The sequence below is a fragment of the Kitasatospora sp. NPDC040550 genome (genome assembly GCF_055594965.1).
Genome location: NZ_JBVIWC010000001.1, coordinates 111,767 through 160,107, shown reverse-complemented (window position 1 = coordinate 160,107; position 48,341 = coordinate 111,767). Strand labels below are relative to the sequence as shown.

Sequence of the window (48,341 nt, the reverse complement as noted above, 5' to 3'; positions counted from 1 at the left end):
GTCCGGCGGGGCGAGCAGCTGCTGCTGCTGTTGCCCGTGCTGTTCCTGCACCTGATCCGGTGCTGATCTCCTGGCACATGTGCTCTAGCCGGTGCGTGTTCATCAAAGGGGACCGGGTGGCTCTCGGTCCTTCCTGCTGGCCAGTCATCAATGAGTGAGTGAAGAAGCGGTGGTCATGGGAGTCGATGTCGAGCGGGTACGGCCACGACTGCGCGGGGACGTCTACGTCATGCGCGTTCCGGAGGGTGCGTACATCCGCAGCAACCTGGGCGGGTCGATACTGAAGGGCGCCTCGACCTACGAGTTCGTCCAGCGGATCGCGCCGATGCTGGACGGCACCAGGACGCTCGGCGAACTGTGCGCCGCCGTACCGGAGTCCAGTCGTGCCGCGGCGGCGAAGATGATCATGCTGCTGCTCGCCAAGGGGTACGTCAAGAACGTGCTGGACGACCGTCCGCACACCTTGTCCGGCGAGCTGACCGCCACCTACGCGGCCAACATCTCCTTCATCGAGTACTTCACCGACTCGCCCGAACTGCGCTTCGAGACCTACCGCGACAGCTCCGTGGTGCTGACCGGCTCCGGCCCGCTGCTGCAGGCGCTGGCCAACTCCCAGCTGCGCGCCGGTGTGCGGACCGTCCCGCTCGCGCCGTTCGGTGAGTCGCCGTTCGACCGCGACCGCGTCCAGGAGCACCTGGAGGCGTCCCGGGCGCTGGACCCGGAACAGCGGATCGTCGACCTGGACGCGGACGTCGAGCGCGTCGACCTGCTGGCCGCAGACGCCACCATGGTGCTGCACGTCGCCGACCGGCCCATGATCGAGCGTGCTCGCCGGCTCCCCGGGGCCGCGGTCGCCGCAGGTGCCGCGTTCGCCCAGGCCGTGGTGGCGGGGGACGAGGCGTGGATCGGCCCGGTGATCGCGGAGAACGGCGATCCCACGGCCTGGGACTCCGCGTGGCGCCGACTGTTCGCGCTCACACCCGACCTGGTCGGCGCGGACCTGCGGGACCACCCGGAGGTGGCCCCGAGCGAGTTCCTGCGCGGCCCCACCGTCGCGCTGGTCGCCAACCAGCTGTGCTTCGCGGCGTTCCGCCACCTCACCGGCATCGACGCGGGCGCCGGCAGCGACGGCGGCGCCGGGTCCGCCGGCGGAGCCGGGGCCGACCACCTGGTCCGGTTCGACCTGGAGACCCTGGAGACCTCGAAGCACGCGTTCCTGCCGCACCCGCTCGCCCGGCCCGTGGTGCCGGACGACCCGGCCCGGCTGGCCGCCCTGACGACCGCGGCGCCCGTCGACGACGAGGAACTGGCCCGGCGCGCGGTCGACTTCGTCGACCCCCGGACCGGCGTCCTCGCCGAGGTCACCGAGCGCGACCACGAGCAACTGCCGCTGTTCGTCAGCGAGGTCGTGGTCTCCGACCCGGTCGGCCTGGCCGGCGGCCCCTTCCCCGTCCACGGCTGCGGCGAGACCGTGGTCGAGTCGCGCCAGCGCGCCGTCCGGCGGGCGTTCGAGCGCTACGCGGCCGTCATGGTCGACGCCCGCAAGGGCGACCGGCTGTACGGCCTGGACGTGCTGACCGGCGAGCCGGTCGCGGTGGACGCCGCGCAGGTCTTCCCCGCGCGGACCGCGGCCTCCGGCGACGACTGGGCCGCCGCCGTGCGCGCCGCCGTGGTGGCCGAGGCCAACGACGCGGTGGCCGCCGCCCTGTCGACCGCGACCGCACCGCTGCCGCTGCTGGACCTGGACACGGCCGGGCTCACCCCGCGCGCCGAGCGCTACCGGAAGCTGCTGGCGATCGTCGACGAGTCGTTCGACGTCCACGACCTGTCCGGTCTGCTCGGGCTGCCCACCTTCGCCTTCACCACCCCGGCGGGCACCGTCGCCCACGTGAGTGACCTGGACGCCGCCGCGGCCCTGGAACTGGGCCTGGAGCGGACCCTGCTGGCCTACCAGGCCCGGGCCACGGAGCAGCCCGCCTACGCGCCCGCGCCCGTGCCCGACCTGCCCGCGCACCTGCGCGCCACCGCCACCCCGGAGCGGGCCGCGGCGCCCCGCTCGGTGACCCTGGAGGAGGTCGTGGCCGGGCTGACCCGGGAGGGCGGCCGGGTGGTCGCCGTCCCGCTGGACCACGATGCCGCCCTGGCCGGCGCGTGTCCGTTCGTGGTGCGCGCCGTGGTCCTCCATGGCTGACCAGCCGCAGGCGCTCCGCGAACCGCCGCAGGTGCTCCGCGAACCGCGGCAGGTGGTCGTCGGGCCGTGGGCGCCGGACTGCCCGGAGTGCCTGCGCACCCGACGCACCGCGGCGGCGTCCGCCGAACAGGCCGCCGAGCTGGCCGCCGGGGCGCCGGACCGGGAGCTGCCGAGCTTCCTGGCCGACACCGTCGCCGGGCTGGCCTCGGCCCGCCCCGGGGCGCAGCGGTTCCGGACCGTCGACACCGCCACGCTCGCGCTTTCCCGGCACGCCTTCCTCAACGATCCGCACTGCCCGGCCTGTTCGGTGCCGGTGGCCGACACCGAGCAGGGCGCGAAGCCCGTCCGCGAGGTGCGGCCCAAGCCGTCGCCCGGGTCCAGCCGGGTCCGCCCGCTGGAACGGGAGGCGCTCCGGGCGGCCTACGTGGACGAGCGGAGCGGCCTGGTCCCCTCGGTCACCTCGTACAGCGAGCACGCGTTCCCGTTCACCGGGGCCGTCCTGGCCGTACCCGGCGCCACCGCCACGGAACCGGCCGGCTACGGCCGCACCCGGGACTTCGCCTCCGCGTGGTCCATCGCGGTGGCGGAGTCGCTGGAACGGCTGGCCGCGTACGCGCCGGCCAAACGGGCCGGGGTCCGGGCCGGTTACGCCGACGTGGCCGAGTCCGCGATCGACCCCCGCACGCTCGGCCTGTACCCCGAGGAGCGCTTCCTGGTCCCGGACTTCCCGTACCGGAGGTTCACCGAGGACGCGGAGACCGACTGGGTGTGGGGCTACTCCTTCGGGCGCGGCCGGCCCGTGCTGGTGCCGCAGAGCTTCGTCCACTACCGCCTGCCGATGCCGGCCGGTGAGCGCCGGTTCGCCGGTGAGACCTCCAGTGGCAACGCGCTCGGGGGCTGTTACGAGGAGGCCGTGCTGCACGGGATCCTCGAAGTCGCCGAACGCGACGCCTTCCTGATCGCCTGGTACGGGCGGACGCCGCTGCCCCGGATCGACCTCGCCACCGTGCCCGACCGCCGGATCCCGCTGGTGGCCGAGCGCATCGAGCGCCAGGGCTACCGGGTACACGTCTTCGACAGCACCCGGGAGCACGGGATCCCCTCGTTCTGGACGCTCGCCGAGGACGTCGGCGGCGCCGGACGGCCCAGGGCGGTGTCGACCGGCGGCAGTGGACTGAGCCCGGCGGAGGCGATCCTGGCCGCGCTGCACGAACTGAGCCAGACCGTCGAGTACGTGAGCGTCCTCGCGCTCGACCCGCAGTGGGGCGAGCGGGCCCGGTTCCTGGCCGAGCACCCGGACGAGGTCCGGTCGATGGCCGACCACCTGCTCTGCGCGGCCGATCCGGGATCGTTCGACCGGTACGCCTTCCTGCTCGACGACCCGGTCACGTCGACCTGGCAGCAGGGGCTCGAACGCTGGCGGTGGCCGAGCCACACCGACATCGGCGCGGACCTCGACGAGGCCGTCCGGCGCTTCGCGGCGGCCGGGATGGACGTCGTCGCCGTCGACACCACCTCCATGGAACACACAGCGGGAGGATTCAGATGCGTCAAGGTGCTGGCACCGGGCTCGGTGCCGATGACCTTCGGGCACGCGGCCCGGCGGGTGACCGGACTGCCCCGGCTGCCCGAGGTGCGCAACCCGCACCCGCATCCCTTCCCGTGACCGGTCCAGCTGTGACCGGTCCAGCCGTGACCGGTCCAGCCGTGACCGAACCAGCCGTGATCGAACCAGCCGTGAGTGACGAGGAGACCATGACCGAGGGGGCCGCGGCCGCGCAGCAGGCCGGCGTGGGGCGGGAGTTCCTGCGGGTCAGCCTGGAGGACCTCGCCGAGGCGATGGAGACCCGGCAGTCCGAGTACGCCAACCCGGACGAGCCGTTGAAGTTCAAGATCTACCGGGGCCTGCCCCGACGCCCCCTGACCACCAGGGTGCCCAGGACGCTCAGCGCCGTCGAGGCGCTCGACGCGTCGGCGCTGTCCACGCTGCTGCGCTACGGCTACGGCATCTCCCGGCAGGAGTTCGACACCAACGGGACCTGGCCGTACCACCGGATGGTCGCCTCCGCCCGCTGCCTGTTCGCGGTCCAGCTGTACGTGTGCCTGGCCGACGGCGTCTACCACTACGACGCCCCGCACCACTCGCTGGTGCTGCTGCGCGGCGGCGACCACCGGCCGCTGCTGGCCGGGGCGACCGGAACCGCCGGCGCGCAGCCGGAGGCCGTGGTCGTGCTCTCCGGGCTGTTCGCCAAGGCCGCCTACATCTACCGCGACTACGCCTACCGGCTGTGCACCCAGGAGGCCGGGCTGCTCACCGGCAACCTCGACCTGGTCGCGCAGGCCATGGGATTGCGGGCCCGGGTGCACCACCAGTTCCTCGACGAGCCGGTCAACAAGCTGCTCGGACTCGATGCCGATGAGGAACCGGCGCTCGTGGTGCTGCCCCTCCACCTCGCCGGTGCCGGCGCGGGCGCCGAGGACCCCCGCCGCACGGTCGCGGAGACGGCGGCGGCGCTGTCCGCGACCGTCGACCCGATCGAGCCGCAGGTGGTCCGCAGCGGGCTGGCGGTCGCGCGGGCCTGCCCGAGGCTCACGGCCGTCAACCGCGCGTCCTTCCGCACCGACACCGCGGGCTTCGCCACCGCCGAACCGGCCCCGCCCGTCCTGCCCGCCGGGGTCGCCGGGGTCGCCGGGGTCGCCGGGTCCGGCCGCGAGCCGCTGGCCCTGCCCGCCGCCGAGGTCCCGGACCTGGATCTGGCGCAGGTGCTGCGGTCCCGCGATTCCGGCCCCGGCATCTTCCGCCCGGTCGCCTCGCGGGTCGACGGCCTCGAACTGTGGGCGCGGCTGGCCCGGGCCCGTGCGGGGGTCAGCAGCGACGCCGTCCCGGCGGGCGCGCCGGTGCCGGTGGAGATCTACCTGACCGTCGGTGAGCTCACCGGCGTACCGGCCGGCCGCTACCGGCTCGACCAGGCCACCGGCGCACTGCACCCGGTCGGCCCGGACAGCCCGACGGACCCCGGTACGGACGCCCTCACCGCGATCGAACGCGTCACCATACCCGGGCCGGTCTTCCAGGACCTGAACGCCGTCGTCCACCTGGTCGTCGACCGGGACTGGGCGTTCGACACCTTCGGGGACCGCGGCTACCGGGTGCTCAACCAGGAGGCGGGCCTGCTCGCCCACCGCGTCTGCGTCGCGGCCGCCGCGCAGGGCCTCTCCGGCCGGATCGTCAACGCCTACCACGCCGAGGGGGTGCGCGCGGTGCTCGGACTGACCGAGGAGCGCTACGCCCCGGTCTTCCAGATCCTGCTGGCCAGGACCGGACCGGGCGGCCGCGTGATCGTGCCGGTGGAGCCGGAGGCGGCGGAATGACGGATGAATTGACGGACGATTTGACGGACGAACAGTGGCAGGCCGGCCTCGATCCGGTGCGGTACCGGCCCGGCCCGGCCACCGTGGTCCGCCTCGCGGGCAGCCCGGTCGCCGCACTGGACGGGCTGCGCTGTACGGAGAGCTGGCGCACCGCCACCGAGCTGCGCTCGCTGCGCGCCGAGATCGCCGCCGGGGCCGACGCGTTGTCGAAGGCGCTGCACACGGCGATCGGCGCCACCGGAGACGGCGAGCTCAAGGCCCGGCTGGTCGCGGTACGCCGGGCCGTGCACCGCGGCCGCCACGTCGACCCGGTCCGGCTGGCCGAGGTCCCCGCCGAGCTGGCGGACCCGGTCCGCTCCTGGACGGCACGGCTCGCCGAACGCGACCGCCTGCTGGCGGCACTGCCGGAGCGACTCGACCGGGACTGGGCCGCGAGCTACGAAGCCCTGCTCGCCGCCGCCCGGCTGCCCGCCTTCCAACTCGGCCTCGTGCACGCCAATCCGGACCTGTTCCTGGCCCTGCGGAAGTGGTTCGACACCGGCCGCCCACCGCAGCGCCAGACCGTGCTGCGGCTGGCGCAGTACCTGGCGCGTTCCGCGGCCAAGACCAGCCCGTACTCCACCTTCACCAGCAGCGGTCTGGCCGCCTGGGGCAGGGGCGAGGAGATCGTCGAGCCGGCCGGGCCGCGGAGTGCCTCGCCGACCTCGACCGAAGTCAGCGTCGGATCGCTGCACCGGATCGCCCGCGCCGTCTGCGAACGCCCCGAGCTGCTCGGCGGCTGCCGGATCCGGACCAACCCCAGCGCCACCGTCCAGGACGGTGCCCTGCTGTTCCTGGGCCGTCGGCCGGACGAGTACGTGCACAGCCTCGCGCTCACCCCGACCCTGCGCGGGGTGCTGGAGCTGACCACGGGCGAGGTCACCTTCGACGAGCTGCGGGGTACCCTCCTGGCCCGCGCGGCCGACGGGCGCCAGGTCGACGTGTTCCTGCGCCGCCTGGTGACGCTGGGCCTGCTGGAACTGGTCCCGCCGCTCGCCGACCAGTCCGCGGACCCGGTCGGTGACCTGCGCGAGTGGCTCCGGCGGTGTCGGCAGCCCGGCCTGGAGCGGCTGGACCGGACCTTGCAGGAGATGGCCGAGGCGCTGGCGAGCTACCCCGCGGTCGCCGAGCCCGGAGACCGGGTCGCCGTCCGCGACACGGTGGTCCGCGCGCTGGACACCGCGCTGCGCGAGGTCGGCGACCACACCCACGCCCAGAGCCCGAAGCTGGCCCAGGAGTTCGCCCGGTACAGCTTCTACGAGAACGCGGTGGACCCGGGCACCACGGCCGTGCTGGACCGTGCCCGCTGGCGTCCGCTGCTGGACGACCTCGACGCGGTGCGCACCCTGCTCGGACTGATCGGTCCCGACCTGCCGTTCAAGCTCACCCTCGACGCGATGTTCCGGCGCAGCTACCCGGCCGGGGCGCAGGTCCCGCTGGTGGTGTTCTACCGCGACGTCCTGGCCGAGCAGTCCGCCGGCGCCACGCCGGGCCCGGCCGGACGCCGGTCCCGCCCGGCGCACAGCCGGTTCGCCGACGCCGACAGCCCGGTGGCGGCCGTACGCGAGCTGTCCCGCCTGCGCACCGCCGCCAAGCGGCTGCTGGGCGAGCGGACGCCCGACCAGGACGGCGTGGTCAGGGTCGACCCCGAGGAGGTGCGCAAGCTGGCCGAGGAGTGGCCGGACTGGGTCCGCACCCCGACGTCGCTCGCGGTCTACTGCCAGCTGGCCCACGCCGAGCGTGGCCCGGCGCTGGTGGTCAACAGCATCGCCAGCGGCTTCGGCCGCGGCCGCAACCGGGTGCGGCAGATCCTGGACGTCCTCGACCTGCACACCGGCGTCCCGGACGAACCGGGACTGGCGGCGGAGCACGACAACGTGCTGTTCGCCGAGTTCGAGGCGGTGGCCCGGTCCGCCGTGAACGTCCGGAAGCCCGGCGTCGGCCTGGTCGTCGACTACCCCGGGGTGCGTAGCACGCGCGCGGCCGACGACCGGCTGCCGGTCAACGACCTCCACGTGGAGTGCGGCGACGACGGGCTGCTCGCGCTGGTCTCGCGGCGGCTCGGCAAGCGGATCCGCCCGGTGCACCCGGGCCTCGGCGCCGACCGGCTGCTGCCGCCCGCCGCCCGGTTCATGATCGAGGCGTTCGGCGAGTCCAACACCTGGTTCGGCGCGCACACCGAGCTGAGGATGACCTCCGACCCGCGCGCCGACGACGGCGTCCTGCGCCTGCCCCGGTTGACGGTCGGCGACGTGGTGCTGCGCCGCGCCATGTGGATGACCCGCGCCGACCGGCTGCCCCGGCGGGCCGATGCCGCGACCGGCGCGGCCTGGATGTTGACGGTCGCCGACTGGCTGGCCGAACACGGCATCCCGGAACGGTGCTTCGTCACCGTCCTCGACCCGGCCTCGCTGGTGGCGGGCGGGAGCGGCCGGCGGCCGGGGAACGACACCAAACCGAACTACGTGGATTTCGCGAGCACGCTGCTGCTGCTCGGCCTGGAACGCCGGCTCACCGAGCCGGACGCGATCGTGCAGATCAGCGAGATGCTGCCGGACCCCGGCCAGGTCCGCGGCGAGCACGTGGCGGAGTACATCGTGGAACTGAACGAGCCCGGAGTCACCTATGTCTGAGATGTCCGAGATGGCTGAGTCGGCTGAGATGGCTGAGGCCACTGAGCACACCTGGGTCAGCGCCCATCTCTTCTACCACGGCGACCAGGACGCCGTGATCATCGGTGTCGTCAAGCCCGCCGTCGAGCGGCTGAGCCGGGCCGGACTGGTCGACGGCTTCTTCTTCCTCCGCTACTGGGAGGGCGGCCCGCACGTGCGGCTGCGGCTGCGGACCCGGCCGGAGCACGTCCAGGAGGTGCGCTCGGTCGTCGAGGAGAGCGCAGCGGGGTTCTACCGGACGACGCCGTCGACCTCCGGGCTGACCGAGCGGGCCTACGCCGAGTCCGCGGCCGAACTCGCCGCGCTGGAGCGGATGGCCGACCACGACCCGGTGCTGCACCCGGACAACTCGATCGCGTTCATCGACTACGTGCCCGAGACCGAGGCGTTCGGCACCGGCCGCTCCCTGGAGGCCGTCGAGAAGCAGTTCATGGCGTCCAGCGTGCTGGCGCTCCAACTGATCGCCCGCGGCCGGACCTCCGGGCAGCGCGCCATGGACGCCTTCGCCATGATGGCCGCCAATCGTACGGTCTTCACCGGCATCCTGCCCGAACTCGCCTACCAGGCACGGTTCCTGGTGGAGAGCGGTGGAGCGGCGGCGGACGTGCTGGGAACGCCGGACTTCGAGCGGCACTTCGAGGCCAACAAGGCCCAGCTGCGTGCCTCCCTGGAGACGGTCTGGGCCGTGACCAGGGGAACGGCCCTGCCCGCCGCGTCCGTGACCGGCAGCTGGCTCAGGACCGTACGGGAGGCCAACGACACCCTGGTCGAACTGGAGCTGCTCGGCCGCCTCGACGCCTACCCCGACTTCGAGGCCCCGGCCGACGTGCTCCAGCACATCAACCACCTGGTCCCGCAGCTGATCGTGGAGCGCTGCACCCACCTGATGTGCAACCGGCTCGGCATCAGCCTGGCCCAGGAGTCCCACCTGCGGCTGCTCCTGACCCGGGCCGCCTTCGACCTGTGCGCGGTGTGAACCCCATGAGCGACGAGGCGACCCGCTACCAGGACAGCGTGCACACGCCGACGGAGGTGGCGAACCCGGAGGCGTTCCCGCCCCGGCTGGTCAAGAGCTACCCGGGCGCGCAGAGGCATCCGCTGCCCTGGCCGCCGGAGAAGTCCGCGCACCGGCTCGGCCGGCTGCTGGCCGAGCTCGGCGGCATCACCCGCGCCCAGTGGCTGACCCCGCTGGACATGCTGCCCTTCACCGACAGCTTCGAGGCCATTCCGGACGACGACCCGCTGCAGTGGCTGGTGACCCGCCGCCCGACGCCCTCGGGGGGCGCCCGGTACAGCGCCGAGTGGTACGTGATCGCCGGGCCCGACTCGGAGGTCCCGACCGGCGTCCACTACTACGACCCGGCCCGGCACGACCTGGTGCGCCTGCGCTCCGGCGACCACCGCGGCTGGGTGGCCGCCCGGCCGGCCGGCACGCTCCTGGTGCACACCAGTGTGTTCTGGCGGCTGGCCGCCAAGTACGGCGAGATGTACTACCGCCTCGCCTGCCTGGAAGCGGGCATCCAGGTGGCCCAGGCCCTGGTGGTCGGGGCCGAGGACGGCGCCTCGGCCCGGCTCTGCTTCCCCGACGCCGACGTCGCCGAGCTGCTGGGGCTGGACCCGAAGGCGGAGGGGGTGCACGCCGTGGTCGAGCTGGTCGCCCCGGTGCCCGCCGCGTTCGAGGGCCCCTCGCTGGCCGCCTTCCCGCGCGCCTTCGCCGCGCACGCGGCCGTGCTCCGGCAGAGCCGCCCCGCCCCCGAGCCGCTGCCGACCGTGCCCCCCGGGGAGGGGGAGGCCGGGCGGATCAGCCTCCCGCACGCGGAGGCGGACCTGCGGGCCGGCACCCGGAACCGCCGGGCGGCCATGCGCGGCTTCAAGGCCGACACCATGTCGATCGGCACCCTGGCCACCGTCCTGACCGCCTACGGGCGGCAGGAGAACTGGGACCTGCCGGCCGGTCTGGTCGAGTTCTACTGCGTCGTCGCCGACGTGGCCGGAGTCCCGGACGGTGCCTACCGCTACCTCCCCGACGAGCACCGGCTGGAGCTGGTCGGCGAGGGCAACCCCCGGCAGCGGCTCCGCGAGGCCGCGCTGGCCGCACTGACCCAGCAGGGCGCCCGCACGGCGAACCTCTGGCTGCTGCCGGTGGGCGACGCCGAGGCCGCCGAGGAGCGCTTCGGTGCCCGCTGGTACCGCGTCCAGCAGGCCGCCGCCGGAGCGGCCCTGCACCGGGCCTGCCTGGCCGCCGCGTCCGTGGGCGTGGCCGGCCGGATCCAGAACGACGTGCTCACCCACCTGCTGGACGCCTGGTTCGGGCTGGAGGGGCGCAGGCGCAGCCTGCTGGTGGCGCAGCTGGGCACCGAGCACCCGGCCGGGCCGCGCCCCGAGTTCCGGCTGACCTGGTGAGGAGGAACGGCTCGTGAGCGACACCGTCCTGGGCGAGGGCCTGTTGGCCGACGCGATCGCCCGGCGCCCGCCGTCGATGCTGGTGGTGGCGCGCGACGGCTGGGACACCGGCGGCTGGACCGAGGCGCACGACCGGGGCGAACCCTGGCTGCCGGTGTGGACCGAGCTGGACCGGGTCGTGATCGGCCCGCTGGTGCGGCCCGGCGAACCCGGCTGCGCCTGGTGCCTGCAGACCTGGCGCTCCAGCGCGCCCGAACGCGCGCCCTGGACGGCCGAACTGCGCGCGGACGAACGGATCGCGACCAGCGCGTCGAGCTGGCTGTCCGGCTTCGCCGCCGAGGCCGTGCGCGAGGTGCTGCACTCGGGCGCCGCTGCGGACCGCTGCTGGTACCTCGACCTGCGCGACCTGTCGCTGACCAGGCACGCGTTCCTCCCCGACCCGCTGTGCGCGGTCTGCGGCGCCCTACCCGAGGACACCGCGGAACGCGCCGTGATCGCGCCGGTCTCCCGGCCCAAGCCCCGGGCCCGCGCCAGCCGGATCGGCGAACTCTCCGAAGCCCGGCTCACCGAGCTCTACGTGGACGCCGAGACCGGGGTGGTCGCCCCGCCGCGCGGCATGCGCGACTCGATGGTCCCGCTGACCGAATCGGTCCTGTCCGAGTACGGCTACCGGGGCGAGGCGGGGTTCGGGCGCACCCGGGACTTCGCCTCCAGCCGGGCCACCGCCGTCGCCGAGGCACTGGAGCGGCTCGGCGGCCAGTGGCCCTGGGGCAAGCGGACCGCCGTGCGCGGCAGCTACGCGGAACTGGCCGGGGACGCCCTGGACCCGCGTTCGCTCGGCCTGCTCGCCCCCGAGCGCTACCGCGAGCCGGACTGCGCCTACCAGCCGTTCACCGAGGACGCCGTGGTCGACTGGGTGTGGGCGTACTCCTTCGTCCGGGCCCGGCCGGTGCTCGTGCCGGAGACCCACGCGTACTACCGGACGCAGTTCCGGCCGGGGGCCCGGACGGGCGAGCGGAGGGACAAGCCCTTCACCTTCGAGATCTCCAACGGCTGCGCGCTCGGCGGCTGCGTCGAGGAGGCGATCCTGCACGGGATCCTCGAAGTCGTCGAGCGCGACGCCTTCCTGATGACCTGGTACGCCCGGATGCCCGTGCCCGAGGTGGACCTCGCCCGGGCGCCCGATCCGCGCATCCGGCTCCTCGCGGAACGCATCGAGCGCACCGGCTGCCGGGTGCGGGCCTTCGACATCACCCTGACCGAGGGGATCCGCGCGTTCTGGGTGCTCGCCCAGGACACCACCGGCGACGACACCCGGCCGAAGGTCGTCTGCACCAGCGGCTCGGCCCTGGACCCGGTCGCCGCCGTGCTCACCGCCCTCGGCGAACTGGCACCCATCGTCGAACAGGAACAGGCCAGGTACCCGGCCGAGGCGGAACGGGCCCGCCGGATGGTCACCGACCCCGAACTGGTGCGGATCATGACCGACCACTCGTTGGGCAACGCGACGCCCGAGGCCCTCGACCGCTGGTCCTTCCTGCTCGACGGCGACCGCCTGACCGGCTGGGACGAGGTGATCGCCCGCAACCCCTGGCCGCTCCACGCCGACCTGCGGGACGACCTGACCGAGGCCGTCGACCGGATGCTGGCGGGCGGCATGGACGTCGTGGTCGTCGACCAGACCTCGCCCCTGCACCGGGCCGCCGGCCTGCACTGCGTGAAGGTGATCGTGCCCGGCTCCCTGTCCATGACCTTCGGGCACCGCAACCGCCGCACCGCCGGGCTGTCCCGGCCGCTGGAGGTGCCCCACCGGCTCGGCCACGCGCCGCACCCGCTGACCGAAGCCGACCTCAACCCCCACCCCCACCCGTTCCCATGACCACCCACGCCACCACCTTCGGAGTACGCGTCGCGGGCCTGCCCGCGGACGTGGTCGAGCACCTCGCCGACCAGCGGCTGCGGCACGAGCTGCTTGCGCTGTCCCGTACGGCCGCCGAACTGCGGAGCGGCGCCGGAGCGCTGTCCGAGCGCTGCCACACCGTGATCGGGGACCTGCGCGACCCCGCGTCCAAGCCCAGGCTGGTCGCGCTGCGCCGTACGGTGCACCAGCTGCGCGACCCGGCCCGGCTGCTCGCCGACCCCGGGACGGCCGCCGCCCTCGGTACCGAACTCGCTTCGGAAATAGCCGAGTTCGGCCACCGACTGGCCCGGTACCGGGCCAGTCGGGCGCAGCTGCCGACCGTCGTCGCCGAAGCGGCCGCGGCGGTCGACGCCCGGCTGCGCGAGATCGGCGCGGATCCCCGGTTCGACCAGGGCCTCGCCCACGCCAGCCCCACCCTGCACCAGGTGCTCGGACGCCGCCCCGGGCGGCAGGAGCTGATCCGACTGGCCGTCTACGCCGCCCGCGCCGCCGTCAGGACCAGCCCCTTCACCACCTTCACCGCCAGCGGCCTCGGCCGGTTCGTCCCGGACGGGCCGGCCCTGCGCTGGGCCGGCACGGAGCCGGCCCGGTCGGTCGTCGAACTCGACCTGTCGGTCCTCACCCCGCTGGCCACCGGCGCGACCGAGCCGACCGTCCGGATCAGCCCCAGCGCGCGCCTGGACGCCGACACCGTGCGCTTCCTCGGCCCCGCGCCGGCGGAGGACCTCCTCACCCTCCCGCTGACCCCGCCGCTGCGGCACTGCCTGCGCGCCGCCGCCACCCGGCCGACCCTCGCCGCGCTGGCGGCGGGCTTCCCCGCACCGCCGGAGCGGACGGCCGGATACCTGCGCTCGCTCGTGACCAGCGGACTGCTCCTGCTCCAGCCGGACTTCGACGACCAAGGCCTCGATCCGCTGCGGCAGTTGGCGGAGCGGCTCCCCGCGCTGGCCCCGCTCCGGGAGGGCCTGAGCGAGTACGGCAGCGCGGCGGGAGCCGACCGCGTCGTGCTCGGGGAGGCGCTGCACGGGCGACTGCGTGGCGTCGGCATCACCGGCAAACTGCGGGACGTGGTGACCGAGCAGTCGGTCATCCCCGGAGTCGTGGTCGAGGCGGGCCTGCCGTCCTGGCAGGAGGCCCTGGACGACCTGGCACTCGGCTGCCGGCTGCTCGCCCTCTTCGACTGCACGCTGCCGTTCAAACTGGCGATCGCCGCGTTCGTCCGGGAGCGCTTCGGCGCAGCGGCACCGGTGCCGTTCGACCGGTTCTACGCCGAACTCCTCCGCGACGGCCGCGAGGCCAGGCGACTGCACCCCGCCGCGGTCGCCTTCGCCATGGCCGGGCTGACCGCCGTCCTGGCCGCCAGCCCGGTCGCGGAGGTGCGCCGACTGGCGGAGCTGATCGCCGAGGTCCGGCGCGCGCTGCCGGACCGGCGGCGGATCGAGCAGGTGCTGGACGCGCTGCCCCCCTGGGTGCGTCCGCCCGGATCGGTCGCCGTCTACGCCCAGCGCGACGGCGACGAGCTGATCGTCAACGCCGTCAACTCCGGCTTCGGCCGGGGTCGATCGCAGGTGCGCCGACTGCTGCGCCGCCTCGGGGAGGACCCGCTCCCGGTCGACACGGTGTACCCGGGCGCGCCGACGTACGCGGAGTTCACCCAGACCCTCGCCACCTCGCTCAACCAGCGCGAGCCCGCCCTGCCGGACCGGCTCGACTACCCGCCGCCCGCCCGGCTGACCGTCGGCCTGGACGGCGACGGACTGCCGGCCCTGTTCGACGACGGCGCGGCCGTCCGACCGGTCCACAACGGACTGTCCTACGAGCGGCAGTTCCCGCCGGTCATGGCCCTGCTGGTCGAGGCGTTCGGCGAGAGCCCGCTGCTGCTGCGCCCCGACCAGCCGCTCCAGCACGACGCGGGCGCCGGGAGCGGGCAGGGCCGGGTGCTGCACGCGCCGCGGCTGAGCATCGGACGCGTGGTGCTCCGCCGGGCGACCTGGGTGGCCCAGCCGGGGACGCTGCCACGCCGCGCGGCCGGGCAGTCCGACGCGGACTTCCTGCTCCTGCTGACCACCTGGCTGACCGGACTCGGCCTGCCCCCACGGTTCTTCGTGTCCGTGCTGCCGACTGGCGTCGTCGCGGACGGGTCGGTCGCGAGCGACCGACGCCGCAAGCCGATGTACGTCGACATCGGGTCACCGCCACTCGTCCTGGCCTTCGAGCGACTGGCCGGGGACCCGGCGAACGCGGCGGTGTTCCAGGAGGTCGCGCCGAGGCCCGAGGCCGCGCTCCTCGACCACCAGGGGGTGCCCAGAGTCACCGAATACGTCATCGAGCTCAACTGCCGAGGAGACCGGGAATGACAGAGACCTTGTGGCGCACGGTGAACGTGTTCCACCACGACCGGGACCGCACCGATCTGCTGCTCGACGCGGTACGCCCGTTCATGGCGGCGGTGTCCCCGGCGGCGCGGCGGGTGTACTTCCAGCCGCACTGGCGGCGCGGGCCGCACGTGCGGATCGCGATCCAGGCGGGCGCGGAGGTCTTCGACGGCGTGGTCGCACCCGCCGCGGCCGACGTGCTGGAGCCGTACCTGCGGGCGCACCCGTCGACGGCGGTCCTGGACGAGCGGGCCTCGCACGCCGAGCACGTCCGGCTCGCCGCGGTGGAGCGCGAACACGGCCCGCTGACCCCCTGGGCGCCCAACAACAGCGTCGGGACCGAGCCCTACGACCGGCGCGAGCACGTGCTCGGCGGCCCGGCCGCGGCCGACCTGCTCGCCGACTACTACGTCGACACCAACGACCTCGTCTTCGACGTCCTCGACCGGATCCGCGCCGGCGGCTCGAAGACGGCCCTCGCGGTCGACCTCTTCATCGCGGCGGCGCACCGCTTCCTCCCGCCGGTGACCTACGGCTACCTGTCCTACCGCGGACACGCCGACGCCTTCCTGGCGAAGCAGCCCGACGGCCTGCGCGCCCGCTTCGACCAGGTCTACGAGGCCAACGCCGCGACCTTCCGGCAGCGGGTGGTCGAGATCACCGGGGCCACCGACCACCACGACGTGGTGCGGTCCGGCGAGCTCCTCGACACCCTGCTGCGCTACCGCGACCGGGCCGACCGGCTGATCGGCACCGGGGAGTTGGCGCTCGACACCGACCCGGACGGCGACCCGGAGGCCTGGGGCTCCAGCTGGAGCGCCTGGTCGGACCGCAGCCCCTTCCACCGGGTGCTCGGCGGCCACCGGCCGGCGGCCGACCAGCTCGGCGGCTGGACCACCTTCAAGCGGTACCGGGTCGTCCTCAACTGGATGTACCTCAACGCCTACCGGTTCGGCATCGGCGAGCTGGAACGCAACCTGATCTGCCACGTGGTCTCCCGGGCCGTCGAGGACGTGTACGGAGTGACGGCGATGGACCGCATCGAGGACCTGATCGGTTTCGTCGACAGCGGCGGTCGGCTGTGACCGGGACCAGGGGATTCATGTCCCGGGTGCTCGGCCGGGGCAACTCGGGGTAGGCAACCCGGGGTAGGTAACCCGGGGTAGGCAACCCGGGGTGGGGAACCGCGGGGCAACCAAGGAGGATGACGGATGAACAGGAACCTCAGGACCGCCGCACCGATGGTCTACGCGGCGCTCGTCGTCGGCGGCTTCATGATCAGCTCCCCGATCGGCGTCGCCGTCTGCGTGGTGGGCGGGATGCTGCTCGGTGCCCTGTACGCGACCACCAACGGCGGTGGCCGCGACCGGAGGCGCGACCGGAGCCGCGACCGGAGCCGCGACGACAGGTAGGCGCGACGACCGGAGGCGCGACGACCGGAGGCGCGTCGACAGGTAGGGGGACGGCCGGAACCGCGACCGCGACCGGTGACGGACGCCGGTCAGAGCCAGCCGCGGGTGCGCGCGATCTTGGCCGCTTCGGTCCGGTTGCGCGCGCCCAACTTGGCCATCGCACTGGACAGGTAGTTGCGGACGGTCCCCTCGGCCAGGCACAGGCGCGCCGCGATCGCGGCGTTGCCGGCCCCGTCCGCGACCGCGCGCAGCAGCTCCCGCTCCCGCTCCGTCAGCGGATCGGCCGCGTCCCACGCGGCCACCGCCAGCTCCGGCGCGACCACCCGCTCGCCCGCGTGCACCCGGCGCAGCGCCGCCGCCAGCTCACCGATCGGCGCGTCCTTGAGCACGTACCCGGCCACCCCCGCGTCCACCGCGCGCCGCAGGTAGCCGCTGCGCGCGAAGGTGGTCACGATCAGCACCCGGGTCGGGTCGCCGAGGCGGTTCAGCTCCACGGCCAGGTCGAGACCGGTCCGGCCGGGCATCTCGATGTCGGTCACCAGCACGTCCGGCCGGTGCTCGCGCACCGCCACCAGCGCGTCGTCGCCGTCGGTCGCCGTCGCCACCACCGTGATGTCCGCCTGGAGGTCCAGCAGGGACGCGAACGCGCCCAGCACCATGCCCTGGTCCTCGGCCAGGACCACCCGGATCATCCGGCCACCCCCACCGGCACCGTGATGACCAAGGTGGTGCCGTCCGAGCCCGAGCGCCGCACCGAGCCGCCGAGCCCGGTGATCCGCTCCCGGAGCCCGGTCAGCCCGGTGCCCTCCGGGGCGTCGCCGCCGATGCCGTCGTCCGCGATCACCAAGCGCACCCGTTCCTCGTCCGTGTCCAGTCCGATGCGGCAGTTGGCGGCCCGCGCGTGCCGGGCCACGTTCGTCACCGCCTCCCGCAGCGCCAGCCCCAGTTCGTGCTCGGTCGCGGCGAGCAGGGCCGGTTCCTCGTCACAGCTCACCCGCAACGTCACCCCGGTCCCGGCCAGCGTACGCCGTGCCACTTCGAGCTCCGCGCGGATGCTGGTCCGCCGCCAGCCGGTGACCGTGCTGCGCACGGCGGCCAGCGCCTCCCGGGCGTTGCGCTCGATCTCCTCGGCCTCGGCGCGCGCCCGTTGCGGGTCGGCGAGCACCAGCTCCTTGGTCAGCTGGGCGCGCATCACCACCGCGGTCAGCGAATGCCCGAGCAGGTCGTGGAGGTCGCGCGCGATCCGTTCGCGTTCCGCCAGCGTGGCGAGCAGCTCCACCTGCGAGGTGCGCAGCCGCTGGTTCTCCGCCTCCTGCCGCCGGTCGCGCTGCCCGAGTTCGAGCAGCCCGACGACCCAGATCATGACGAGCGCCGACGCGAAGCCCAGCAGCCGGTAGGGGAGCGGCACCTGCGACAGCAGCGCCGTGACGCAGTCCAGTACGGTCAGGCCGGCGAACCAGCGCCGGGCGACGGGCCAGGGCAGCGCGTTGCCCGCGGCGGCCGCGGCGTAGATGAACAGCACGCTCGCGGCGGCGTTGAACGGTGTGGCCAGCGCGCCGAGCAGGGCCATCGGCACCACGGAGGCCCAGACGCTCCACGCCGACCGCCCCCGCAGCAGGGCCAACGCGTACAGCAGCACCGTGGCCGCGCACACCGTGATCGCCAGCGGCCACTCCCACCAGTCCGGCTCCGGCGAGAAGTACGGCTGCGCCGGCATGAACAGCAGGTAGCCGAGGTAGACCCACTCCCAGGTCCGCAGCCGCTCGGCCACGGACCGGGAGGCGGTGCCGTCGAAGTCGCTCACCGCCGCCTCAGATCCGCGCGTGCCGGTAGGAGAGCGACGCCGCACCCGCCGCCACCGCCGTGGTGACCACCAGGGCGAGCACGTGCACCAGGGCGGCGCCGTCACCGAGTTGGGCGAGCCCGAGTTGGGCGAGGTGGTACGTGGGCAGGAACTCGGCGATCTGCCGCACGACCGAGGGCAGCAGCCGGATCGGGATCCACAACCCGGACAGCACCGCCAGCGGGAACAGCACCGCGTTGAGCAACGCGACCGCCGCCCCCGGGCGGAACCGGAAGCCGACCGCCACGCTGAACAGCGTGAACGGGACGGTGCCCAGCAGCAGCACCACCGCCACCCGCACCAGCGCCCAGGGCGAGGCGTGGAGCGTGCCGAAGGCCGCCGCCGCCACCCCCATCAGCGCCAGCACGCCCACCCCGTAGAGCAGCGCGGCGGTGGCCTTGGCGGCCAGGCTGATCCAGACCGGTACCGCGGAGACCCGTTTCATCCGCAGCCAGCCGAGGTCCCGGTCCTGGGCGACCCCGACCCCGGGTTGCAGGGAGGCGACGGTGATCACGCCGTAGGTGCCGAAGGTGGCCACCATCGCCGTACCGGCCGAGAGGCCCTGCACGGCGCCCTGCCCGTACAGCAGGTTGAACAGCACGAAGAACCCGACCGGCATCAGGACGCCGAAGAACAACGAGGCGGGCTCCCGCACGATCGACCGGAGTTCGTCCCTCAGCTCGGACCGGAAGACCCGCCCCAGTACCACGTTCACGCCGCCGCCCTGCCTTCCTGAGTCCCGGTGCGGCCCGGGAGTTCACCGTCGTCGGTCAGCGCGACCACGGCCTCCGCCAGGCCGGCGTCCTGCACCCGCAGCTCCGACAGCTCCGGGTCGAGGTCCAGCAGCACGCGCAACAGGTCCTCCGGCGAGCGGGTCTGGATCGTCACCGACCCGCGCTCCCGGCCGACCCGGAGCACGCCCGGCAGCCGCTCCAGCCGGCCCTGGTCCAGGGTCGTCCGGACGGTCACCGTGCGGTCCGGCAGCCGGGCCACCAGCTCCTCCGGCGGCGCGTCCGCCAGGATCCGGCCGCGGTCGAGCACCACCACCCGGTCCGCGACCGCCGCGGACTCCTCGATCAGGTGGGTGGTCACCAGCACCGCGGCGCCCTGCGCCCGGCGCTGCGCCAGGACCTCCCAGAAGTGCCGCCGGGCCCGGGTGTCCAGACCGACCGTCGGTTCGTCGAGCACCAGCAGCGCCGGCTCGGTGACCAGCGCCATCGCCAGCTGTACCCGTTGCCGCTGGCCGCCGGAGAGCCTGGACACCCGCCGGCGCGCCAGCTCGGTCAGCCCGAGCTCGGCCAGGACCGGAGCGGCCGCCGCCGCCCGCAGCCCGCCGCGGACGGCGGCGCCGCGCACCAGCTCGTCCACGGTCAGTGTGTTCGGAAAGCCCAAGGTCTGCTGCGCCACGCCCAGTTGACGGCGGGTCGCCGCGCGGCGCGGGTCGCCGCCCAGGATCCGCACCGTCCCCTGCTGCGGCGCGAGCAGACCGACCGTGAGCGCCACCAGGGTCGACTTCCCGGCCCCGTTGGGGCCGAGCAGTGCGACGCACTCTCCCGGGCCGACCCGCAGCTCCACACCGTCCAGCGCGACCGTCTCTCCGTACCGGTACCGCAGCCCTTCGGCCGTCAGCACCGCCTGTGTCGTTGCCATGGTCACCAGACTCCCGTCCGGTGACCGTGTTCGGCAGTGCCGCCCTGTCACCATCCCGAGATGACGAAAGTCATCCCAGCTCACCGGGGGATCCCGGAAGGGGGATCGGGGGTGCTCGCACTATAGCGGGGGCAGGTGAACCGGCAAGGGGCCGAGGACCACGGATGCCGACCGCCCCGGACGGGCGTACGGGGCGAGCGGAACGGGGGGCCTCGGAGCGGCCGCGAAGGCTCAGGCGCACCAGAAGAGGACGGGTTTGCAGGTCGGCGTCGGCGTTGCCGTCGCGGTCGGCCCGGGCGAGTGCCGGGTGGGCGGCGCCGTGCCGGGCGTCGTGGGCTGGGGTGCGGACGGCTCGACCGGGGCCGCCGGGCGGGACGGGGCGGCGGTCGTCCTCGACGGGCTGGGCCGGGTGGCGGCGACCGACGGCTGCGCCGGGGAGCTCGCCGTGCTCGGCGCGGCCGACGCCGTCGGGGGAGCGCTGACGGGCCCTCGGGCGGACGGCGCGACCAGCGACGTGGACGCCGTCGCACCGCCCGGGGGGAGCGGAACCGCGGAGCCGTCGCCCTCGCCGAAGGCGACCACCGCGGTGGCCAGTCCGCCCGCCGTCGCACCGAGCGCGACCAGGCCGAACAGGGCGCCGCGCCGTCGGCCCGTCCGCCGCCGGGCCCGCCGGGGTGCGGGGGCCGCGGTGGGCGCGGCCGCGACCGGGCGTTCGGGCTCCTGCGGCGGGAGCGCCTCCTGCGGCCGCCCGCAGCCGGGGCAGGAGAGCGCGCCGTTGAGATGTCGTTGGCAGAGCGTGCAGTAACTCATTCGATCTTCCGTAGGTGCCCGCGTGCCGTGCCGGGTGTCTGCGGAGCCTACGCAGATCCGCCCCGCTCGCGACACCGGTCCGGCGCGGTGCTTCTGCGGAGATCGCGTGGGGTTCGCGTGAGCACGAACCGGCCACCCCCGCGGCGGCGCGGCCCCGGGCGGCTGCCTCCGGCTCTCCCACCCGGGGCCGGCCGTCGGGCAGCTCACGTCGGGTGCCGAACCTCGGTCGGCCGAGAGGCGCCCCCACCGCGGCGGCGTCCTCCTCCGCCCTAACGCCGGTGGTGCGGCGGGGGAGGGGGCAGGGTGTCGGCGCCCGGTGCCGGCTCCGGCCAGACCAGCAGGACGGGGCAGGGGGCGTGGTCGACGACGAAGCGGGTGGCGGGGCCGAGGCTGTGCGGTCCCAGCCGGGAGCGGTCGCCGTCCCGGGCGAGGACCAGCAGCCCGGCGCCCTCGGCCGCCGTGACCACCTCGCGTTCGGTGCGGCCGGTGCGCTCCAGCCGGGTGCAGGGGCGGCCGAGGCGGTCCGCGGCGGCGTCCAGGAGCTGCCGGGCGGAGGCGGCGGCGAGGTGTTCCACCTGGTCGCCGGGGTCGCGTTCGCGGTGGCCGCGCCCCAGCAGACCGGCGAAGGCACCGTGGGCGACGCCGGGGACGTCCTGGCCGGTGACATGCAGCAGGACGATCCGGGCGTCCTGCGGCGCGTGGACGCGGGCGGCGTCCACGCAGGCGGGCCAGGTGCCTTCGGCGATCCAGACGACGACGGTCACGGCGTCGGCCTCCTCATGCTCGGCCTCCTCATGCTCATGGTCCGAGATGCTCGTGCACCGAGACGCTCATGCTCCGAGGATCTGCAGGGACCCCCACAGTGCCAGCACGGACAGCGTCAGGGCAGCGGGCACGACGAGCAGCCCGAGCCGGGTGAACTCGCCCAGGCCGATCTCGGTGTCGTGCTCGCGGACGATCCGCCGCCACAGCAGCGTGGCCAGCGAGCCGGCGTAGGTGAGGTTGGGGCCGATGTTCACCCCCAGCAGCACCGCCAGGACGGCGCCCGAACCGGACGGGACGGCCAGCGGGAGCAGCACCAGCGTCGCGGGCAGGTTGTTGATGACGTTCGCCAGGACGGCCGCCAGCGCGGCGACGCCCAGCAGCGCGGGCAGCGAGGTGCCGGACGGGACGAGGTGCCCGAGCGCGGAGGCCAGCCCGTTGTCCACCACGGCTCGGACCACGATGCCGAGCGCGAGGACGAAGGCGAGGAACGGCACGGCGGCGGAGCGGACGATCGCCACCGGGGTGGTGCGGCGCCGGACGAGCGCCCGTACGGCCAGCACCAGCGCGCCGGCCAGCGCCGCCCAGGCCGGATCGATGCCGACGACCGAGGTCAGGACGAAGCCGGCCAGCGTGCCCGCCACCGTCAGCAGGGCGAACAGCGGCATCTCCGGCGCCGCCACCTCGGCACCGGTCGCGGTGCCCGCGTCCAGGTCGCCGGCGAAGTAGCGGCGCAGCACCACGTACTCCACGGCGACGGCCGCCAGCCAGGGCAGCGTCATCAGGGCGGCGAAGCGGGTGAAGCTCAGCCCGCTCGCGGCGAAGGCCAGCAGGTTGGTCAGGTTGGAGACCGGCAGCAGCAGCGAGGCGGTGTTCGACAGGTGGGTGCAGGCGTACAGGTGCGGCTTGGGACGGGCACCGAGCCGGGCCGCCGTGGCGAACACCACCGGCGTCAGCAGCACCACGGTGGCATCCAGGCTGAGCACCGCCGTGATCACCGACGCGACGACGAACACCTGCGCCAGCAGCCGGCGCGGACTCCCGGCCGCGGTGCGGGCCATCCAGGCCCCGCAGGCCCGGAACAGCCCCTCGTCGTCGCACAGTTGCGCCAGCACCAGGACGGCCGCCAGGAACCCGATCACCGGCCCGAGCCGCTCCGCCTCGGCCACCGCGTGCGCCGACGGGATCGCGCCGGTGGCGACCACCAGTCCCGCCGCCGGCACCGCGACCACCGCCTCCGGCCACCCCCACGGCCGGGCCACCGCGCACACCAGCACCAGGACCAGCAGGCCGACGGACAGCGCTTCTGCGAACGACGTACTCAGGGCCCTGCTCCTCGAAGACGGTGGTGACGGCGGCCACCATCGAACCAGAGCGACCCGGACCACGGCACCTCGGGCCGGGCGGGGTGGACGGGGTGGACGGGGTGGACGGGGTGGACGGGGTGGTCCCGGCGCGATGGATCCGGCGGGAAGGAGCCGAGCCGAACGGATCGAGCCCCTGTCGTCGGCCTTGCCCACCCCCGACGGGCGGGACGCGCCGCAGCGGTCATCGGGCCGCCGTCCGGTGGACGGCGGGGGCTGCCTGCGGGGTGTCCTGTCGTTGCGGCCGCGACGCGGCCTCGGCGGCCCACTCGGCGGCCCAGCGGCGGGCGAGGACGGCGCACACCATCAGCTGCACCTGGTGGAAGAGCATCAGCGGCAGCACCATCGGCCCGGCCGCCGCGCCGGGGAACAGGACGGCGGCCATCGGGACGCCGCCGGCCAGGCTCTTCTTGGAGCCGCAGAAGACGATCGCGATCAGATCGCCCCGGTCGAAGCCGAGCCGGCGGCCGCCCAGCAGGGTGACGGTCAGGACCAGTGCCAGCAGCGCGGACTCGACCACCAGCAGGGCGCCCAGCCGGGGCAGCGAGAGCGTGCCCCACATCCCGCCGACGACGGCGGCGCCGAAGGCGCTGTAGACGACCAGCAGGATCGAGCCGCGGTCCACCAGGGCGAGGACGGCGCGGTGGCGGGCCATCCAGGGGGCGGTCCAGCGGCGCAGCACCTGCCCGGCGGCGAAGGGCAGGAGGAGTTGTTCGGCGATCTCCAGCACGGTGCCCGCCGAGACGCCGCCCTTGGTGTGCAGCAGTACGGCGGCGAGCAGCGGGGTCAGGAGGATGCCGAGGAGGCTGGAGAAGGTCGCGCTGCAGACCGCGGCGGCGGTGTTGCCGCGGGCGATGGAGGTGAAGGCGATCGAGGACTGCACGGTGGAGGGCAGCAGGGTCAGGAACAGCAGGCCCTGGTAGAGCTGCGGTGTCAGGACGGTCGGCACCAGCAGGTGGGCGGCCGTCCCGAGCAGGGGGAAGAGGACGAAGGTCACGGTGAGCACGGTGCCGTGCAGTCGCCACTGCTTGAGGCCGTCCCAGGCCTCGCGGGCGGAGAGCCGGGCGCCGTAGAGGAAGAACAGGACGGCGACCCCGCCGGCGGCGGCGTCCGAGACGAGCGGTGCGGCGGCGCCGCGTGCGGGGAGCAGGGCGGCGACCAGCACGGTGGCGAGCAGGGAGGCGATGAACGGGTCCATCCGGAGGCGGGCAGGGAGGCGGGTGGGGAGGCGGATCGGGGTCTTCGGGCGAGGCATGGTTCTCCGCGCTGGTGGTTCGGGTGGGACGGCCCCAGCCTGCCGTCCGTCCGGGTGAGTGGGAATCCCGCTGACCGCACTCACTGTCATCATGATTCGTGATATCAGCAGATAGGGTGGCCGGATGTTCGATCCGGTGCAGTTGAGGTCCTTCCTCGCGGTGGCCCAGACCGGCGGCTTCACCCGGGCCGCCCAACGGCTGGGCCTGCGGCAGTCGACGGTCAGTCAGCACGTACGGCGGCTGGAGGAGGCCGCCGGGCGGCGGTTCTTCCTCCGGGACACCCACACCGTGCAGCTCACCGGTGAAGGTGAGGCGATGCTCGGGTTCGCCCGGACCATCCTGGAGGCGCACGAGCAGGCGCTCGGCCACTTCGCGCACACCCAGGTGCGCGGGCGGGTGCGCTTCGGCGCCTCGGAGGACTTCGTCCACACCGAGCTGCCGCAGATCCTGCGCGGCTTCCGGCGGCGCAACCCCCAGGTCGACCTCGAACTCACCGTCGGGCTGAGCGCCGTGCTCTACGAGCAGCTGGCCGACGGGCGGCTCGACCTGGTCCTCGGCAAGCGCCCGCCGGGCGGCGACACCCAGGGCCAACTCGTCTGGCAGGACCGGCTGGTGTGGGTCGCGGCGGAGGACTACCGGCTCGACCACCCGGCGGAGCCGCTGCCGCTCATCGTCTACCCGCCGCCCAGCATCACCCGGGCCCGCGCCCTGGACGCCTGCGAACGCGACGGCCGCCCCTGGCGGATCGCCTGCACCAGCACCAGCCTGTCCGGGGTCCGGGCCGCCGCGCTGGCCGGCCTCGGCGTGGTGCCGCACGCCCGTAGCCTGATCCCGCCGGGCCTGCGCCCGGTGCCCGACCAGGCGGGCCTGCCGGACCTGGGCACCACCGACTTCGCCCTCACCACGGGACGCACCACGGCCCGCGGCCCGGCCCGGGCACTGGCCCGGGCGGTCCTCGCGGACGCGTTCCGGCTGCACCGCGCCCCCACGGCGGCGGAGGCGTCGGCTCCGGGGGAAACCCGCTGGTGAGGGGCGCGCGGGGCAACGTAGACTCCCGTGCTCGTGACCGAGACCACCGCCGCCGCTCCGATACCCGGCCCCGCTGACGTACCGCCCGGTCGCGCCGACGTACCGCCCGGCGCGCCGCCGGCCGAGGGGCCCCCGGCCGCCGACGCCGAGCTCGTCGCCGCGGCCGTGTCCGCCGCCGGGCGCGGCATGGTCGGCCGGGAGACGGTCGCCGAGGTGGTGGCGCTGTGCGCCGTCGCCGGGGAGCACCTGTTGGTGGTCGGCGCGCCCGGGACGGCCAAGTCGGAGGCGGTCCGGCGGGTCGCGGCGCAGCTCGGCGGGCGGTACTTCGAGTACCTGCTCGGCCGTTTCACCGAGCCCAACGAACTGTTCGGACCGGTCGACCTGCGCCGGCTCCGGGAGGGCCGGGTCGAGTTCGAGACCGCCGGGATGCTGCCCGAGGCCGAGATCGCCTTCCTGGACGAGGTGTTCCTCGGCTCGACCGCCGTCCTGAACACCCTGCTCGGCCTGCTCAACGAACGGGTCTTCCGGCGCGGCGGCACCGTGCTCGCCAGTCCGCTGCGGATCTGCGTCGGCGCCGCCAACCACCTGCCCGAGGACCCGGCGCTGGCCGCCTTCGCCGACCGGTTCCTCGCCCGGCTCTTCGTCGAACCCGTCGTCGACGCCCGGCTGGAGGAACTCCTGGAGTCCGGCCGCCGCCCGGCCGCGCCCGCCGTCACCGGCGACCTGCTCGGCGCCCTCGACCGGCTGACCGCCGCCGCCCGCCGCTGCGACCTCGACGCCGTCACCCCGCTGCTGGCCACCGCGCTGCGCCGACTGCGCTCGGCGGGCGTCCCGGTCAGCGACCGGCGGGCCGTGCGCTCGCAGAACCTGGTCGCCGCGGCCGCCGTCCTGGACGGTCGCACCGCCGCCTCCGCCCGCGACCTCTGGGTGCTCCCACTGATCGCCCCCACCGCCGACACCCAGGCGCTCGCCCGCGAGGCCCTCGCCGACCTGATCGACCGGGCCGCCAACCGCAGCCTGGCGCACACCGCGGAGGAACTCTCCCGCAGCACCGCGGCCCGCGCCGAGCGCCTGCTGCGGACGGGCACCGCGCTGCTCGCCGAACACGGCGGGCTGCCGGACGGTCGGGACTCCCGGCTGCGCTTGGAGGCCGTGCTGCGCGAGATCGACGCGGGCTTCGACCCGGCCGACCTGCCGGCGCCGCTGGCCGGGCTCCGGGCCGGACTGGTCGCGGCGGTCACGGCGGGTGCGGCGGGTTCTGCGGATACGGTCGTCAGCGCGGGCGCGGCGGCCACGGCGGGCGCGGCGGTCGCACCCTCGTGACCGGTGTCCCGCTCCGCTGGGAGCGCCGCGAACCACCGCTGGATCCGGTCGCGGTCCTCGCCCTCGGAACCGCCGTCCCCGCCCTCGCGACCGCGACGCGCTCCCAGCTGGCGGCCGGGCACCGGCTGGCCGTGGCGGCCGACGGGACGGCGCTGCTGGTCCTCGGCGAGGCGCCGGACCTGCCCTGGGCCGACGGCGCCCGCTACCTGGGCGAGGACGACGGCGTGCTGCTCCCGACCACGGCCCGCCCGCAGCCCGGCGCGGCCCTGTGGCGGGTCGCGCTCGGGGCTGCGGACGGACAGCTGTGCGTCCTCGTCCCCGGCCACGCGCTGGTCGGCGACCGGCCGGCGCCCGGCCGAGGCCCGGCGGACCTGGACCGCTTCGTGGTGCCCGGCAGCGGGGAGCCCGGCAGCGTGGCGCCCGGCAGCGGGGAGCCGGGAGGAGGCGTCGCGCGGAGCGGCGCGGAACGGGTGCGCGAGCAGTGAGGATCTGGACGGTGGAGCGGTACGACGTGGAGCGGAGCGCAAGCGTGGGCAGCGGGGCGACGGTCGAGACGGTGGAGCTGGTCCGCCCGCCCGGCCGACCGGCTCGGGTGCGTGGCCGGTGACCGCCGCGCTCGCGTCCTGGGCCGGGACGCTGTCCGCGCTCACCCCCGAACTCGCCACCGCGCTGGGCCCCTTGCTGCGCCGCCTGGACGCCCTGATCGGCGCGCACGAGCCCGTCGCCGGGTCCGAGGGCGAGCCGGACGGCTACGGCGGCCTGGCCCGCGGCCGACGGCCGGAGCGGCTGCTGCCCTCCGAGTGGCTGCTCGCCGAGGAGTACCCGGAGGAGTTCCTGCGCCGTTGGAGCGAGGGTGAACTCCTGGAGCTGGAAGCCGAGTTGCGCTCCCCCGAGAGCCGCGGCCAGGTGGTCGTGCTGGTGGACGCCGGACCGGCCCAGGCGGGCGCGGCGCGGCTGGTCCAACTGGCCGCGCTGCTCGTGCTGCACCGCCGGGCGGCTGCCCGGGGCAGCGAACTGCTGGTCGGCGTCCTGGGGGACCCGCCCGGGCGGCTGATCGGCGGGGACCTCGCCGAACTGCTGCCGCGCTGGCTCGAGGCCCGGCAGCACACCGACCCCGAACCCGAGGACGTCCGGTACGCGGAGCGGGCGCTGGACCCGGCCGCGCACTGCTGGCTGCTCACCTCGCCCCGGCTGGCGGCCCGGCTGCCCGCCCGGCGGCGCACGGTGGCGAGCGAGGAGGCGGGCTGGAGCGCGACGGGCGTCGCGCGGGTGACGGTCCGGGTGGACGGCGGGTCGGCCGTCGAGCTGCCGCTGCCCCCGGTGGGGGTCGCCGTGCGGGCGTTGCGCGGCCGCGGCTTCCGGGCCTCCGCGCAGCTCGACGCCCAGCTGCCCGCCGTCGGCGGGGCGCTGCCCGCGTTCACCACCGGCGCGGCCACCCTGCTGGCCCGGGGCCGGCGCGCCGAGGTGCTGATCGCCCTGGGGCTGTCGAGCGGAGGAGCCCCCGACGGTGCCGCCCGGCCGCGCCGCCACGAGCTGTTCGGCCCGGTGATCGCGGCCGGGCGCACCAGCGGGCGGCTGCTGGTGCTGTGCGCGCGCGAGGACCGGCTGGAACTCCACGTGAGCGGGCGGGCGTTGAGTGGCTCCGACGGCTACCGGATCGAGTCGGCGACCGTCGGCCTGCCGGAGACCGGTTCCCCGGAGTTCGCCGAGCTGATGGCCCGGCCGGTGCTGCCGCTGCTGCGCGAGGGCGACGCCCTGGTGCTGCCGGTGGCCGGCCGCTGGCGCCGGATCGAGCGCGGCGGGCGGGTGTCGGAGGACGGACCGGTCGTCTCCACCGAGGGCGGTCACCCGTTCCGGCGTGCGCGAGAACCCCGGCTGTCGCCCGTCCCGCCGCCCGCCGAAGCGGCCGGGGCACCGCACCTGGTGCACGGCGGCGGTGCCGTCGGCTGGTCGCAGGACGGGCGGACCTGGGAGGTCCGCCCGGGCCGGGGCGAGCACCGCCGGATCCGCCTCGGAGAGGGGGAGACCGAGGTGATCGGACTGGTCGAGGACGGCTTCGAACCCGTCCTGATCACCTGCACCCGGGCCGCGGGGCTGGTCCGCGCCGTCCGGGCCGACGGGGTCCGCACGCTCACCGCGCTCTCCGGCGGTCCGACCGCCCCGGCCGTCCATCCCTGGCTGCCGCTGCTCGCCGCCGAACCCCGCCCGGGCCGGGTGGTGGTCGCGAACGCGACCGACGGGCGCACCCACGCCGTGATCAGGAGCACCGACCGATGAGCAGTTCCCCGACCGGCAACCGTGCGGCGGGCGCCCCAGTGGTCGACGCGGCCGGGTTCCTCCTCGACGTGCCACTGATCGGCGCCGCCGAGGCGGCCGAGCGCGTCCTCGCGCACTGGCAGGACGGTGCCCGGCTGAGTGAACTGCCGGACGGTCGCTGGCTGTTGCGGCTGGCCGAGCCGGTGCGGACCCGCACCGACCGGGCCCCCGGCGCGCCGCTGCACCTGGTCGGCCAGGCCCTGGCGGCGAGCCCGGGACAGACCGGCCGGCCCGGTGAACTCGTCCTCACCAGGGGTGGACTGACGGATCGTCATGCCATCGCGGAACTGCGGCCGGTGGACCCCTCGGAGTGGCTGGACCTGAACGGGCTCACCCTCCACCGGCTGGGGCCGGTCGGCACCCCCGTCGTAGCCGAACCGGTCGGGACGGACCTGCCACGCCCGGCCGCCGTGGACCTACGGGCCGTGGCCGGCATCCCCGGGCGCAGCCGGCGGGCCGGACGGCTGCTGGGCGGGCCGGGTCCGGGCGCCGCGAGGGCGCGCCGGATCTCCGGAGCCGTGACCGGCCTGGTGTGCGCGCTGGGTCTGTCCTTCCTGGCCTCGGTCGTGACGACAGGAGTGCCCAAGGCGCCCGTGATGGTCCTTCCGGTGGCGGTCGGCGCGACCGCCGGACTGACGTACCGCTGGTACTCCCGGGCCCGTCCGGCCGTCCGGCCCCACCGGCGCGGCGGCAGCGGCCGGCCCGTCCGGCCCGGCACCCGTGGCGCGGCGACGCGCGGCACCGTCGACGCGCGGGCGTGGTGGGCGGCCGTCGTGCCGTTCGCCCTGTGCCTGCCGCTCGGCGTCCTCGCCCTGGTGGCCGGCGACCTCGGTGGCGGGATCCTGCTGACGCTCCTCGGGGCGGTCGGCGGCGCCCTGCTGGCGCTGCCGAGGATCCCGTCCTTCGCCGAACGCGTCCGCACCGCCCAGGAGGCGGCGGCGAAGCGCACCGGAGGCGTCCGCGCAACCGGCACGGCCTCGGCCGCCCCCGCCCGGCAGCGTCCGCCCCGGCGTCCGCGCGGCCAGTGGCTGGCCCGGCTCGCCCTGCGCAGCCCCGCCGGGGCGCTCCTCAGGGAGCGCCACGCCCGCTACCTGCACCAGCTCTCCCGCTCCTTCCGGCAGCGCCGCTGGGAGGACGCCCTGCGCGACGCGATCCGGCTCTCCGGCACCGACGCGGGTCCGGAGCAGGGCCTGCTGACCCTGCGCCTGCCCGACCGCTTCGCCGGCGCCCTGCGGCCCAGCTCCCAGGAGCGCGGTGGGGCGCCGACGGCGCTCCCGCTCAGCGGCCCGACCGTCCACGCATACCTGACCGGCCTCTACCGGGACGCCGCCGAGGCCCTGGAGCGCGACGGGCGGATCGACGAGGCCGCCTACGTCCTGGCCGACCTGCTGGCCGCGCCCGCCGAGGCCGTCGCCCTGCTGGACCGGCACGGCCGCACCGCCCAGGCCGCCGAACTCGCCGAAGGCCGCGGCCTGGCCGCGGAACTGGTGGTCCGGCTGCACTGGCGGGCCGGGAACCGGGAGCGGGCGGTGCGGATCGCCCACCGGAGCGGCGCCTTCGCCACCGCCGTCGAGCGGCTCACCGCCACCGACCCGGCGGCCGCCCGCGAGCTGCGCTCCGCCTGGGTGGACCACCGCCGCCGGGCCGGGGACCGGCTGGGCGCGGTCGAGGCCGCCTGGCCGGACGAGACGCTGCGCCCGGGCGTGCTGCCGGACCTGCGGGAGGCCGCCGAGCTCGGCGGCGCGGCCCGCGGGCGGGCGCTGGTCCACCTGCTCGCCCTGGGCGAGGACGTCGCGGAGCCCGTCCGGGGCCTGCTCGCCGGGGCCGAGCCGGGGGCCACCGAGCCGGGCGCCACCGGGCAGGGCGCCGCCCTCGCGGCCCTCGCCGAGCTGCGGTGCGCCGACCCGGCCGTCGACCGCGAACTCGCCACCCTCGCCGTCCGCTCCCTGGTGCGCGCCGGCGGACTGCCCGGCCGCGCCGCCGTGCGCTCCCGAAGCGCGGTCCACACCCGGCTGTCGAAGCGCGCCGACCCGCTGGCCGTCGCCGACCTGCCGAAGCCCCGGCGGAGCGAACCCGGCCGTGGCGGGGCGCTCACCGTCACCGCCGCCGACCGCCCCGGCACCCTGCCCGTCCTGGACGCGGCCCGGCTGGACTCCGGCCTGGTGCTGGTGGCCTGCGGCCAGGCCGGCGTGCGGCTGCTCGGCCCGGACGGCCGGACCCGCGCCCGCTGGGACGTGCCCGCCGAGCAGCTGGTGGTCGCCGACCACGGCGGCACCGCGCTGCTGGTCGCCCGCTACGGGGCGGTCCGCGAACTGTTCCGGCTCGACCTCGCCACCCGCCGGGTGGAGCGGTGGACGGCCCTGCGGGTGCACGCGATCGTCCCCTCCTACGACGGCCGCCACCTGCTCACCGTCGACCAGGACGGCATCGCCGTGCTCGACACCCGCGCCACCCGCCCGACCGTCGTCCACCGCGAACTCGGCGACGACCAGCAGGCCGTGGGCCGGATCGCCCGCACCCCCGCGAGCTGCGCCGTGGTCGTCCACACCCGGGCCGGCGGCCACACCGCCGAACTGACCGAACTGTGGCGCTGGGACCAGCCCGGCTGGGAGCTGCGCGCCCGGCAGCAGGTCGAGCTCGACGAGGCCGACGACCGGGTGGCGCTCGCCGACGGACGGCTGCTGACCGCCCGCCCCGGCGAAGCCCCCGGCACCGAAGTGCTCCGCTGGACCGGCCGGGGCAGCGCCGAGCAGACCGTCACCGGCCCCCCGGTGGTGCTCGGCGCCGACGGCGCCCACTGGGCGTTCACCGAGCGCTCCGAGGACGGCCTGCGGGCCACCGTCGGGGGCGCCTCCGGGGCCGCCTTCACCGCCCTGCTGCCCGGGGCGGTGACCGACCCCTCGCTCCGGCTGCGCGTGCACGCCGGGGCGGTGACCTGCTGGCACCGCAGCGGGCGGGTGTTCGCGGTGCGCGCGGACGGTACGGAGCTGCTGGCCAACCTGCGGGTCACGGCCTGCTGACGGAGGTTTTCCAGATGGCGTTCGAGGAGGTGGGCCGGTGTCCTGGCCAGTGGTGATCGTTGTCGTCCCGGCGGAGCGGCGTGCGGAACTGGAGCTGCGCTGCCGCGCGCTCGGCCCGTTCTGGCGGCCGGCGCCGCAGGACGATCGGGTGCAATGGGGCGGCAGCTGGTACGCCCTCGACCTGTCGGGGGAGGTCCTGCGCGAGTTCGAGCCCGAGCAACTGGAAGAGCTCACGGCCCGGATCGGGGAGCCGTACGCAGTCCGCGTGGCGAGCGCGTCGATGGACGCGGCCCGGGCCCTGCTGCGGCACATCCTGCCCGGCCTGGCCGCGATCGTCGACACCGACCACTGGGAGCTCATCCCCTCCGACGACTTCCTCGGCCTCCTCGCCCGTCACCCCGCGTGGGACTGGCGCCGCCTCCCGAGCACGGAGCTCCCCGGCGAGCCCGGCGCGTCCGGCGGTGGGGAGAGGTAGGCGTCCAGGCGGGCCGCGGCGGTGAGCATGGCCCGGCCCCGGCTGGTGAGGCGCTGTTGCCAGTCGTCCAGGGCTGCGGCGAGGGCGTCGGTGCCGCCCGCGGTGCGGACCTGCTGGACGACGGTGGCGATGTGGGGCAGGGGGTGGCCGCCGCGGCGCAGCAGGTGGGTCAGTTCGGCGTCGCGGACGTCCTCGGGGCGGTAGGACCGTTGCCCGCCGGGGCGGTCGCGGGCCGGGGTGAGGATGCCGGCCGTCTCCCAGGTGCGCAGGGTGGCGGGGGTGAGGCCGAGGCGGTGGGCGAGTTCGCCGATGCTGAGCGGGCCGGGGACGGTGGTCGCGGCCCGGGCGGCCGGGCGCGCCGAGGTGAGGCTCTCGATCGCCCCGCGGACGGCGGCGAGGGTCTCCCGGTCGCGCAGCAGTTGGGCGTGGCCCCGGTCGAGGGCGGTCAGTGCCTCGTCCGGGCGGTCGGCGTGCAGGGCGGACATGACCAGGGCCGCGGTCGCGTGCCCGTAGGCCGCGACGAGGGCGAGGAAGGCCCGCAGCGCGGCGGCGTGCCGCTCGGTGTAGATCCGGTAGCCGGTGGGGGTGCGGTCGGCGGGCGGCAGGAAGCCGTCCCGCTCGTAGTTGCGCACGGCCTGGGTCGAGAGGCCGTGCTCGCTGGCGAGGTCGGCAGGGCGCACGGCGGTGACCTCCAGGATTTGAGACTTTTCATCGACGATGCCGGGCCGAGACGAGAAAAGTCTCAACCGAGCTTTCAAGGATACGCTTGAGGTTCATGAGTCAGGACATCGGAGACTTCCGCACCCCTTCCTGCGAACTGCTGGCGCTCGGCGAGCCGACGCACCAGGAACCGGCTTTTGGGCTGGTCCGCAACCGGCTGTTCGCCCAACTCGTGGCCCAGGGCTTCCGCTCGATCGCTCTGGAGACCGACCGGGTGGCCGCGCTGGCGGTGGACGACCACGTCCGGCACGGCGTGGGCACCCTCGACGCCGTGCTCGCCGAGGGCTTCACCCACGGTTTCGGCGCCCAGCAGGCGAACCGCGAACTCCTCGCCTGGATGCGCGAGTTCAACCGTGACCGGGAGGCCGGGGAGCAACTGGCGTTCCACGGCTTCGACCTCCCCACCGAGAACACCACGGCACCCAGCCCGCGCCGCTACCTCGAACACGCCCGTGACCACCTCGGGCTCGACCTGGACGTCGCCGCCCTGACGGGGGCGGACGAGCGCTGGGAGCGCGAGGAGGCGATCCTCGACGCCGCCGCGTCACCCGGAGCCACCCCCGAGGCCGAACGACTGCGCCGTACCGCCGACGATCTGCTCAACCGACTCTACGAACGCGCACCGGACTTGATCGCCGCGACCTCGCACGCCGAGTGGCTCCGGGCCGGTGTCCACCTGCGGGCCGGAATCGGAGTGCTGCGCTACCACGCCCAGGCCGCCGTCCAGGGCCTGGGGACGAGCGCCCGGATCTCCGGTCTGATCAGGATGCGGGACGCCCTGATGGCGCAGAACCTGCTCGACATCCGCGCCGTCGAGGCCCGGCGCGGGCCGACCCTGGTGTTCGCCCACAACCGGCACCTCCAGCGCAACCCGAGTGCCTGGTCCCAGGGCGAACTGGACTGCGGCTGGAACGGCGCCGGCCACATCGTCGGCTCGCTGCTGGCGGAGCGCTACGTCTTCGTCGCCGGGAGCCTGGGGCGCAGCGCCGTGCTCGGGCTCGGCGAGCCGGCGCCGGGGACGTACGAGGCACGGCTGCAAACCGGCGCCGGGGCCTGGCGGTTGACCACTCCGCCGGTCTCGGGCACGGCCCGCACCCGGACCGACACCACCCCGCGCCAGGGCTACTTCCCGCTGGATCCGGAGACCCTCGACGGCGCCGCCGCGCTGCTGCACATCGCCGACGGAGGGGCTGTGGGGTAGTCCACCGTCACGGCCCCGGGTAGGCCGCCCGCAGGTGGGCGACCAGGGCGGCGGTCGGCGGCGCCGACGGTCGCCCGCTCGGCCAGGCCAGGGCGACCCGCACCAGGGGGACGGGATCGGTCAGCCGCCGGACGACCACTGCGGCGGTCGGCTCCCGGTCCGGCAGCACCGCCACGCCCAGTCCGTGCGCGGCGAGTTCGGCCAGCTGCGGCGGCGCGGCGGCCTCGACCGCCACGGTCGGGGCCGCGCCCGCCTGCGCGAGGGCGCGCTCCAGCGCCGTCCGCAGGCCGGTGCCGGGCGGCGTGCTCACCAGGGCGTGCCCGGCGAGCGCGGCGACGGGCAGCGGGCCGTCACCGTCGGCGAGTGGGTGGTCCGCCGGGCAGAGCGCGACCAGCGGGACCTCCAGCACGGGGTGCAGGGCGAGCCCGGCCAGCGTCGTCCAGCCGTCGTCGCCCGCCCGCCCGCTCGCACCGGCGGGCAGGCCGATCACGGCGAGGTCGAGCCGACCCTCGCGCAGGGCGCCGAGCATCCCGGCGGTGGTGTCCTCGGCGAGCGCGAAGTCGATGCCGGGGTGTTCCTGGCGGAAGGCGGCGAGCGTGGTGGCGAGCCCCGGGAGGGTGCCCAGAGCGGGCGGTGGGGTGAGGGCCGCGCCCGCGACCATGCCGAGCCGCACCCGCCCGTACCGCAGGCCGTCGAACTCCTGCGCCGTCCGCCGGGCGGCCGCCGCGGCGGCGAGCGCGGCCCGGGCGTGCGGCAGCACCGCCTCGCCGACCGTGGTCAGCCGTACCGTGCGGCCCGAGCGGTCCAGCAGCCGGTGGCCCAACTCCCGCTCCAGTTGCCGGATCTGGGCGCTCACTCCGGGCTGGCTCAGGTGCAGCAGCTCGGCGGCGCGGGTGAAGCTGCCGTGCCGGGCGACGGTGACGAAGTACTGGAGCTGCCGGAGTTCCATAACCGATGATCATAGGTGGCAGAACGATCCGGTCTTGGACGGGCGGCCGACTCCCGTTGCAGGCTGGGGGCATGAACAGCGCGCAGCAGGACCACGGCGTCGAATGGATCCGCGAGCAGGTCGCGGGGGAGCGGCGGGAACTCGCCGAGCTGTTGGCGGGCCTCACCCCGGAACAGTGGAACGCGCCCTCGCTGTGCGGGGGTTGGCGGGTCCGCGAGGTGGCCGCCCATCTGAGCACCGGCTTCCGGTACTCCACCGCCCGGACCCTCGGGGAGCTCCTCCGCTCCGGCGGGAACGTCCACCGGATGGCCGACCGGATCGCCCGCCGGGACGCCGCCGCCCTCACCACGGACCGGCTGGCCGCCGCCCTGTCCGAGCATGCCGGGCACCCCTGGCGGCCCCCGGTCGGCGGCCGGATCGCCGCCCTCGCCCACGACGCGGTGCACGGCCTGGACATCACCGTCGCCCTCGGCCTGCCGCCGCGCCTGCCCGTGCACCGCGCCGCCGCCCTGCTGGGCCAGGTCTCGCCCCGCGGCCTGCGCTTCTTCGGTGCCCGGCTGGACGGCGTACGGCTGCGCGCGACGGACACGGACTGGTCGTACGGCTCCGGCCCGCTGCCGGTGGAGGGGCGGGCGGAGCACCTGCTCCTGGTGGCGTACGGGCGGCGGCTCCCGGCGGGCTTGCTGACCGGAGCGGGTGCGGAGCGCTTCACGGGCCGGGCCGACCGGTGAAACACCGGCCGGCCCGGCCCCGCGCCCTCCTGCCACCGTCAGGGGTGCCCGCCCGGCCCCGGCGCGGGGTCGGGCGTGACGGTGGCGGACGTCCGGGTGGTGCCCGGCCGGCGCCTCGGTGGTGCCTTGGTGGCGCCCGGGATCAGAGCGAGTCGCAGTACCGCGCGAACGCGGCCTCGGTCCCGGCGCCGGCGATGCCGTCGATGGCGCCGGTGTAGCCCCAGTTGCTCTTCAACCAGCGTTGCAGCGCCTCCACCGTGTGGGTCCCGACGATGCCGTCGATGGCGTCGGTGTAGCCCCAGTCGGCGCGCAGGAAGCGCTGCATGGCCTGCCAGCTGCCGGTGCCGAGCTGGCCGTCGATCGCGCCGGTGTAGCCCCAGTACTGCTTGAGCGGGGCCTGGAGCTTGGCGGCCTGCGAGGTGCTCAGCCCGAGGTTGACCACCGCCGCCAGCGCGGCGGGCCCGGACGCCGCCGCCTGCTGGACGCCGGTCGGCGTCGCCGCGCCGGCGGTACCGGCACCGGCCAGGCCGCCGACGGCGATGCAGGCCACGGCCGTGGCACCGACGACCGCCTTCACCAGAACGTTCGAGCGCATGTGCAGCCCCCTTCGGGACACCCGTGGGACGGGTGGCTTGTCTGGACACCGTCACTCTGGCACGGGTGCCGCCGCCCACGAACCGAACCGGTCCGGATGGCCGGTACTGCGCCCTCACTGGCCGACCGGCGGAGCTTCGAACCCGAACCTCCGCCTCCACCTGCGGATCCGCCCCGGCTTGCCGCTGGCCGCCCCGCCCCTGGCCGCCCCGCCGGTGGCCGCCCGGCTGGGGAGGGTGAGCCGTCAGACGGACTGTCCGACCGGCCGGATCACGACGGTGTTCACGTCGACGCCGGCCGGCTGGCGGACCGCCCACACGATGGAGTCGGCGATCTGGTCCGCGGTCAGGTTGAGGCCCTGGGGGGCACCGCCGGCGCCCTCCCAGAAGTTGGTCTCCACCCGGCCGGGAGCGACCAGGGTGACGCCGATCCCGTCGGCGGTCACCATCCGGCGGGTGTTCTCGGCGAGGCCGGTCACCGCCCACTTGGTGGCGCCGTAGATGTTGCCGGGGGTGTAGACCACGCCGGCGACACTGCCGATCAGCACGATCCGGCCCTTGGACTCCTTCAACGCGGCCAGCGAGGACCGGATGAGCAGGGCCGGGCCGAGCACGTTGGTGAGGACCATGTCGCGCCAGCCGGCCGGGTCGCCGTCGGCGAGCGAGTCGTGGGTGGCGTAACCGGCGTTGGCGACGACGGCGTCCAGCCGGCCGAAGGTCCGCACGGTGGCCCGGACGGCGGCCTCGACGGCCTCGTGGTCGGCCGCGTCGGCGGCGATGGTGAGCAGGGTGTCCGGCTCCGCGGCGGTCTCCTCCGCGAAGCGGGCGAGCCGGCCGCCGTCGCGGCCGGTGACGGCCACCCGGTGGCCCTCGGCGAGCAGTCGGCGGGCGGTGGCGGCGCCGATGCCGCTCGAACCGCCGGTGATGAGGGTGACGGGGGAGTCGGTCATGGGGTGGTGCTCCTTGTTCCTCGGTGCAGCGCTCTCCGTGGGGCGGCGCCGGATGCCCGGGGCGAGAGCATCACGGCGTGCGGGGGAGGCGACGGCTGCTCGAGGGCTGCGCCGCCTCGGGCGGGAACGCCGTACGAGTCGTAGCCACTGTCCCTGTCCCCCCGTGGACCAGAAGATGATCGTGTCGCGTCAATCAACGTATTGATCATTTGTCGCGCCGGGCAAGATCCTGCCGGGGTTCTGGCCGGAATGCTTCGGTCCGACTCGGAGGCGGGTGCGGATCGGGAGGCTCCGGTGTGTGTCGGCGCGCTGGCGAAGGGTGAGGAGAGGGTGTCGGGCCTGGGGGATCGTCCGTGGCCGGGCGCCGGATCCGGGTCGCCGGTGGAGGGGCTGCGCTCACCGGCATGGCCGAAATCCTTCGGTTCTGATCCCTTGTCAGCTTCGATCCGCCGGTGGCAGGGCCCGAGGATCTTGCTTTCCGTGCCCGGCCTCGACCGGTGGCCCTTCCCGCGACCTCGCGCGCCCCGCCGCCCTCCGTGCCTACGATCGGAGGAGCCTCCCGCTCGCCGGACGAGCGTGTGGGTGCAGGCGAGACGGAAGCCAGGTGGCCGATGGCCCCGAGGTCCGCGCAGTGGCCGCCGTACGTGCGGCTGGCGCCGTGGTTGCTGATCGTCGGCGGGCTGGTGTGGGACGCGCTGGACCCGGCCGACTACTGGGGCGACCCGATGCTGGCGGCGGCGGCCGTGCTGGCCGGGGCGCTGCTGCCGCTGCGGGACGTGGTCGCGGTGGCGCTGGCGAACGTGGTCGGGATCCTGGTGCTCTCCGCGCGGGACGGCTCGATCGGGACCGGTGACGGCTACCTGGAGCTGGCCAACACCGCCTTCGCCGCGCTGCTGGGCATCGGGGTGAACCGGGTGGCGGCCCGGCACGGGCGCCGGCTGGAGCGGGTGCGGTCGGTGGCGGAGGCCGCGCAGCGGGCGGTGCTGCCGGAGCCGCCGGGGCGGGTGGCGGGGCTGGAGGTCGCGGCCTGCTACCGGGCGGCCCAGGACGAGGCGCTGATCGGCGGGGACGCGTACGCGCTCCAGGCCACTCCGTACGGGGTGCGGGTGCTGATCGCGGACGTGCGGGGCAAGGGGCTGCACGCGGTGGGGGCGGTGTCGGTGCTGCTGGGGGCGTTCCGGGAGCTCGCGCACCGGGAGCCGGACCTCGCCGGGCTCGCGGAGGCCCTGGAGCACACGCTGGCCCGGGAGAGCGCCGGGCTGGGCGAGGAACTGCGGCTGGAGGGGTTCATCACCGCGCTGCTGGTGGAGTTCCCGCCGGGGGAGGCGCTCGCCCGGACCGTGGACTGCGGCCACCCCGGGCCGTACCTGCTGGACGGCGGCGGGGCCGGGGTGAGCCGGTGGGACGCGGCCGATCCCGGGCTGCCGCTCGGGATGGGCGCGCTGGGGGCGCCCGGCCCGGAGGCGGAGACCAGGCCCTTCCCGCCGGGGAGCACGCTGCTGCTGGTGACCGACGGGGTCACCGAGGCGCGGGACGCGGCGGGGGAGTTCTACGACCCGGTGCGCGAACTGGCGCCGCTCGGCCCCTTCGCGGGGGCGGAGCAGGCGGTGGCGGCGCTGGTGGCGGACGTGGCCCGGTGGACGGGCGGACCGCGGGACGACGACATGGCGGTGCTGGCGGTCACCCGGCTCCGGCGGGCGGACCCGGTGGACCCGGCGGCTTCGGAGGCTTCGGTGGACCCGACCGGCTGAGCGCGGCGGGCCGACGGCGGGCCGACGGCGGGCGACGGCGGGCGACGGAGAGTGGCGGGCCACGGCTCCGAACGGTTACGCCGATATCACGGAGAGGTTACGGAAGCTGCCTACTCCATGGATTCCGGCCAAGTTACGGGGTGTTGGCCGGTGGCCGGAAAGCGGGTGTCCGGATATCGGACGAGGAAATGGACGTCCTGGTCGGGAGCCGTCCGGGAAGCCCCGGAGAGCCGTGCAGGCCTTGGCGGGCGGGCCGGGCCGGGGGCGCGCCGCAGCGGTGCCGGGGCATAAGGGCTCGTAAAGGAGGCGCCGGGGCCGGTCGTCGTGGTGGCGGGATCCGGCCGAGCCGGGGATCGTCCGGAAAGGGACCTGTTGCTTGCCGTGTGTCGAATGTGTGACCGAGAGTCGCATCGATGAACGAGAAGCCTCACCCCCGCCAGGCCCGTCTGTTCGGCCACCGCGACTTCCGGCTCCTGCTGTCCGGAGCGGCGGCGGCCCAGACGGGCAGTCAGGTCACCCTGGTCGCCCTGCCCTTGGTGGCGGTGGTGGTGCTCGACGCCACCCCCTTCGAGGTCGGCCTGCTCACCGCCGCCGAGACCGCGGCCTTCCTGCTGGTCGGCCTGCCGGCCGGCGCCTGGCTGGACCGGATGCGCAAGCTCCCGGTGCTGATCCGCGCCGACGTGGTGCGCTGCCTCGCCGTCGGCTCGATCCCGCCGGCGGCGGCCTTCGGGGTGCTCACCATGCCCCAGCTCTACCTGGTCGCACTGATCACCGGGGTGGCCACGGTCTTCTTCGACGTGGCCCACCAGTCCTTCCTGCCCGCCGTCCTGCCGCGCGAGCAACTGGTCGCCGGAAACGGCGCCCTGGAGACCGTCCGCTCCTCGGCGCAGATCGCCGGGCCGGGCCTGGGCGGCGGGCTGGTCCAGCTGCTCGGCGCACCGCTCGCCATCGTGGCCGACGCCTGCGGCTACCTCGCCTCGGCGCTGCTGCTCGCCCGGATCCGGGTCGAGGAGGAGCTGCCGGAGCCGGAGCCCGGGCGCTCGCTGCGGGCCGAGGTCGCCGAGGGCGTGCGCTTCGTGCTCGGGCACCCGCTGCTGCGGGCGATCGCCACCGCCACCGCCGTGTCCAACCTGTTCGCCGCCGTGCTGATGGCCGTTCAGACCGTGTTCTGGGTGCGGGTGCTCGACCTGTCGCCCGGGGCCATCGGCGCCCTGCTGTCGGCCTCCGCCGTCGGCGGGCTGGCGGGCGCGCTGTGCGCGGGGCAGCTGTCCCGCTGGGTCGGGCAGGCCCGGCTGATCTGGCTGGCCACCGTGGTCACCGCGCCGTTCGCGCTGCTGTGGCCGCTGTCCGGCGGCGGCCCCGGCGCCGTGCTGTTCGGCGTCGGCTCGGGCGTGGTGCTGTTCGGCGCGGTCGCCTACAACGTCGCCCAGGTGAGCTTCCGGCAGAGCGTCTGCCCGCCCGAACTGCTCGGGCGGATGAACGCCACCATGCGCTTCCTGGTCTGGGGAACCCTGCCGATCGGCGCCCTCGGCGGCGGGGCCGTCGCCGACTGGGCCGGGCCGCGCGCCGCGCTGTGGCTGTGCGCGGCGGGCTTCCTGCTGGTGCCGGTGCCGCTGCTGCTGTCGCCGCTGCGGCGGATGCGCGACCTGCCCACGGCGCCGGCCGGACCCGGCCTCGACGGCGAGGACGGCGACGGCGGCCAGGACGACGCCCAGCAGCCCGCCGTGAGCCCCAGCACCACCCCCTGACCGTCCGACGACGCGACCGACGAACAGACCTGACCCGACCGCTGAACAGACCCGACCTGACCCGAACCGCACCGACCCCGAACCGCACCGACCCCGTACCGACCCGACCCGACCCGAGCCGACACCGGAAACCGGAGACCGTTCCGTGCACGCCAGCATCACCGCCGCCTACCTCGCCCGGTACCGCGCCGCTGCCGCCGACTCCCCGGTGGAACTGCTCCCGCTGACCGGCGCCCAGCGGCGGTTCCTGATCACCCGCCGACTCGCCCCCCAGACCCGTTCCGACGTCGCCCCGCTGTTCTTCGCCTTCCCGGCCGGCGCCCTCGACCTGGACCGGCTGGGCCGCGCCGCCACCGCCGTGGCGGCGGCCCACCCGGCGCTGTGCGGCGCCTTCGTGACCGTGCGCGGCACCCCGGTGCTGCGCACCGGCGGCCCCTCCGTCGAGGTCGCCCGGATCGAGGTGGACCCCGGCACCGGCACCCACCGGGCGCTGCGCGCGGCGCTGCTGGACTGGCCGCTCGACGGGCCCGCGCTGCGCCTGCTGGTGGCCCGGGAGCCGGCGGGCGGCGAGGACCTGCTCGCCCTCGCGTTGGACCACGCGGCCTGCGACGAGCAGTCGCTCGGGGTGCTGGTCGGCGAACTCACCGACGCCTACCGGCGGGACGAGCCGTCCGCGCCCGGCCCCGGCCCGCAGGCGGTCGCCGACTTCCGGGAGGCCGTCGAACTCCAGCTGGCCGCCGAGGAGTCCGCCGCCGGGCCCGCCGCCCAGGCCCACTGGGGGCGCCGGCTCGGCGGCCTGACCGGGGCGGGCGGCGGCGCGGCGCGGACCACCGGCATGCTGGTCGAGCGGCTGCCCGCCGTCCCGGCGAGCGCCCGCGGCGCGATCTTCCCGGCCCTGCTGGACGCCGTCGGCGCCGCCGCCCGGCGGCTGCACCGCGCGGACGGCCCGCTCGCCCTCGGCTACCCGTGGGGCGGCCGCCCGCCCGGCGCGCCCAACGCGCTCGGCTGCTTCCTCAACACCCTGGTGCACGCCGTGCCCACCCGCCCCGCCACCGACCTGGAAGCGCTCTGCGACGACTGGTGGGACGACCTCGACCACGCCGGAACCCCCTTCGACGAGGTGGTCCGGGCCGCCCGGGTCGCCGGATCGCCCTGGTCCGGCGGGCTGGACGCGATGCTCACCTTCGAGGACCTCCAGCGCCGCCCGCCGCTGGTGCTCGGCGACGTCCCCGGCCGGGAGGTCCACCTCGCCGGGCGTCCGCTCGCCGCGCCGACGGCCGTCTCCGCCTCCCACGGCGACGAGCTGACGGTGCGCCTGGCCTGGGACGACGAGCGCTTCCCGGCGGCCGACGCCGAGGCCGCCTTCGCCGACCTGCTGGCCGTGCTGCGCCGTCACCTCTAGACGCTGAGGCCCCTCCGACCCCATCCTCCCCAAGGACCACCTCCACTCCAAGGACCCCCGGGCCGCGCCCCCACCCCGGTGCGGCCCGGCCCCCCACCGGCCGCGCCGGGACCACCCCACGCCCGCGCTCGGCCACCGCAGTGCCGACACGCCCACCACACAAGGGAATCATCCATGTTCGCACTCTCTCCTTCGCAGGAGATCGTCTGGCTGCACGAGCAGATGCAGCCAGGCAGCCGCGCCTACAACTTCACCGGTGTCCTCGACCTGTGGGGAACCCTCGACCGGGACGCCCTGCACGCCGGCCTCACCGCCGTGCTGGCCCAGCACCCCGGCCTGCGCCTGGAGTTGGTGGCCCGGGCGGAGGGCCTGCCCGGCCAGCGGGTCGCCGAGGACTGCCGGCCGGAGCTGCGGCACAGCGACTTCACCGCCGAGGCCGACCCGGAGGCCGTGTTCCGGACCCTGCTCGCCGCCGAGGCCGAGGAGCCGCTGGACACCGAGCGGGCCCCGCTGCTGCGCTGGCACCTCGTTCGGCTCGCCGACGACCACCACCGGCTGATCCACGTCGAGCACCACCTCGTCCACGACGGCCACTCCTTCGCGATCTTCCTGCGCGACCTGTTCACCGTCTACCGCGCCCACGTCCTCGGCGAGTCCTACGCGTTGGCCACCGCCCCCTCGTACGAGCAGCACGCCCGCACCGAGGCCGACCCGCAGGCCCGCGAGCGCGCCCTCGCCTTCTGGACCAAGGAGCTGGCCGACGCCCCGCGCGAGGTCACCCTGCCCGGGCTGGCCCACCCCGGTGTCGAGCGCCGCCACCGCGGCGGGCAGCTGCGCCAGTCGATCGGCGCCGACCTCGCCGAGCGGCTGCGCGAGCGCAGCCGGACCGACGGCCACACCCCGTTCAGCACCCTGCTCGCCCTGTTCGCCGAACTGCTGCGCCGGCACAGCGGCCACCGCGAGGTCACCGTCGGCACCGCCGTCGGCAACCGCCCCGAGGGCTTCGAGGGCACCGTCGGCATGTTCGTCAACACCGTGCCGCTGCGCCTGCGGCTCGACCCGGCCGCCTCCGGCACCGAGGCCGTCGACGAGGTCACCGACGTCCTGATGCGCGCTCTGCCCTACCAGGACCTGCCGGTGCAGGAGCTCACCCGCCGGCTCGGCCTGCACACCGGCGGCGCCGACAACCCGCTGTTCAACGTGATGTTCAGCGCCCACGACGCCGCGCTGCCCGACGTCCAGGCCCCCGGCCTCGACGTCTCGCTGTACGAGGGCTTCAACACCGGCACCACCCGCTTCGACCTCGACCTGGTGCTGCTGCCCGACGACCGCCGGGTGGTCGGCGAGAAGCACGGCGCCGCCGGGATGACCCTGATCTGGGACTACGACGCCGACCTGTTCGGCGAGGCCAGGGCCGTACTGCTGTCCGAGCGCCTGCTGGAGCTGCTGCGCCGCTACCTGGACGACCCGGAGACGGTGCTCGCCGCGCTGGCCCCCGAGCCCGCCGCCGAGCCCGCCACCCCGGTCGTCCCGGCCGGACTCGACCCGGCCGCCGCCCACGACCCCACCGCGCTCGCCCTGCTGGCCGGCACCGAGCGGATCACCTACGGCGAACTGGACCGCCGGGTCGGCGAGTTGGCCGACCGGATGCGCGCCGCCGGAGTCACCGCCGGCCAGCCGGTGGCCGCCGTCCTGCCGCGCGGCACCGACAGCGTGGTCGCCCTGCTGGCCTGCCTGCGCCTGGGCGCCGTCCACGCGCCGCTGTCCACCGAGGACCCGGCCGCCCGGCTCGGCCTGCTGCTGGAGCGGCTCGCCCCCGCGCTCGTCCTCGCCACCCGGCAGAGCGCGCTCGCGCTGCCCGCCGAGGGCGTCACCCCGGCGCTCCTGGACGGCCCCGCCTTCCCGAAGGCCGAGCCCGCCGCCGTCCTGGAGGGCGGCGCGTACGTCATCCACACCTCCGGTTCCACCGGCGTGCCCAAGCCCGTCCTGGTCGGCCGCGAGGCCCTCGCCGGGTACGTCGCCGCCGTCGCCGCCCGCTACGAACTCACCGCCGCCGACCGGGTGCTGCTGTTCGCCCGGCCCTCCTTCGACGTGTCGCTGGAGGAGGTGCTGCCCGCCCTCGCGGTCGGCGCCGCCCTGGTCGTGCCGCAGCGCGAGGTGCCCACCGGGCCCGAGCTGGTCGCCGTGCTCGCCGCCCGCGGCGTCACCGTCGCCAACCTGCCCACCAGCTACCTGCTCGCGGTCCGCGAGGACCTGCGCGAGGCGCTGCGCGACGGCCGCTGGACGCCGCGCCTGCTCGTCCTCGGCGGCGAGCGGCTGCCCGCCCGCGCCCTGGCCGGGCTGACCGAGGCCACCACGGTGCTCAACGCCTACGGCGTCACCGAGGCCACCGTCACCTCCACCGTCCACCGGGTCACCGCCGAGGACGTCGCCGAGGACGGCGAGATCCCGCTCGGCGCCGAACTCGACGGCGTGCGCCTGCACGTCCTGGACGAGACGCTGCGCCCGCTCCCGTACGGCTGCGTCGGCGAACTCGCCGTCAGCGGCGGCCTGCTGGCCGAGGGCTACGTCGGCCTGCCGGAGCCCACCGCGGCCCGCTTCATCACCGTCCCCGGCCTCGACGGCGCCCGGGTCTACCGCACCGGCGACCGCGGCTACCGCGACACCGAGGGGCGACTGCGCTTCCTCGGCCGCGCCGACAACCAGGTCAAGCTGCGCGGCCACCGGATCGAACTGGAGGAGATCGAGGCCGCCGCCTCCGCCGAACTCGGCGGCCGCTCCTGCGCGGTGCTGCTGCACCACGACCCGCAGACCGGCCCCCGGCTGGTCGGCTTCCTGGAGGGCGCCGACCGCCCCGACCAGGCCGCCCTGCACGACGCGCTGGCCCGCCGGCTGCCCGGCGGACTCGTCCCCGCCACCTGGACGGCCGTCGCCGCCATGCCCACCCTGCCCGGCGGCAAGCCCGACCGCGCCGCCCTCGCCCGGCTGGCCGACCAGGCCCCCGCCGAGCAGGAGCAGGAGCGCGCGCCCAGCGTCTTCGCCGACCCCGGCCAGGAGCTGATCGCCACCGCCTGGCGCGAGGTGCTCGGCCACGACCGCTTCGGCCCGGACTCGCACTTCTTCGAGGTCGGCGGCCACTCGCTGCTCGCCGCCCAGCTCGCCGCCTTCCTGGAGCCGCACCTGGGCAGCCGCCCGCCGCTGCGCACCCTGTTCCGGCACGCCGTCCTGGCCGACCAGGCCCGCGTTCTCACCGGAGAGGCCAAGTGACCGCCCCCTCCGCCGTCCTGGAGGACGGCCACCGCGAGCTCGTCGACGCCTTCGAGACCTTCATCCGCCGCGAACTCGTCCCGCTCGCCGCCGAGTTGCCGGAGACCGCCGACCAGGTACCGAGCGACCTGCGGGCCTACGTCCGCAAGCGCTCCGCCGCGCTCGGCTTCTACGCCGGCGACTACCCCGAGGAACTCGGCGGCGCCGACATGCCGTTCACCGCCGTGGTGCTGCTGCACCACGCCGCCGGGCGCAGCGGCTGCGTGCTCGCCCCCTACGCGCTGGCCGGCTCCGACGGGCCCAGCCCGCTGCTGCGGCACGGCACCCCCGAACAGATCGAGCGGCACCTGATCCCGCTGGTGCGCGGCGAGCAGACCCGCTGCCTGGCGCTCACCGAGCCCCAGGCCGGCTCGGACGCCTTCCACCTCACCACCACCGCCGTGCGTACCGGCGACCGCTGGGTGCTGAACGGGCGCAAGACCTTCGTCAGCAACGCCGAACACGCCGGCATCGCCCTGGTGGTGGCCGCCACCGACCTCGGCGACGGCAAGGGCCCGACCGCCGGCGCGACCGCCTTCGTGCTGCCGATGGACCAGCCCGGCCTGCGGATCGGCCAGCGCTACGAGGGGATGTCCGGCGAGCCGCTGTTCGAGCTGCTGCTGGACGGGGTCACCGTCGGCCCGGAGGCCGTGATCGGCGGCGAGGAGGGCATCGCCGCGGCCACCGCCCTCGCCATGGACAGCCTCTCCCGCGGCCGCCTGGTGGTCGCCGCGATGTGCAACGGCATCGCCGAGTACGCGCTGCGGGCCGGCGTCGAGTACGCCCGCGAGCGGCGCGCCTTCGGCAAGGTGATCGGCGAGTACCAGCACATCCAGGAGCACCTGGTGGCCACCCGCGCCGAGGTGGAGTGCGCCAAGCTGCTCACCCTCGCCTGCGCCCGGCTGGTCGACGAGGGCACCGAGGCGCCCGAGAACGCGGCGCTCGCCAAGCTCACCGCCTCCGAGACCGCCGTCCGCGCGGTCGACCGCTCGCTCCAGGTCCACGGCGCCACCGGCTGGGTGCGTGGCCACCCCTTGGAATTCCTGTACCGCTACGTCCGGATGACGACGATCATCGAAGGGACCTCCGAGGTCCAGAAGGTGATCATCGCCCGCTCCATGGGCCTGAACTGACGTCACGCACGCATCTGGAGACGATGATGGAATCCCTGAGCATCGGCTACGGCCGCCCGCACCAGGACGGCGCGGTCCTCGACCTGTTCACCACCTGGGCGCACCGCACCCCGCAGGCGCCCGCCCTGATCGACGGCGAGTGCACCCTCGGCTACGCCGAACTCGACCGCCTCGCCGACACCGTGGCGGAGTCCCTGCGCGGCAAGGTCGGCGCCGGCGACCTGGTCGGCGTCTGCCTCGGCCACTCGGCGGAGCTGGCCGCCGTCACCCTCGCGATAGCCAAGCTCGGCGCCGTCCACCTGCCGCTCGGCCCGCGCCCCGGCGAGAAGCGCCTCCAGGCCGTCGCCGAGCAGCTGCGCCCGGCCTGCCTGATCGGCGAGGCCGGCGTGCTGCCGCCCGGCGGCGAGCGCCTCGAACTCGACCTGCCCACCCCCGGCCTGCTGGCCGCCCTGACGCCCGGTGAGCAGGTGAGCGTGCCGGTCGGTACCCACTACGCCGTGCTCACCTCCGGCTCCACCGGCACCCCCAAGGCCGTCGCCGTCACCGAACCGGCGCTCGGCGCGCTGCTGCACTGGTACCGCGAGCTCACCGGCCTCGGCCCCGGCGAGCGGCACAGCCTGCTGATCGGCGTCGCCTTCGACCCGCACGTGATGGAGCTGTGGGCCACCCTCACCTCCGGCGCCGCCCTGGTCATCGCCCCCGAGGCCGTCCGCTGGGACTCCGGCGCGCTCACCGACTGGCTGGGCGAGGCGGGCATCACCGCCACCGTGCTGCCCACCCCGCTGGCCGAGCCGATCCTCGACCGGCCCTGGCCCGCCGGGCTGGCGCTGCGCCACCTGTTGATCGGCGGCGACCGGCTGCGCCGCGCCCCCGGGCCGGAGGTCACCGCGACCGTCCACAACGCCTACGGCCCCGCCGAGGCCACCGTCGCCACCACCGTGCACACCATGGCACCCGGTGGCGACCACGGCGCCGGCGCGCCGCCGATCGGCCTGCCGATCCCCGGCGCCGTCCTGCTGGTCACCGACGAGCAGGGCGCCCCGGTGCCCAGAGGGACGGCCGGCGAGCTGCGGATCGGCGGCCGCGGCCTGGCCGCCGGGTACCTCGACCCCGAGCTGACCGCCCGCCGCTTCGTCCAGGCGCCCCCCGGCGTGGACGGCACCGACCGGGTCTACCGCACCGGCGACCGGGTGGTGATGCGCGCCGACGGCGTGCTGGAGTTCCACGGCCGGCTGGACGACCAGGTCAAGGTCAGCGGGGTGCGGATCGAACCCGCCGAGGTCGAGGCCGCCTTCGAGCGCGACGACCGGGTGCGCCGCGCCGTGGTCGCCGCCGAGACCGCGGCCACCGGCGGCGTCCGGCTGCTCGCCTTCGTCCACGCCGAGGCCGACGCCGAACCCGTGAGCCTGCTGGAGGCCGTCCGGCCCTGGCTGCCCGAGCAGGCCGTGCCCTCGGCCGTACGGCTGGTCGACACCTTCCCGCTGGACCCCAACGGCAAGGTGGACCGCGCGGCGCTGCTGGCCGCGCTCGCCGCCGAGCCCGCGGCCCCGGCGGCCGCCGGCGAGGACGGCGACACCGCGGTCGAGCGCACCGTGGTGAAGCTCTGCCGCGAGCTGCTCGGCCG

36 protein-coding genes (1 of these 36 cut by a window edge) are annotated in these 48,341 nt (G+C 75.5%); 24 read left to right on the top strand and 12 right to left on the bottom strand.

The features are described 5' to 3' along the window. Positions 1-175 precede the first annotated feature (175 nt). From ACZ58X_RS00705 to ACZ58X_RS00660, 10 genes are all read left to right on the top strand, one after another. Entirely contained in the window at positions 176-2,191 is a 2,016-nt protein-coding gene (locus tag ACZ58X_RS00705) for a hypothetical protein (RefSeq protein WP_470331479.1), read from the top strand. After that, positions 2,184-3,857 carry a TOMM precursor leader peptide-binding protein gene (locus ACZ58X_RS00700; RefSeq protein ID WP_470331478.1) on the top strand — a complete coding sequence of 558 codons (1,674 nt, stop codon included), beginning with the start codon at positions 2,184-2,186 and terminating at the stop codon, positions 3,855-3,857. The genes ACZ58X_RS00705 and ACZ58X_RS00700 overlap by 8 nt, the downstream gene beginning before the upstream one ends. 71 nt (positions 3,858-3,928) lie before the next feature. Continuing rightward, positions 3,929-5,563, top strand: coding sequence for a SagB family peptide dehydrogenase (locus tag ACZ58X_RS00695; protein WP_470331477.1), 1,635 nt, complete (start codon positions 3,929-3,931; stop codon positions 5,561-5,563). Continuing rightward, a complete protein-coding gene (locus ACZ58X_RS00690) occupies positions 5,560-8,235 on the top strand; it encodes a hypothetical protein (protein ID WP_470331476.1) in 2,676 nt (891 codons plus the stop codon). Before ACZ58X_RS00695 ends, ACZ58X_RS00690 begins: the two co-directional genes overlap by 4 nt. Positions 8,236-8,263: 28 nt before the next feature. Further along, positions 8,264-9,250 carry a thiopeptide-type bacteriocin biosynthesis protein gene (locus ACZ58X_RS00685; protein WP_470331475.1) on the top strand — a complete coding sequence of 329 codons (987 nt, stop codon included), beginning with the start codon at positions 8,264-8,266 and terminating at the stop codon, positions 9,248-9,250. Between the two features lie 5 nt (positions 9,251-9,255). Beyond that, on the top strand, positions 9,256-10,677 hold the full coding sequence (locus tag ACZ58X_RS00680) for a nitroreductase family protein (protein ID WP_470331474.1): 1,422 nt from the start codon (positions 9,256-9,258) through the stop codon (positions 10,675-10,677). A 13-nt stretch (positions 10,678-10,690) separates the two neighbouring features. Next, positions 10,691-12,556, top strand: coding sequence for a TOMM precursor leader peptide-binding protein (locus ACZ58X_RS00675; RefSeq protein ID WP_470331473.1), 1,866 nt, complete (start codon positions 10,691-10,693; stop codon positions 12,554-12,556). After that, a complete protein-coding gene (locus tag ACZ58X_RS00670) occupies positions 12,553-14,955 on the top strand; it encodes a lantibiotic dehydratase (protein ID WP_470331472.1) in 2,403 nt (800 codons plus the stop codon). The genes ACZ58X_RS00675 and ACZ58X_RS00670 overlap by 4 nt, the downstream gene beginning before the upstream one ends. Continuing rightward, a complete protein-coding gene (locus tag ACZ58X_RS00665; protein ID WP_470331471.1) occupies positions 14,952-16,058 on the top strand; it encodes a thiopeptide maturation pyridine synthase in 1,107 nt (368 codons plus the stop codon). The genes ACZ58X_RS00670 and ACZ58X_RS00665 overlap by 4 nt, the downstream gene beginning before the upstream one ends. 126 nt (positions 16,059-16,184) lie before the next feature. Continuing rightward, positions 16,185-16,385 carry a hypothetical protein gene (locus tag ACZ58X_RS00660; RefSeq protein WP_470331470.1) on the top strand — a complete coding sequence of 67 codons (201 nt, stop codon included), beginning with the start codon at positions 16,185-16,187 and terminating at the stop codon, positions 16,383-16,385. Positions 16,386-16,474: 89 nt separating this feature from the next. On the opposite strand, the gene ACZ58X_RS00655 is transcribed toward ACZ58X_RS00660, so the two are convergent. From ACZ58X_RS00655 to ACZ58X_RS00620, 8 genes are all read right to left on the bottom strand, one after another. Beyond that, positions 16,475-17,077: a response regulator gene (locus ACZ58X_RS00655; RefSeq protein WP_470331469.1), complete on the bottom strand. Its 603-nt coding sequence runs from the start codon at positions 17,075-17,077 to the stop codon at positions 16,475-16,477. Continuing rightward, a complete protein-coding gene (locus tag ACZ58X_RS00650) occupies positions 17,074-18,189 on the bottom strand; it encodes a sensor histidine kinase (protein WP_470331468.1) in 1,116 nt (371 codons plus the stop codon). Before ACZ58X_RS00650 ends, ACZ58X_RS00655 begins: the two co-directional genes overlap by 4 nt. 7 nt (positions 18,190-18,196) lie before the next feature. Further along, the gene (locus ACZ58X_RS00645; RefSeq protein WP_470331467.1) at positions 18,197-18,943 is read right to left on the bottom strand and encodes an ABC transporter permease; all 747 of its coding nucleotides are present in this window, start codon (positions 18,941-18,943) and stop codon (positions 18,197-18,199) included. Then, the gene (locus ACZ58X_RS00640) at positions 18,940-19,878 is read right to left on the bottom strand and encodes an ABC transporter ATP-binding protein (RefSeq protein ID WP_470331466.1); all 939 of its coding nucleotides are present in this window, start codon (positions 19,876-19,878) and stop codon (positions 18,940-18,942) included. The genes ACZ58X_RS00645 and ACZ58X_RS00640 overlap by 4 nt, the downstream gene beginning before the upstream one ends. Before the next feature lie 231 nt (positions 19,879-20,109). Continuing rightward, on the bottom strand, positions 20,110-20,688 hold the full coding sequence (locus ACZ58X_RS00635; RefSeq protein WP_470331465.1) for a hypothetical protein: 579 nt from the start codon (positions 20,686-20,688) through the stop codon (positions 20,110-20,112). A gap of 269 nt (positions 20,689-20,957) precedes the next feature. Further along, the gene (locus ACZ58X_RS00630; protein ID WP_470331464.1) at positions 20,958-21,452 is read right to left on the bottom strand and encodes a universal stress protein; all 495 of its coding nucleotides are present in this window, start codon (positions 21,450-21,452) and stop codon (positions 20,958-20,960) included. Positions 21,453-21,518: 66 nt separating this feature from the next. Beyond that, positions 21,519-22,775, bottom strand: coding sequence for an SLC13 family permease (locus ACZ58X_RS00625; RefSeq protein ID WP_470331868.1), 1,257 nt, complete (start codon positions 22,773-22,775; stop codon positions 21,519-21,521). Positions 22,776-22,998: 223 nt separating this feature from the next. After that, positions 22,999-24,069: a bile acid:sodium symporter family protein gene (locus ACZ58X_RS00620; RefSeq protein ID WP_470331463.1), complete on the bottom strand. Its 1,071-nt coding sequence runs from the start codon at positions 24,067-24,069 to the stop codon at positions 22,999-23,001. A 124-nt stretch (positions 24,070-24,193) separates the two neighbouring features. On the opposite strand from ACZ58X_RS00620, the gene ACZ58X_RS00615 reads away from it, so the two are divergent. The 6 genes from ACZ58X_RS00615 (at position 24,194) to ACZ58X_RS00590 (ending at position 32,233) form a co-directional block, all read left to right on the top strand. Further along, entirely contained in the window at positions 24,194-25,099 is a 906-nt protein-coding gene (locus tag ACZ58X_RS00615; RefSeq protein WP_470331462.1) for a LysR substrate-binding domain-containing protein, read from the top strand. Between the two features lie 33 nt (positions 25,100-25,132). Beyond that, positions 25,133-26,422, top strand: a complete 1,290-nt coding sequence (locus tag ACZ58X_RS00610; protein WP_470331461.1) for an AAA family ATPase — start codon at positions 25,133-25,135, stop codon at positions 26,420-26,422. After that, positions 26,419-26,907, top strand: coding sequence for a bpX5 domain-containing protein (locus ACZ58X_RS00605; protein WP_470331460.1), 489 nt, complete (start codon positions 26,419-26,421; stop codon positions 26,905-26,907). The genes ACZ58X_RS00610 and ACZ58X_RS00605 overlap by 4 nt, the downstream gene beginning before the upstream one ends. A 118-nt stretch (positions 26,908-27,025) precedes the next feature. After that, positions 27,026-28,699: a hypothetical protein gene (locus ACZ58X_RS00600; RefSeq protein WP_470331459.1), complete on the top strand. Its 1,674-nt coding sequence runs from the start codon at positions 27,026-27,028 to the stop codon at positions 28,697-28,699. Further along, positions 28,696-31,758, top strand: coding sequence for a bpX6 domain-containing protein (locus ACZ58X_RS00595; protein WP_470331458.1), 3,063 nt, complete (start codon positions 28,696-28,698; stop codon positions 31,756-31,758). The genes ACZ58X_RS00600 and ACZ58X_RS00595 overlap by 4 nt, the downstream gene beginning before the upstream one ends. A 37-nt stretch (positions 31,759-31,795) precedes the next feature. Then, positions 31,796-32,233: a hypothetical protein gene (locus tag ACZ58X_RS00590; RefSeq protein ID WP_470331457.1), complete on the top strand. Its 438-nt coding sequence runs from the start codon at positions 31,796-31,798 to the stop codon at positions 32,231-32,233. Here ACZ58X_RS00590 and ACZ58X_RS00585 read toward each other — a convergent pair. Further along, positions 32,152-32,913, bottom strand: a complete 762-nt coding sequence (locus ACZ58X_RS00585; protein WP_470331456.1) for a TioE family transcriptional regulator — start codon at positions 32,911-32,913, stop codon at positions 32,152-32,154. The genes ACZ58X_RS00590 and ACZ58X_RS00585 overlap by 82 nt on opposite strands. Positions 32,914-33,008: 95 nt before the next feature. On the opposite strand from ACZ58X_RS00585, the gene ACZ58X_RS00580 reads away from it, so the two are divergent. Beyond that, on the top strand, positions 33,009-34,154 hold the full coding sequence (locus tag ACZ58X_RS00580) for an erythromycin esterase family protein (protein WP_470331455.1): 1,146 nt from the start codon (positions 33,009-33,011) through the stop codon (positions 34,152-34,154). A gap of 7 nt (positions 34,155-34,161) precedes the next feature. On the opposite strand, the gene ACZ58X_RS00575 is transcribed toward ACZ58X_RS00580, so the two are convergent. Then, positions 34,162-35,103 carry a LysR family transcriptional regulator gene (locus tag ACZ58X_RS00575; protein ID WP_470331454.1) on the bottom strand — a complete coding sequence of 314 codons (942 nt, stop codon included), beginning with the start codon at positions 35,101-35,103 and terminating at the stop codon, positions 34,162-34,164. 71 nt (positions 35,104-35,174) lie between these two features. On the opposite strand from ACZ58X_RS00575, the gene ACZ58X_RS00570 reads away from it, so the two are divergent. After that, on the top strand, positions 35,175-35,834 hold the full coding sequence (locus ACZ58X_RS00570; RefSeq protein ID WP_470331453.1) for a maleylpyruvate isomerase family mycothiol-dependent enzyme: 660 nt from the start codon (positions 35,175-35,177) through the stop codon (positions 35,832-35,834). Positions 35,835-35,976: 142 nt separating this feature from the next. On the opposite strand, the gene ACZ58X_RS00565 is transcribed toward ACZ58X_RS00570, so the two are convergent. Further along, positions 35,977-36,429, bottom strand: a complete 453-nt coding sequence (locus ACZ58X_RS00565) for a peptidoglycan-binding domain-containing protein (RefSeq protein ID WP_470331452.1) — start codon at positions 36,427-36,429, stop codon at positions 35,977-35,979. Positions 36,430-36,672: 243 nt separating this feature from the next. After that, positions 36,673-37,377 (bottom strand): SDR family oxidoreductase, encoded by a 705-nt coding sequence (locus tag ACZ58X_RS00560; protein WP_470331451.1) that lies wholly within the window; start codon positions 37,375-37,377, stop codon positions 36,673-36,675. Between the two features lie 611 nt (positions 37,378-37,988). Here ACZ58X_RS00560 and ACZ58X_RS00555 point away from each other — a divergent pair. The 6 genes from ACZ58X_RS00555 to ACZ58X_RS00530 all read left to right on the top strand — a co-directional run. Continuing rightward, positions 37,989-39,128 carry a PP2C family protein-serine/threonine phosphatase gene (locus tag ACZ58X_RS00555; RefSeq protein ID WP_470331450.1) on the top strand — a complete coding sequence of 380 codons (1,140 nt, stop codon included), beginning with the start codon at positions 37,989-37,991 and terminating at the stop codon, positions 39,126-39,128. Positions 39,129-39,541: 413 nt separating this feature from the next. Beyond that, entirely contained in the window at positions 39,542-40,876 is a 1,335-nt protein-coding gene (locus ACZ58X_RS00550) for an MFS transporter (RefSeq protein WP_470331449.1), read from the top strand. A gap of 145 nt (positions 40,877-41,021) precedes the next feature. Continuing rightward, positions 41,022-42,278 (top strand): non-ribosomal peptide synthetase, encoded by a 1,257-nt coding sequence (locus ACZ58X_RS00545; RefSeq protein WP_470331448.1) that lies wholly within the window; start codon positions 41,022-41,024, stop codon positions 42,276-42,278. A 174-nt stretch (positions 42,279-42,452) separates the two neighbouring features. Beyond that, positions 42,453-45,545 (top strand): non-ribosomal peptide synthetase, encoded by a 3,093-nt coding sequence (locus tag ACZ58X_RS00540; protein WP_470331447.1) that lies wholly within the window; start codon positions 42,453-42,455, stop codon positions 45,543-45,545. Further along, positions 45,542-46,717: an acyl-CoA dehydrogenase family protein gene (locus ACZ58X_RS00535; protein ID WP_470331446.1), complete on the top strand. Its 1,176-nt coding sequence runs from the start codon at positions 45,542-45,544 to the stop codon at positions 46,715-46,717. Before ACZ58X_RS00540 ends, ACZ58X_RS00535 begins: the two co-directional genes overlap by 4 nt. Before the next feature lie 26 nt (positions 46,718-46,743). Beyond that, positions 46,744-48,341, top strand: the 5' portion of a protein-coding gene (locus ACZ58X_RS00530; protein WP_470331445.1) for a non-ribosomal peptide synthetase. 190 nt of this gene lie beyond the right edge of the window; 1,598 of the gene's 1,788 nt are visible here — the first part of the coding sequence; it begins with the start codon at positions 46,744-46,746; the stop codon falls past the right edge of the window.

Excerpts from the sequence above, each read along its gene's own strand:
- ACZ58X_RS00700 (WP_470331478.1), top strand. The coding sequence starts at position 2,184 with ATGGCTGACCAGCCGCAGGCGCTCCGCGAACCGCCGCAGGTGCTCCGC.
- ACZ58X_RS00540 (WP_470331447.1), top strand. The coding sequence starts at position 42,453 with ATGTTCGCACTCTCTCCTTCGCAGGAGATCGTCTGGCTGCACGAGCAG.
- ACZ58X_RS00635 (WP_470331465.1), bottom strand. The coding sequence starts at position 20,688 with ATGAGTTACTGCACGCTCTGCCAACGACATCTCAACGGCGCGCTCTCC.
- ACZ58X_RS00640 (WP_470331466.1), bottom strand. The coding sequence starts at position 19,878 with ATGGCAACGACACAGGCGGTGCTGACGGCCGAAGGGCTGCGGTACCGG.
- ACZ58X_RS00685 (WP_470331475.1), top strand. The coding sequence starts at position 8,264 with ATGGCTGAGGCCACTGAGCACACCTGGGTCAGCGCCCATCTCTTCTAC.
- ACZ58X_RS00690 (WP_470331476.1), top strand. The coding sequence starts at position 5,560 with ATGACGGATGAATTGACGGACGATTTGACGGACGAACAGTGGCAGGCC.
- ACZ58X_RS00560 (WP_470331451.1), bottom strand. The coding sequence starts at position 37,377 with ATGACCGACTCCCCCGTCACCCTCATCACCGGCGGTTCGAGCGGCATC.
- ACZ58X_RS00705 (WP_470331479.1), top strand. The coding sequence starts at position 176 with ATGGGAGTCGATGTCGAGCGGGTACGGCCACGACTGCGCGGGGACGTC.
- ACZ58X_RS00620 (WP_470331463.1), bottom strand. The coding sequence starts at position 24,069 with ATGCCTCGCCCGAAGACCCCGATCCGCCTCCCCACCCGCCTCCCTGCC.
- ACZ58X_RS00680 (WP_470331474.1), top strand. The coding sequence starts at position 9,256 with ATGAGCGACGAGGCGACCCGCTACCAGGACAGCGTGCACACGCCGACG.
- ACZ58X_RS00655 (WP_470331469.1), bottom strand. The coding sequence starts at position 17,077 with ATGATCCGGGTGGTCCTGGCCGAGGACCAGGGCATGGTGCTGGGCGCG.
- ACZ58X_RS00565 (WP_470331452.1), bottom strand. The coding sequence starts at position 36,429 with ATGCGCTCGAACGTTCTGGTGAAGGCGGTCGTCGGTGCCACGGCCGTG.
- ACZ58X_RS00575 (WP_470331454.1), bottom strand. The coding sequence starts at position 35,103 with ATGGAACTCCGGCAGCTCCAGTACTTCGTCACCGTCGCCCGGCACGGC.
- ACZ58X_RS00660 (WP_470331470.1), top strand. The coding sequence starts at position 16,185 with ATGAACAGGAACCTCAGGACCGCCGCACCGATGGTCTACGCGGCGCTC.
- ACZ58X_RS00665 (WP_470331471.1), top strand. The coding sequence starts at position 14,952 with ATGACAGAGACCTTGTGGCGCACGGTGAACGTGTTCCACCACGACCGG.
- ACZ58X_RS00570 (WP_470331453.1), top strand. The coding sequence starts at position 35,175 with ATGAACAGCGCGCAGCAGGACCACGGCGTCGAATGGATCCGCGAGCAG.
- ACZ58X_RS00550 (WP_470331449.1), top strand. The coding sequence starts at position 39,542 with ATGAACGAGAAGCCTCACCCCCGCCAGGCCCGTCTGTTCGGCCACCGC.
- ACZ58X_RS00595 (WP_470331458.1), top strand. The coding sequence starts at position 28,696 with ATGAGCAGTTCCCCGACCGGCAACCGTGCGGCGGGCGCCCCAGTGGTC.
- ACZ58X_RS00670 (WP_470331472.1), top strand. The coding sequence starts at position 12,553 with ATGACCACCCACGCCACCACCTTCGGAGTACGCGTCGCGGGCCTGCCC.
- ACZ58X_RS00580 (WP_470331455.1), top strand. The coding sequence starts at position 33,009 with ATGAGTCAGGACATCGGAGACTTCCGCACCCCTTCCTGCGAACTGCTG.
- ACZ58X_RS00555 (WP_470331450.1), top strand. The coding sequence starts at position 37,989 with ATGGCCCCGAGGTCCGCGCAGTGGCCGCCGTACGTGCGGCTGGCGCCG.
- ACZ58X_RS00615 (WP_470331462.1), top strand. The coding sequence starts at position 24,194 with ATGTTCGATCCGGTGCAGTTGAGGTCCTTCCTCGCGGTGGCCCAGACC.